51 protein-coding genes (1 of these 51 running past the window's edge) are annotated in these 57,671 nt (G+C 43.5%); 20 read left to right on the forward strand and 31 right to left on the reverse strand.

Translation table 11 applies throughout. From position 1 onward, the window contains the following. From F0251_RS18960 to F0251_RS18980, 5 genes are all read right to left on the reverse strand, one after another. The coding region (locus tag F0251_RS18960) for a hypothetical protein (protein ID WP_171731594.1) at positions 1–225 on the reverse strand (225 nt) is incomplete at its 3' end. Between the two features lie 2 nt (positions 226–227). Beyond that, entirely contained in the window at positions 228–575 is a 348-nt protein-coding gene (locus F0251_RS18965) for a DUF1293 family protein (protein WP_171731595.1), read from the reverse strand. Continuing rightward, complete coding sequence (locus F0251_RS18970) at positions 563–1,675, reverse strand: replication initiation factor domain-containing protein (RefSeq protein WP_171731596.1); 1,113 nt, start codon at positions 1,673–1,675, stop codon at positions 563–565. The genes F0251_RS18965 and F0251_RS18970 overlap by 13 nt, the downstream gene beginning before the upstream one ends. After that, positions 1,665–1,865, reverse strand: a complete 201-nt coding sequence (locus F0251_RS18975; RefSeq protein ID WP_108167716.1) for a hypothetical protein — start codon at positions 1,863–1,865, stop codon at positions 1,665–1,667. The genes F0251_RS18970 and F0251_RS18975 overlap by 11 nt, the downstream gene beginning before the upstream one ends. Before the next feature lie 2 nt (positions 1,866–1,867). Continuing rightward, the gene (locus F0251_RS18980) at positions 1,868–2,059 is read right to left on the reverse strand and encodes a hypothetical protein (RefSeq protein WP_171731597.1); all 192 of its coding nucleotides are present in this window, start codon (positions 2,057–2,059) and stop codon (positions 1,868–1,870) included. A gap of 207 nt (positions 2,060–2,266) precedes the next feature. Between F0251_RS18980 and F0251_RS18985 the strand changes: the two genes are divergently transcribed. Continuing rightward, positions 2,267–2,635, forward strand: coding sequence for a DUF3693 domain-containing protein (locus tag F0251_RS18985; protein WP_171731598.1), 369 nt, complete (start codon positions 2,267–2,269; stop codon positions 2,633–2,635). A gap of 170 nt (positions 2,636–2,805) precedes the next feature. Here the strand turns inward: F0251_RS18985 and yciH are convergent, their stop codons facing one another. Together yciH and F0251_RS18995 are read right to left on the reverse strand one after the other, a co-directional pair. After that, positions 2,806–3,117 carry a stress response translation initiation inhibitor YciH gene (gene yciH / locus F0251_RS18990; RefSeq protein WP_008221404.1) on the reverse strand — a complete coding sequence of 104 codons (312 nt, stop codon included), beginning with the start codon at positions 3,115–3,117 and terminating at the stop codon, positions 2,806–2,808. Between the two features lie 3 nt (positions 3,118–3,120). Continuing rightward, positions 3,121–3,489, reverse strand: coding sequence for a DUF3319 domain-containing protein (locus F0251_RS18995; RefSeq protein ID WP_008221406.1), 369 nt, complete (start codon positions 3,487–3,489; stop codon positions 3,121–3,123). Between the two features lie 100 nt (positions 3,490–3,589). Here F0251_RS18995 and F0251_RS19000 point away from each other — a divergent pair, with 100 nt between their 5' ends. Continuing rightward, the gene (locus F0251_RS19000; RefSeq protein WP_171731599.1) at positions 3,590–4,558 is read left to right on the forward strand and encodes a tyrosine-type recombinase/integrase; all 969 of its coding nucleotides are present in this window, start codon (positions 3,590–3,592) and stop codon (positions 4,556–4,558) included. A 111-nt stretch (positions 4,559–4,669) separates the two neighbouring features. Here the strand turns inward: F0251_RS19000 and F0251_RS19005 are convergent, their stop codons facing one another. Beyond that, positions 4,670–5,665, reverse strand: a complete 996-nt coding sequence (locus F0251_RS19005) for a D-alanine--D-alanine ligase (protein ID WP_171731600.1) — start codon at positions 5,663–5,665, stop codon at positions 4,670–4,672. Positions 5,666–5,844: 179 nt separating this feature from the next. Continuing rightward, positions 5,845–6,408, reverse strand: coding sequence for an SPOR domain-containing protein (locus F0251_RS19010; RefSeq protein WP_008221412.1), 564 nt, complete (start codon positions 6,406–6,408; stop codon positions 5,845–5,847). Positions 6,409–6,624: 216 nt separating this feature from the next. On the opposite strand from F0251_RS19010, the gene F0251_RS19015 reads away from it, so the two are divergent. Next, positions 6,625–9,309, forward strand: a complete 2,685-nt coding sequence (locus F0251_RS19015; RefSeq protein WP_171731601.1) for a bifunctional acetate--CoA ligase family protein/GNAT family N-acetyltransferase — start codon at positions 6,625–6,627, stop codon at positions 9,307–9,309. Here F0251_RS19015 and F0251_RS19020 read toward each other — a convergent pair. Then, positions 9,298–10,185 carry a LysR family transcriptional regulator gene (locus tag F0251_RS19020; protein WP_116870651.1) on the reverse strand — a complete coding sequence of 296 codons (888 nt, stop codon included), beginning with the start codon at positions 10,183–10,185 and terminating at the stop codon, positions 9,298–9,300. The two genes, F0251_RS19015 and F0251_RS19020, sit on opposite strands and share 12 nt — an antisense overlap. Before the next feature lie 226 nt (positions 10,186–10,411). Between F0251_RS19020 and F0251_RS19025 the strand changes: the two genes are divergently transcribed. Next, complete coding sequence (locus F0251_RS19025) at positions 10,412–12,559, forward strand: TonB-dependent hemoglobin/transferrin/lactoferrin family receptor (protein WP_171731602.1); 2,148 nt, start codon at positions 10,412–10,414, stop codon at positions 12,557–12,559. Positions 12,560–12,898: 339 nt separating this feature from the next. Here F0251_RS19025 and galE read toward each other — a convergent pair whose 3' ends face one another. The 4 genes from galE to F0251_RS19045 form a co-directional block, all read right to left on the reverse strand. Then, positions 12,899–13,912 (reverse strand): UDP-glucose 4-epimerase GalE, encoded by a 1,014-nt coding sequence (gene galE, locus F0251_RS19030; RefSeq protein ID WP_171731603.1) that lies wholly within the window; start codon positions 13,910–13,912, stop codon positions 12,899–12,901. A gap of 81 nt (positions 13,913–13,993) precedes the next feature. Then, complete coding sequence (locus F0251_RS19035; protein WP_171731604.1) at positions 13,994–15,967, reverse strand: diguanylate cyclase; 1,974 nt, start codon at positions 15,965–15,967, stop codon at positions 13,994–13,996. Further along, positions 15,967–16,485 carry a YfiR family protein gene (locus F0251_RS19040; RefSeq protein ID WP_061030944.1) on the reverse strand — a complete coding sequence of 173 codons (519 nt, stop codon included), beginning with the start codon at positions 16,483–16,485 and terminating at the stop codon, positions 15,967–15,969. The genes F0251_RS19035 and F0251_RS19040 overlap by 1 nt, the downstream gene beginning before the upstream one ends. Beyond that, positions 16,475–18,538, reverse strand: a complete 2,064-nt coding sequence (locus F0251_RS19045) for a TonB-dependent siderophore receptor (RefSeq protein WP_171731605.1) — start codon at positions 18,536–18,538, stop codon at positions 16,475–16,477. Before F0251_RS19045 ends, F0251_RS19040 begins: the two co-directional genes overlap by 11 nt. A gap of 171 nt (positions 18,539–18,709) precedes the next feature. Between F0251_RS19045 and F0251_RS19050 the strand changes: the two genes are divergently transcribed. From F0251_RS19050 to F0251_RS19060, 3 genes are all read left to right on the forward strand, one after another. Next, positions 18,710–19,453 carry a 5-oxoprolinase subunit PxpA gene (locus tag F0251_RS19050; RefSeq protein ID WP_061030946.1) on the forward strand — a complete coding sequence of 248 codons (744 nt, stop codon included), beginning with the start codon at positions 18,710–18,712 and terminating at the stop codon, positions 19,451–19,453. A gap of 102 nt (positions 19,454–19,555) precedes the next feature. After that, entirely contained in the window at positions 19,556–20,317 is a 762-nt protein-coding gene (locus tag F0251_RS19055) for an allophanate hydrolase subunit 1 (protein WP_171731606.1), read from the forward strand. Next, complete coding sequence (locus F0251_RS19060; protein ID WP_061030948.1) at positions 20,310–21,260, forward strand: biotin-dependent carboxyltransferase family protein; 951 nt, start codon at positions 20,310–20,312, stop codon at positions 21,258–21,260. Before F0251_RS19055 ends, F0251_RS19060 begins: the two co-directional genes overlap by 8 nt. Before the next feature lie 82 nt (positions 21,261–21,342). On the opposite strand, the gene F0251_RS19065 is transcribed toward F0251_RS19060, so the two are convergent. The 3 genes from F0251_RS19065 to F0251_RS19075 form a co-directional block, all read right to left on the reverse strand. Beyond that, positions 21,343–22,797 (reverse strand): FAD-dependent oxidoreductase, encoded by a 1,455-nt coding sequence (locus F0251_RS19065; RefSeq protein ID WP_061030949.1) that lies wholly within the window; start codon positions 22,795–22,797, stop codon positions 21,343–21,345. A 552-nt stretch (positions 22,798–23,349) separates the two neighbouring features. Beyond that, the gene (locus F0251_RS19070) at positions 23,350–25,788 is read right to left on the reverse strand and encodes an ABC transporter permease (protein ID WP_061030950.1); all 2,439 of its coding nucleotides are present in this window, start codon (positions 25,786–25,788) and stop codon (positions 23,350–23,352) included. A 1-nt stretch (position 25,789) separates the two neighbouring features. Next, positions 25,790–26,464: an ABC transporter ATP-binding protein gene (locus tag F0251_RS19075; RefSeq protein WP_004738017.1), complete on the reverse strand. Its 675-nt coding sequence runs from the start codon at positions 26,462–26,464 to the stop codon at positions 25,790–25,792. Between F0251_RS19075 and F0251_RS19080 the strand changes: the two genes are divergently transcribed. The 5 genes from F0251_RS19080 to mrdA all read left to right on the forward strand — a co-directional run bounded on the left by F0251_RS19080 (position 26,463) and on the right by mrdA (position 34,398). Beyond that, a complete protein-coding gene (locus F0251_RS19080; RefSeq protein WP_116870660.1) occupies positions 26,463–27,086 on the forward strand; it encodes an arylesterase in 624 nt (207 codons plus the stop codon). The genes F0251_RS19075 and F0251_RS19080 overlap by 2 nt on opposite strands. Positions 27,087–27,167: 81 nt before the next feature. Next, positions 27,168–28,367, forward strand: coding sequence for an enoyl-ACP reductase FabV (fabV, locus tag F0251_RS19085; protein WP_171731607.1), 1,200 nt, complete (start codon positions 27,168–27,170; stop codon positions 28,365–28,367). 178 nt (positions 28,368–28,545) lie between these two features. Next, entirely contained in the window at positions 28,546–30,453 is a 1,908-nt protein-coding gene (locus F0251_RS19090) for a GGDEF and EAL domain-containing protein (protein ID WP_105058192.1), read from the forward strand. A 120-nt stretch (positions 30,454–30,573) separates the two neighbouring features. Next, a complete protein-coding gene (locus F0251_RS19095; protein WP_116870662.1) occupies positions 30,574–32,229 on the forward strand; it encodes an ABC-ATPase domain-containing protein in 1,656 nt (551 codons plus the stop codon). A 270-nt stretch (positions 32,230–32,499) separates the two neighbouring features. Next, positions 32,500–34,398, forward strand: coding sequence for a penicillin-binding protein 2 (gene mrdA, locus F0251_RS19100; protein ID WP_008221450.1), 1,899 nt, complete (start codon positions 32,500–32,502; stop codon positions 34,396–34,398). A gap of 80 nt (positions 34,399–34,478) precedes the next feature. Here mrdA and F0251_RS19105 read toward each other — a convergent pair whose 3' ends face one another. Then, a complete protein-coding gene (locus F0251_RS19105) occupies positions 34,479–35,114 on the reverse strand; it encodes a DNA-J related domain-containing protein (RefSeq protein ID WP_061030956.1) in 636 nt (211 codons plus the stop codon). 164 nt (positions 35,115–35,278) lie between these two features. Beyond that, a complete protein-coding gene (locus F0251_RS19110; protein WP_008221453.1) occupies positions 35,279–36,118 on the reverse strand; it encodes an isopenicillin N synthase family oxygenase in 840 nt (279 codons plus the stop codon). Between the two features lie 199 nt (positions 36,119–36,317). Between F0251_RS19110 and F0251_RS19115 the strand changes: the two genes are divergently transcribed. Then, on the forward strand, positions 36,318–36,923 hold the full coding sequence (locus tag F0251_RS19115; protein ID WP_171731616.1) for a DUF2238 domain-containing protein: 606 nt from the start codon (positions 36,318–36,320) through the stop codon (positions 36,921–36,923). 93 nt (positions 36,924–37,016) lie between these two features. Here the strand turns inward: F0251_RS19115 and F0251_RS19120 are convergent, their stop codons facing one another. The 5 genes from F0251_RS19120 to F0251_RS19140 all read right to left on the reverse strand — a co-directional run bounded on the left by F0251_RS19120 (position 37,017) and on the right by F0251_RS19140 (position 40,823). After that, positions 37,017–37,268, reverse strand: coding sequence for a hypothetical protein (locus F0251_RS19120; RefSeq protein WP_004738029.1), 252 nt, complete (start codon positions 37,266–37,268; stop codon positions 37,017–37,019). Between the two features lie 19 nt (positions 37,269–37,287). Continuing rightward, positions 37,288–38,193, reverse strand: coding sequence for a DMT family transporter (locus F0251_RS19125; protein WP_061030958.1), 906 nt, complete (start codon positions 38,191–38,193; stop codon positions 37,288–37,290). A gap of 36 nt (positions 38,194–38,229) precedes the next feature. Further along, positions 38,230–39,921: an SgrR family transcriptional regulator gene (locus tag F0251_RS19130; RefSeq protein ID WP_061030959.1), complete on the reverse strand. Its 1,692-nt coding sequence runs from the start codon at positions 39,919–39,921 to the stop codon at positions 38,230–38,232. 162 nt (positions 39,922–40,083) lie between these two features. Beyond that, on the reverse strand, positions 40,084–40,317 hold the full coding sequence (locus tag F0251_RS19135) for a DUF3389 domain-containing protein (protein ID WP_008221462.1): 234 nt from the start codon (positions 40,315–40,317) through the stop codon (positions 40,084–40,086). 80 nt (positions 40,318–40,397) lie between these two features. Continuing rightward, positions 40,398–40,823, reverse strand: coding sequence for a hotdog fold thioesterase (locus tag F0251_RS19140; protein WP_061030960.1), 426 nt, complete (start codon positions 40,821–40,823; stop codon positions 40,398–40,400). Positions 40,824–40,972: 149 nt separating this feature from the next. On the opposite strand from F0251_RS19140, the gene F0251_RS19145 reads away from it, so the two are divergent. Further along, positions 40,973–41,761, forward strand: coding sequence for a M48 family metallopeptidase (locus F0251_RS19145; protein ID WP_061030961.1), 789 nt, complete (start codon positions 40,973–40,975; stop codon positions 41,759–41,761). Between the two features lie 128 nt (positions 41,762–41,889). On the opposite strand, the gene F0251_RS19150 is transcribed toward F0251_RS19145, so the two are convergent. Then, positions 41,890–42,972, reverse strand: coding sequence for a site-2 protease family protein (locus F0251_RS19150; protein WP_171731608.1), 1,083 nt, complete (start codon positions 42,970–42,972; stop codon positions 41,890–41,892). Between the two features lie 358 nt (positions 42,973–43,330). Between F0251_RS19150 and F0251_RS19155 the strand changes: the two genes are divergently transcribed. From F0251_RS19155 to F0251_RS19165, 3 genes are all read left to right on the forward strand, one after another. Beyond that, complete coding sequence (locus tag F0251_RS19155; protein WP_061030963.1) at positions 43,331–44,590, forward strand: outer membrane protein transport protein; 1,260 nt, start codon at positions 43,331–43,333, stop codon at positions 44,588–44,590. Between the two features lie 15 nt (positions 44,591–44,605). Continuing rightward, positions 44,606–47,029: a VolA/Pla-1 family phospholipase gene (locus F0251_RS19160; protein ID WP_105058185.1), complete on the forward strand. Its 2,424-nt coding sequence runs from the start codon at positions 44,606–44,608 to the stop codon at positions 47,027–47,029. A 221-nt stretch (positions 47,030–47,250) separates the two neighbouring features. Further along, positions 47,251–47,808 carry a PhnA domain-containing protein gene (locus F0251_RS19165; protein WP_008221474.1) on the forward strand — a complete coding sequence of 186 codons (558 nt, stop codon included), beginning with the start codon at positions 47,251–47,253 and terminating at the stop codon, positions 47,806–47,808. A gap of 59 nt (positions 47,809–47,867) precedes the next feature. Here F0251_RS19165 and F0251_RS19170 read toward each other — a convergent pair whose 3' ends face one another. After that, a complete protein-coding gene (locus tag F0251_RS19170; protein WP_171731609.1) occupies positions 47,868–48,782 on the reverse strand; it encodes a LysR family transcriptional regulator in 915 nt (304 codons plus the stop codon). Between the two features lie 196 nt (positions 48,783–48,978). Between F0251_RS19170 and F0251_RS19175 the strand changes: the two genes are divergently transcribed. Genes F0251_RS19175 through F0251_RS19185 form a run of 3 tightly spaced genes read left to right on the forward strand, consistent with a single transcriptional unit; the run spans position 48,979 to position 51,431 of the window. Next, positions 48,979–49,191: a DUF1656 domain-containing protein gene (locus F0251_RS19175; RefSeq protein ID WP_008221478.1), complete on the forward strand. Its 213-nt coding sequence runs from the start codon at positions 48,979–48,981 to the stop codon at positions 49,189–49,191. 10 nt (positions 49,192–49,201) lie between these two features. Then, positions 49,202–50,062 carry an HlyD family secretion protein gene (locus F0251_RS19180; protein ID WP_171731610.1) on the forward strand — a complete coding sequence of 287 codons (861 nt, stop codon included), beginning with the start codon at positions 49,202–49,204 and terminating at the stop codon, positions 50,060–50,062. A gap of 13 nt (positions 50,063–50,075) precedes the next feature. Next, on the forward strand, positions 50,076–51,431 hold the full coding sequence (locus F0251_RS19185; RefSeq protein ID WP_171731611.1) for an FUSC family protein: 1,356 nt from the start codon (positions 50,076–50,078) through the stop codon (positions 51,429–51,431). A gap of 134 nt (positions 51,432–51,565) precedes the next feature. Here the strand turns inward: F0251_RS19185 and F0251_RS19190 are convergent, their stop codons facing one another. From F0251_RS19190 to F0251_RS19210, 5 genes are all read right to left on the reverse strand, one after another. Then, entirely contained in the window at positions 51,566–52,855 is a 1,290-nt protein-coding gene (locus tag F0251_RS19190) for a DEAD/DEAH box helicase (protein WP_116870672.1), read from the reverse strand. Positions 52,856–53,058: 203 nt separating this feature from the next. Continuing rightward, entirely contained in the window at positions 53,059–53,799 is a 741-nt protein-coding gene (locus F0251_RS19195; RefSeq protein ID WP_171731612.1) for a DUF1223 domain-containing protein, read from the reverse strand. Between the two features lie 176 nt (positions 53,800–53,975). After that, positions 53,976–54,164 carry a hypothetical protein gene (locus tag F0251_RS19200; RefSeq protein WP_017059812.1) on the reverse strand — a complete coding sequence of 63 codons (189 nt, stop codon included), beginning with the start codon at positions 54,162–54,164 and terminating at the stop codon, positions 53,976–53,978. Between the two features lie 312 nt (positions 54,165–54,476). Further along, complete coding sequence (locus tag F0251_RS19205; protein ID WP_061030970.1) at positions 54,477–55,478, reverse strand: TerC/Alx family metal homeostasis membrane protein; 1,002 nt, start codon at positions 55,476–55,478, stop codon at positions 54,477–54,479. Positions 55,479–56,069: 591 nt separating this feature from the next. Continuing rightward, positions 56,070–57,671, reverse strand: partial view of a bifunctional UDP-sugar hydrolase/5'-nucleotidase gene (locus tag F0251_RS19210; protein WP_171731613.1) — the 3' portion only. 138 nt of this gene lie beyond the right edge of the window; the window shows 1,602 of its 1,740 coding nt (coding positions 139–1,740); its start codon lies beyond the right edge, outside the window; it ends in the stop codon at positions 56,070–56,072.

Consider the following 57,671-nt stretch of genomic DNA (forward strand, 5'->3'; position numbering starts at 1 on the left):
ACTTGAAGCGCTTTTTTGACGATTAAGAGAGCCAATTTCAGACAAAAGAAAGTCTCTTTTAGCCTCTAAATCACGGATAGTTCTCGTCAGAAGCAAGCGGTCAATCCAATCAATTACAAACGAGCAAACACGACCAAATAGTGAGAGTGCGACCATGGTCATGACTAGAGCTTCAATCAGTGAATGCACATCATCGCCAGTTAATTGATAAATTACCGTTTCCATGATTAAGCCTTGTTTGCTTTCATGAAGTTATCGAAGTGCTTTTTGATTTCTTCATCGACAGGCACAAGCTTGGTTACCAAGATATCGAGCGGGTCATTTGGGTTAGCACCAAAGTTCAGCTCGTATTCGCGGTTAGCCACAAAAGCGCGGGATTGGATAAGTTGACGTGCGTATTCCACATCAATTTTCAGTGCTTGCTTGTTGTATGGGATGTCAGTTGAAAAGCCGATGCCCGTTTGTTGAAACTTCTCGTTGTCGACTTCTTCAACAGCACGTAGGACAGACAGTTCAGCGAACTCCATATTAGATTTAGGGAAACGCTTGATAGAGATACCAGTTATTGTAGGCATATTCTTGACTCCAAAATTTCGATTTTCTGTTTAGTGTATTCGTCAGGAATGCCTAACGAGGTTTCAAAGTTGGCGCGTCTATGATGCGTAGGAATGAGCATTCCGAATGCTTCACCCAAGTCACCCTCAGTCATAGCCACAATTTCAGATAGCGCTTTGCCACATTGACGACGAACCCAAGCAATACGAGCGAAGAACTCTAGTCCTGCTTTTTTCTTGTTAAGTTCAAGCTTCATTGGTTCGGCAGGGTCGATACTGGCAGAGAAGTCACATAGACCAGCAAAGGCCGAAGCAGGCGAGGCGAGTAGTGCCAAATCGCACTTCTTCAATTCCACTTCGTTGCGGTACCAAATCACTTCTGGGTCAGCGATGTTTTGCTCAAATTTCTTGTTGTAGATACGCCAGTAAACTGAAGACGTACGAGAGCCAACCAAAACAGCTTCCTCTGATAATTCACCAGATTGTGAAACGCGCTTATGAGGAACCATTGTCGGGCCACGGCCACGAGAAGCAGTGCGAAATGCTCCCTCATAAAAACATTTCTCAGCATACTTACAGTCAAAGATTCCGGTGTAGTCATCCACGCAGAGATCCAAACGGGCTAGGCGAGTAATACCCAAAAGAGACAACCACCAGTGCAGTTTTTTGTGTGTGGTGAAGTCGAATAACTTCGAACAGCCAGTACCATTAATCTGTACATAGACCGTGTCATTGTTACCGCCAACACCAACCAAACCACATTCAACGGTTCCGGTAGAGTCGTAAATCACCATCGAATCTTCATAGCCATGCAAGCCACGACCACGCATAGGCGACAGACGGAAGTTAAAGACTTTCGCCATGAACTCATCAAACCTATCAGCCAAAACTTTACGGCATTTGTTACGGTGTAACTCAATTGATTTTTCTATTGCTTCTGGTGAATTAAGACGGCCTTTAACGGTTTGCTTCTTAAACTCAGGAAACTGCAAGTTGATAAAGTCTTGTTCGTTGGAGCTATCCAAATGTCTCAGCGAGCCATACGAAAATGAAAAGGCTAGGTGATCCACTTGAACCGGGCGAATCTCATCATGGAACTTATGTGGTTTTTTAGATGGCACTGAACACGCCCTTAACCAAAAGTTCTTGGTAGTTTTCATCAGTGATTTCAACAATCTGAAATGACACCATTCCATAGTGAGCTTCCATGAACTGGAAGAAATCACGCGGAGTCTTAAAGAAATTGTGACCCCAAGGGAAATAGGCGTTGATACCGTGATTGGGTTCGTTGTCGAAGTAGATAGAGTCCATTATTAAGCCTTAACAACTTTTAATTGAGGCCAACTTGGAAGTAATCGATTGAAAGCGGATTCGATATCGGCGTCGGTCAAAGGCATAGCATTAGATTTATGAACAGTGATAACTGGTGTGACACCAGTATCGGTGATTTGCCAATCACAGAGATAACGAGGAAGAATCCCAGAGCACACTTGAATGATATTCATAACAACCACCTTGACTGATTATTGATAGTTAGAGTGACCGTCTAAGCCGAGCGATAAGCGTCAAGGGCAAATAGCCCAGAACTAGACGGTCAAATTTGACTAACAATTTTTTGTTAGTGAGGAAAATGTTAAACACAACTTTTTGTTAGTGCAAGACACAAAAAATTGTTAGCAATGAGCTATGATTGGTGAAACGGAGGAATTGCCATGTATCAAAATGAACTGTTAGACGCCTACAAAAAGGCGCAAAACTACGTACAAGACAAACAAATTGCCCATGACTTAAATCTACCACCACAAAGAATAACTGACTTTCGTAAAGGGCGTCGCTATCTAACTGATTCTGAAGCGGTTTTTTTAGCAGAAAATGCAAAGTTAGACCCACAGGTCGCATTGATAGGTTTACACGCTGATCGCAATGAAAATCCGGAGATTAAGCAGCTATGGGAACATATGGCAAAAAAGTTTAACGGGTTGGGATTATCAAGTATTTCAATGGCTTGCGCAGGATTAGCGTTGATGGCAGCCACCCCAAATAAAGCACTAGCCAACTGCGTATTATGTACGTTATGTTAAATTGGATTTGTTGTTTATAAGGCAGAACTCTTTGTGTGATGCCCTGCCTTAGTATTGTGTCGATATTCTCTGAATTATACTGTGTATTTAACCATAATGGTTATTTACCATAAAATACCTAATATCCAGTGATAATAATCTTCGATTTTAACCCTGGTATTAGTTAGAGATTAACCGCCAGCAAATTTAACTTTGTAGCCTTTCTTTTCAAGGTGCGCTTTGATCTTGTCACGCGCGTCGCCTTGAATTTCGATGTTACCATCTTTTACTGAGCCACCACAGCCGCAAACTTTCTTAAGTTCAGCAGCCATTAGTTTTAATGGTGCGTCATCTAGATCTAAGCCAGTTACGACAGAAACGCCTTTGCCTTTACGGCCTTTGGTTTCTTTTTGGATTCGAACGATACCATCGCCTTTAGGACGTTGGACTTTCTCTTCTTCAGGTTTGATACGACCTGTTTCTGTTGAATATACTAGGCTCATAATTTATTTCTTTTGTTGCTCTGCTTTTTGTTTAGCGAGTAAGTAAGCTTCTATATGACGCTGTATTGCAATCTTTCCGCCTTTAATAAGGCGTCCGTTAAACATGCAGTACCACGCATTCGGCTCACCAGTGTCATTTTTGATTTGGTAACCATTGAAGTTTTCAGTTTGGCCACCGGTCCCTCTAGACTTACTTAACGCTGTGAACTCTTTTGGGTCAATAATAGATGCAGTATCAATCCACCAATCGATACTCTTTTTCACGGCAGCTAAGTTACCTTGAATAACGTGGTTTTTTAACTTGGTACGCCAAATTGTGTTCGTGGCATCCGTCGATTGGAGATGGATCCCTCGGTAAATTGAATTAGCCATATCTATTGATCATCTTTTTGTTTTCACTGCATTAATCATAAGTATACTAATAATGATAGCAAGCATAATATGGCAAAAACACCTGTCGAGGTACGGTAATTTGAGAAAAAAAGTCCCTATTTTAACCGACTCTGTGATAATTAATTCGTTTGTTGAAAAATTAAACAGCAACGTTACCGTTGAAATTATCGATGAGCTAACAGGTTTCCAGTATTCTCATAATTCACTGTTGGGTATCTACAGTGATTGGAATCGCTACCACGCTTTTTGTACCAAACATCGAATCAATACACTCCCTGCTTCTATTACGGCTGTTCGTCGTTTTCTTGAGACGGAGTCTAGTGAACGAAAGTATGCATCGTTAAAACGTTACACTGCAACGCTTAGCTTGCTGCACACTGTACTCAACTTTGCCAACCCTATTAAGCATAGACAAGTTCGCTTTACCTTGCTCCATCTGCAAGCTCGAATGGCTGGTGATGCTAAGCAGACAAACGCGATGACTTCTTCACACCTTACTCAATTGAACTCGTTACTTTCACATGACAAAGCGACACTAAAAGAGATCCGCGACATAGCGATTTATAACGTAATGTTCGAATGTGCGTTGAAGCGCTCTGAACTCAAGTCTTTATTGGCGAGTGATGTGGAGAGTATTGATCATGACTATCAAATCACAATCAAGGACTTGATATACAAGCTTTCACCAGTTGCAAGTTCTGCGCTTGAGCGCTGGCTGAGCTTTACTGGTTTGGAAGAGGAATTACCTGTGTTCCGGGCGATTGATAAGCACGAAAACATCGGCCTACAACCATTAGATGATTCGTCGATCTATCGGATTTTAAGGCGTGCAAGTGACTTACTTGGTTTAGCCGACAATCACCATTTTTCAGGTAATTCGATTCGAGTTGGCGCGGCACAAGAGCTATCAAAACAAGGGCTTAACGTGAGAGAAATACAAGACTTCGGACGTTGGCTTAGCCCTGCGATGCCAGCCCAGTACGTTGGATATACTGGTACGGCAGAGAGCGAGAAAATGAAGTTCAAAGCGTTAACACCGTGGCAATAAGCGACATTAGGTCGGCAGTAGACTGAAAACATCGCAAACAAAAAAGCGGCTTGGAGAAATCCGAGCCGCTTTTTATAGTTAATCTGTTATACAAAAATTTAGAAAATACCCTTAAGAAAGGCTGGTTCTTACGCAGTTTTCTAGGAACTGAGCGAACTTATGCCCGTCGTGTTCTACCATTTTTGGGAACATCGAGATTGGTGTCATACCTGGGAAGGTATTCACTTCGTTTAAGTAGATTTCGTTATCTTGTGTTAAGAAGAAGTCGATGCGAGACAAGTGGCGAAGCTTCATTTGTGTAAACACTTTGCGAGCGCTGTCCGCAATCAGTTGACGTTGTTCATCAGTAAGATTACTTGCTTCAACTTCTGTGATCGAGTTGCTATCTGCGCTGTATTTTTCTTCGTAAGAGTAGAATGCGCCATTCGGTGCAATCACCTCGCCTGGCTTGCTGATGTGCAGCTCTCCGTCGATTTCATAAGCCGCAACTTCCAGCTCTCTTGGCACCACTGACTTTTCAACAAGCACTTGATCTGAATAAGTAAATGCTTTGTTGATAGCTTCGCTCAAGTCTTCAATATGGTTGACTTGATAACAGCCAACAGAAGAGCCTTGGCGTGCCGCTTTCACGAATACTTTGCCCCACTTTTCAAAAGCTTGAGTTGCTTGTGAGTGAGCTTCGTCTGTATTGTCAGATAGGAATAAATACGGCGTGTTTGGAATACCCAACGCGTCATACCAAAGCTTAGAGGTGATCTTGTTGAAGCTGTTATTGCTAGCTTCAGAACCACAGCCTAGGTACGGGATTTTTGCCATTTCAAACAGTGATTGGATATCACCGGTTTCGCCAGGGAAACCATGGATACAAGGTACGATGAAATCAACTTTTGATTCTAGATCATCACCACGTAGCGTTTGATTATTGATATCAAGATATACTAATTCGCCCGAATCTAGACACCAGCCTTCGCTCTTAATCTCAACTCTTACAACGTTAAAGTCTTCAACGCTCTTAAGTTGGTCAAAAAGGTAATTGGCTGAAACTAAAGACACTTCGTGCTCTGAAGATCCACCGCCGCATAGAAGAAGAATGTTTGTGGTGTTCATGGGTAAATTCGGTCCTTGAAACTAGGAATACTGACTTCAATGATAAACAAAAGTCGAGATAGGTACAGTGTTTTGATTGTTAAAATTGCGTCCGAAAGATCGAGCGATTAACTATTAGACAAAACGGTTCGTCATAAAACAAAAGAAGGAGCATTTGCTCCTTCTTTATGATTCAAAACTTAATTTAACTTGTTAAGCGTTGGGTATTCAGAGTTCTTGATATCATCAATACTCTTCACGAATGGCTTCAAGTTTTTAAGTGAACTAGGTAGTGTTGAGATCGCCTTTTTTGCTTCTAAACGTGTTGCGTAGTCACCGTAAAGTACTGTGAACCACTTAGTGCCGTTGACCATCTTGTAGTTTTCCCAAACTGGCTGAGAAGTCGTTGGTAGCATTTTCACGAAAGAGTCGACTTTACTTTGGCTGCCAACCGCAACAACTTGAACTGTGTAACCAAAACGCTGGTTCATGTCTTGTTGCTTCTTAGTTGGACCTTTCACTGCCGCAACTGGCTTAGCCTGAGTTGTTTGAGTGACTTTCTGCTCTACAGGTTCTGTTCTGATAACGTTAACAACATTCTCTTCAACAACGCCTGATTGCTGTGATTGAGACACAACTGGAGCTTCAACTTTGGCAGTTTTGTACTCTTCTTGATAACTATCTGAAGTCACATCCGTGATGTAGTTTTCAGATACACACGCAGCCAAGAGCAGTGGCAAAGTCGCAATTGCAATTTTTTTCATGGAAAGCTCTATATCCTTAATAATAATTACTATAAATCATGCCGATACGTCGGTTTAGAATCAAGTTAACTTTGAGATTATACACCATTAGTGGGTGACCTATTTCACAAACTTAATGCAGTGTTTGCTTATTCATCTTAATTCGGTGAATTTGCCATCAACCTGTTATCGAAAAGTAAGTTACGATGAACTTACGTGCATTGCTAGGATATGTCTATGAATCATCTTGATCCCCTACTGAAACCCCGTTCGATTACCGTTGTTGGCGCTTCTCAACGTGAAAACCGAGCGGGATACATTGTTATGAATAATCTGTTGCATGGGGATTTTAAGGGGGCGGTAATGCCAGTTACGCCCAAATATGATTCGGTGGCGGGTGTACTTTCCTACAAAAACATTTTGTCGCTCCCGATCGTCCCTGATCTTGCGATTCTTTGTACCAACGCGTGTCGCAATATAGCTATCTTTGAGGAGTTAGCGGAGAAAGGCATTGCGTCTGTCATTGTTCTATCTTCAGACATGCAACAGCCGAGTGATAACGGTGAAACATACGATTCAAGATGCCTAGCGATTGCGAAAAAGCACAATATAAGGATGCTTGGTTCAAACAGCTTAGGCGTGATAATCCCTTGGCTTAATCTCAATGCATCCTTCTCTCCTGTTACCGCACTACCCGGCAAGATTGCGTTTGTTTCTCAATCTGCAGCGGTGTGTACCACGATACTTGATTGGGCGAATGATAAAGAGATCGGTTTCTCTGCATTTATCTCTATCGGAAACGGCACAGACATCGAATTCTCGGAACTGTTGGATTATTTGAGCACCGACTCCCACACGGAAGCAATATTGCTTTATGTCGATAGCATTAAAGACGCAAGACGTTTCATTTCGGCAGCACGAGCTGCGTCGCGCAACCGGAGAATATTGGTCTTAAAAGGCGGGAGGACTGCAAAAGGCAGAGCGGCGGCAATGGCACATACCGGCGGTGCAGACACTTTAGATATTATTTATGACTCGGCCATTCGTCGTAGTGGCATGCTGCGAGTTAAGAACTTGCATGAACTGTTTGCTGCCGTAGAAACTTTAACTCACTCTGTCCCATTACGCGGAGAGCGACTGGCCATTGTCACGAATGGTGGTGGGCCTGCGATTATGGCAGTAGATACGCTTTTTGAGCGCGGTGGTAAACTCGCTGAATTATCGGAAGAGACGCTCGAAAAGCTTAATAAGGTGCTACCTTCAAGTTGGTCACATAGCAATCCTATCGATATTGTGGGTGATGCAGGTGATCAGCGTTATATTGATACGATTAACACACTGCTCGATGGTGATGAGGCAGATGCTATTCTCATCATGCATAGCCCTTCTGCTATCGCACACTCTGCTCAAACTGCTGAGCGCATCATCGAAGCGATTAAAAAGCACCCTCGCCATAAGCGATTCAATATTCTTACCAATTGGTCTGGTGAGCTTACGGCAAGGCCTGCTAGAAAGCTGTTCACTGAAGCTGGTATTCCAACCTATCGAACACCAGAGAGCTCTGTGGTCGCATTCATGCACTTGGTCGAGTACCGACGCAACCAACGTCAGCTTATGGAGACGCCAACCACGGCTGAGAAAGTCCATATTGAAGATTTAGCCGATGCCAGAAATTGGATAGAACGCCAATTACTGGATAAAGATACAGTTAGCCTTGATACCCATCAAAACAGTCAGTTTTTCAAACACTTCAACCTAGATGTGCTGCCTACTTGGATCGCTTCAGATCCTAGTGAAGCGGTACATATTGCAGAAACGATTGGTTATCCTGTCGCAGTTAAACTCCGCTCTCCAGATATCGCGCATAAATCTGACGTTCAAGGCGTAATGCTTAATTTAAGAAACAGCAGTGAAGTCGCAAATGCGGCTCAAGCGATTCTTGATCGCTCTCAACTGTCGTTTCCTACAGCACATATCCATGGCTTGCTGGTACAAGGCATGGCGAAACTTGCTGGCGGACAAGAGCTTCGCGTGAAAGTCACAACCGATGAAACATTCGGTCCTATTATTCTACTCGGTCAAGGTGGTTCGGAATGGGATGAGTCGATTGATGCGGCTGCAGCGTTCCCACCACTGAATATGACACTGGCTCGCTATTTGATTATTCGAGCGATAAAGAGTGGCAAGATTCGTCTACAGAAGCTTCCTAACCCTATCGACATAGAAGGCTTGTCGGAGTTGCTGGTTCGTATCTCACAAATGGTGGTTGATTGCCCTGAAATACATGATCTGGATATACACCCAGTACTTGCGAATGGCGATAAGTTCACGATATTGGATGCAGATATTGTATTGAAAGCCTACGAAGGTGATCCGCAAGAAAGGCTGGCGATTCGCCCATACCCCGTGGAGCTTGAAGAACGTATCCAGTTAAAAGATGGTACAGAAGTGTTGCTACGCCCTATTCTTCCTGAAGATGAACCACTTCATGCCGACTTTATTAACCGAGTGTCTAAAGAGGATCTCTACAAACGCTTCTTTAGTGATGTGGGTGAATTCAATCATGAAGCGTTAGCTAATTTCACTCAGATTGACTTCGATAGAGAGATTGCTTTTGTTGTTGTGCGTGAAGAGCAAGGGGTTCCTGCCATTATCGGTGTGTCGCGCGCGCTGATTAACCCAGAGAATACGGATGCAGAATTCGCGATATTGATTCGCTCTGATTTAAAAGGCGTTGGTTTAGGTCGAATCCTTATGACTAAGGTTATTGATTACTGCCGTGCTAAGCAGACTAAACAGATGTCGGGAATGACAATGCCAACCAACAGAGGGATGCTGACACTAGCTCAAAAACTGGGTTTCAAGCTAGATATCTGTTTTGAAGACGGCACAGCAGATATGGTGCTTCCGTTACTTGAGTGACCATGTTTTTTTAAGGTGTTGAATACACCAAGATTTGGCGTCGCCCATTTTGTTGCGTCGCCAAGCCATCACAATGTCGATCGGTTGCGGCTCCGTCCCTGCAATCTGTTTTAAAACACCAGATTCGATCAAAGGTTTAGCAACGCTACACGGCAAGGTACCAATGCCGAGCCCACTAGTTAAAGCTTCTACTTTTGCTGGGAAGCTCGTCACCGTCAAGCGTGGTTGTTTCTCTAAAATATTGATGCTTAATGCTGGCTGATCGCGTGCAGTATCTGCAATTGCAATCACCCTGTAACTTTCTCTAGCCTTTTGATCGAAATCTCCAGAGCGCTTATGTACGTAGTGGTTGGATGCTGCTACCCAAACCATTTCCATTTTTCCTATTACGTCACTTTTCATGTCATTGGGAATGGTGTCTACCTTTGGGCAAACCAGTAAGTCAGCTCGACCATCTGACAGCGATTCCCAGCACCCCGCCAAAATTTCTTCTTGTAAACGTACCCGTGTTTTACTGATTTTCCCTAACTCATCAACCAGTGGGAAGAAGTTAGCGATTGGGATAATGCCATCAAAGGCAATGGTCAAATCCAATTCCCAACCATTGGCTAGAATGCTCGCCTCGTTTACCAGCCTCTCTGTGGCACCAAGAATTACTCTGCCTTGCTCAAGTATCAATTGTCCTGCTTCCGTGAAGTTTGCACGGTGACCTGAACGGTCAAAAATCATGATATCTAAGTCTTGTTCAAGCTTTTGAATTTGGTAGCTGAGTGACGAAGGCGCGCGGTCCATTTCATTGGCCGCAGCAGCAAAACTTCCACGTCTATCGATGGCGTCTAGGATGTGTAACGCTTCAAGTGTTATTGGGCTATGCATCAGTTCCCTACTTTATAAATGAGATTTTGATCACAAAAATGGAAGCATTCACCAGATAAATGGAACCATTAAAGGTCTTTTAATACAATGAGTTATACGGTTTAAGTGAGCTTTTAATGACAAAACTACAAATAAATTGAAATGCAAATAATAGTAATTATCATTTAGATCCAATATTATCTTTCGCGAAATCAAGATAATACTATGGAATTAAGGTAACTATCAGATGTATAAGCAATCCCTACTCTCTGCTTCAATCGTTTTAGCGCTTTCATCAACCTCAGCCTTAGCTGAAGATTATGCCCTATTTGACGAGGTTGTTGTATCTTCGACTCGTACGAATCAAACACTTATCAATACTGCAGCTTCAGTCACCGTAATCTCTGATAAGCAAATCGAAGAGAATATGGCAAAAGATGTCGACGAGATTTTCGAGTACACGCCTGGTGTAACGATGAACTCAAGTTCACGCCAAGGTGCACAAACTATTAATATCCGTGGCATGGAAGGAAAACGCGTTAAGATTCTAGTCGACGGTTCATCGCAACCTGGTTCATTTGACGGTGGTCCTTATGCATTTATCAATTCTAGTGGTATTTCTATCGACCCTGATATGTTGAAGAGTGTCGAAATCATCAAAGGTGCTGCTTCAAGTTTACACGGAAGTGACGCAATTGGCGGTGTTGTGGCGTTTGAAACTAAAGATCCCTCTGACTTCTTGAAAGATGGTGAAGACTTCGGTGGTCAAGCTAAACTGTCTTACTCTTCTGAAGATAACTCGTTCAGCGAACATGTTGCATTAGCTAATCGTTTTGGCGATTTAGAAACTCTGGTTGCTTACACTCGCCGTGATGGTGAAGAGCTTCAAAACTTCCGTAACTCGGGTGATTTAGAGAACTACGCAGTAGAAAATCAAGACACATCAGCAGATAATCTATTGGTTAAACTTCAATACCAATTGAATGAAAGCCATCGCATTGAGCTTCTAGCAGAGCTCATTAAAGATACCTCTGATTCAGACATCTACCACTCTAGTTATGATAGCTACACTGGTGAAGATGACACGAAACAAAACCGATTCGCAATCAAGCACATTTGGTTTGCAGACGGCGCGATTGCTGACACAGTGACGAGTAAAGTGTCGTACATTTCTAAAGAAGAGAACGGTGTTACGAAACGCTTTAAGCCTGCAGGCCCAGGTTTCCCTCCTTACGTTCCTGCTAATAACGACAACCTTCAAACCAAAGATTATGATTACACCGAAGATAAGCTTGAGATAGAGACGCAACTAGACAAAGAGATTAACAATCACTACCTAGTTTATGGTGCGACTTATACACATAGTGACATCAGCAACACCAATATGGAGTACAACTCAGATCCAGCGACTGACGATCAGCTTTACGTGTACACGCCTGATGCGAAAGAGCAGAAGTTTGGTTTGTTTGTTCAAGACGAAATCAGCCTAATGAACAATAAGCTGGTTGTGACTCCTGGTGTTCGCTTCGACTACTTCTCTACAGACCCTGGTAAAAACACTGGCGAATCTCTAACTGACTTCTCAGATTCTGCAGTAACAGGTCGTTTAGGTACAACGTACAAACTAACAGATACAGGTACTGTATTTGGTCAAATTAGCCAAGGCTTTAGAGCCCCGTCATTTGATGAACTCTACTACACATACGACAACCCTGGTCACGGCTACGTAAATGATCCGAATCCTGACCTTAAGTCAGAAACAAGTATCTCGTACGAGCTTGGTTACCGTCACAACACGCAAGCTTCATCGTCTGAGATTGCAGCTTACTACAGTGATTACGATGATTTCATTGAAACTGTAGTAACGAAAAAAACCGGCGGTACGACACACTACTCTAACGTTAACTTAGAGTCAGCGACAATCAAGGGTGTTGAGTTCTCGAACACGTTACTTTGGGATGTGTTAGTGGGTGCGCCAGAGGGTATTTCTACTCATTTCGTGGCATCTTACACTGAGGGTGAAGATGGAAACGGTAATGCACTAAACAGTGTTAACCCATGGAACGCTGTGTTAGGTCTGAACTACGATGCACCGAACCAAAATTGGGGTACAAGCCTTAAGTTAAATTACACGGCTGATAAATCTGGCTCAGACATCAACTTTGATGACGAGAATGGCGGTAATGCTGGTCAAGCTGAACTTCCAAGTGCAACGGTTGTTGACTTAACTGCTTACTACAAACCAATGAAAGATTTGACTATTCGTGGTGGCGTGTTCAACTTAACTAACGAAGAGTACCACCGTTGGAATGATATTCGCGGCGATGATGAGCTTTACAAAGAGAACTCTCAAGCTGAAAGAAACTACGGTATTTCAGCTAAGTACGAATTCTAATTCGTTACAAACTTAAATTGCAGAAACTAAAAAGCCAGCTTTATGCTGGCTTTTATCTATTTCACTAAAAATTGTATCAAAAAGGAATAAGTGAAATTACTTCTCTGCCATTTCTTTCTTTACCATTACCGCAGCAGCAATGATGAAAGTGATGATTAGGCCTAGTTCCATGATTAACTCCAAAGAAAATTAACATTAAACATATAATTCGTGTGCATAGTAACACAATGAATACAGAATGATACTTTTTAACCACTAATTTACTTTTTATTCGATTTAGATCAAAAAAGATGCCCTAAAGCATCTTTTTATAAGTTAATCATTCATGAAACAACTAGATCAGCCAGGGAAGCCATTAGGATTTGTTGACTGCCAACGCCATGTATCTTCGGTCATTTCAGTCAGTGTGCGGGTTGCGTTCCAACCTAGTTCTTTCTGAGCTTTCGCCGGATCTGCCCAACATTCTGCGATGTCACCAGCACGTCGCTCAACAAGTTTATATGGGATTTCTTTGCCGCTTGCTTGTTCAAACGCCTTAACCATGTCTAAAACACTAGAACCGTTGCCTGTACCCAGGTTGTAGATGTGCAGACCATCTTTGCGCCCTACTTTATCAAGTGCTGCAATGTGGCCATCCGACAGGTCCATAACGTGAATGTAATCACGAACGCCCGTGCCATCTTTAGTTGGATAGTCACTACCAAATACAGATAAGAATTCGCGTCGGCCAACGGCAACTTGAGAAACAAACGGCATCAAGTTGTTTGGAATACCTTGTGGATCTTCACCTAGTTCGCCACTTGGGTGTGAACCTACTGGGTTAAAGTAACGAAGTAGCGTGATGCTCCAATCTGGATTCGCTTTTTGGAAATCGGTGAGACACTCTTCGACCATTAATTTACTGCGACCATAAGGGTTGGTTGCGCTAGTCGGGAAATCTTCAGTGATAGGCACACTTGCAGGGTCACCGTACACGGTTGCTGATGAGCTGAATACCAACGTTTTAACATTTGCTTCGCGCATTGCATCAACGAGAACCAAAGTGCCGTTTACATTGTTGTCATAGTATTCAAGAGGCTTCTCAACTGATTCACCCACAGCTTTTAAGCCAGCAAAGTGAATGACGGCTTCGATGTCGTGTTGCTTCAATGTTTCAGTTAACAGTGCTTTATTACGAATGTCACCTTCAACGAATATAGGACGAACGCCAGACACTTTTTCAATACGCTCTAGAACGCTTGGCTTACTGTTGTACAAGTTATCAAAAAGTACAGGTGTCATACCTGCGTTGATCATTTGGATACTTGTATGACTGCCGATATAGCCCATGCCACCGGTTACTAAAACATTCATGTTTAGACCTTTTAATTATGAATACTCAATCTATCGCTTATGATACAACAACTTAGTGCGAGGTCACACCCCACAGCGCAATCAAACATCACTTGAGAACACAAATTGCCCTTTCCCTTGGTGTTTCGCGTGATACATGGCTTCATCAGCCATTTGTAAGATTACGTCGATATTACTTTCAGAACCTTTGACTAAATGAATACCAATACTCGCGCCTACGTGCAGTACGCGCTGTTTATAACTCACTTGCTGTTCAATAAGCCTCAACAAGCGCTCGGCCAATTTGCCAAGCAAGATCTTGTCGGTTTGTTTAATAATAAGAACAAATTCGTCACCCGACAAACGAGCAACAAGATCGCCGGCTCTTACTTGAGATAACAGCCTATTTGAGACTTCTTTAAGGATTTCGTCACCCGCGTCATGCCCATAGGTATCATTTACGTGTTTAAATCCATCTAAATCCAAATAAATGACCGCAAAATGCTTGTTTGAATACTGGTTCGATGAGACAGCATCATCAAGAAATTTATACAGTTGCGCTCTGTTCGCCAGGCCTGTCAATGCATCGTGATGAGCTAAATGCTCAAGCCTTTCCATCTCTTTGACATTGGATAAGTCAGATAGTGTCAACACCATATCGAACGCGCCTTTGTTGTTGTCTGACGTGACTCGGTTAACCTTTATGAACATCGGAACTAAGGTGCCTGAAACGTTTTTCTCCGATACCTCTCCCTGCCATTGACCATAATTCTCTAGTGAGGTGCGAATAGTTGGCATCAACGACGAGAATTGTTGCCAAGAAAAAACTTCGAACGGAGTTTTACCCACCAGCAGATCCGCGTGATAACCAAGCATCTGAGTGACGGCGGGGTTAACCATGGTAATGACATTGGATGAATTAACTACGATGAGTCCATCTTTACTGTTTTCAAATACTCCGGCTGCGATACGTTGGCGACTCATCGCTGTTTCAATGTCGGTCACATCTTGGATCGCGAACAAGGTGTTGCCATTCTTTGATAAAGATCGGCTGCTGATCTGTAGCCATTGCTTATTATGAAATAGATCAGTTGCTTCAATTAATTCGTCATTCAGCTCAATATTAGAATCGATAACCCCTTTTAAGAACCCCTGTTGCTTGGTTTGAATAAGCTCTTGTATGGATAGGCTTTCGAGAAATGCTTCGCTGCACTTGAAGATATCGCGTGTTGCTATGTTGGCATGTACGATCGCCCCTTTGCTATCGACCACCAGCAAAGAGTGTTGCACCGTTTCGATCACTTCATTCGCAAATGCTTTCTCTTCTTGTAATTTATCAAGCGTAAAATGAACCTGGCTGTCGCGCTGCTTTAATCGTTGTAGCATGGTGTTAAATGCACGAACCAACTCACCTATTTCATCATTGTTCGAAGTAACCAATCTTGGCTTCTCAGCACGTCTTTCTACAAACGCTTGCATTGCTTCGTTGAGTTCAAACATTGGGTCGATGATAAAGCGTTGAATTAATTTAACGAGCACAGCGCCCAAAATAACCAGCAGTACGAAATAGATCCCAGCGACCTTAATAATATTGGTTAAGATCTTCTCAAATGTTTTCTTTGAAATGGTGACACGTAGATTTGCGATGATTTCGTTGTCGAGAACCACAGGAACCAATAAATAGATGTACTGCTTTGAAATCGCAAATTGTTGAGATGTGATATCTTCACGCTCTTCGCTGGTGGGCCTAGGAATATTCGAGCCCCCTATTTGATAACTGGCAAAGAGCTGTTCTTGAGTGTCGAATAGCTTTACTCGAACGATATCTTCGTCTGCGACAAATGCGGATAAGATTTCGTTAGCTGACGCTTTGTCTTCGAACAATATTGCAGCTTGCAGGTTATACGCAACCCCTTGAGCAAGCACTTTAACACGTTGTATCAGGTTCTGTTTCTCTCGCTCGAACGTGACAGTGTAATTTATTGATTGAATAGTAACAAAGGCAACCGATACAAACAGAATGATCGGTAAGATAAGCTTGTTTTTTATCGAGATATTATTGATGAAAGACAGCATTATTTACCCTCCACTACAGAGATACGAAGGAGGTTTGAGCCTATGATGTAATTACCTTTTTTAGCATTGGTGAGATTGATTTTAGGCTTGAGTTTGTTGTCAACGTGCATAAGCTCGATCACGCCGCCCATTTGGGTAAAATCGTCGTCATCGCTAATAGTGACCATATTCGGTGAGTAAATCTGTTCATTTAGCTGACCATTCACATCAGACAAATAAGTGATATTGCACTGTGGCGTTAGCGTTTGGTGGACTTGGATTGGCAGTGAACGGAGCGTCTTTTGGTTAGTAATGGAAACAAGCGCATCGTTTATTTTTTGGTTCCCAAGTACACAGAAGTGAACCTTATCCATCAAGTTTTCATCATTCCACTGAATAAAGTTGGCAATTCTGAAGAGGTAGACCGCTTTCACTTCATAAGGCTTGAAACCTGCAGCCTCGATATTGAGAGCAGTGAATAAGGGAAATACAAGAGCGATACACGAAACGACTCGCTTGGCTGAGCGTCTAAAATTCATGAGAAACCCTTACATAAACAGACTCTTGATTAACACTCTTTGGTGAAGTGAGCTCAGCCTGGTAGCCACTGCCTTTTCCGATGTTTTCAATAACTACTTCAACCAATGGCGCGGCATGAGATTTTTTCCATGCTAGACGTGCATCAAAGACGAGTTCATGTGGGTAAGATTGCCATGAGTATTGAGTGCCATCTTCTGCAACCCAGTAATCTGGGTAGTTCACGTTGATGTATTGCCCAATAACATCAAATTGCCAGCTGTCGGTAATGTTCCACATGAGTTGTACTGTGGCTAAATGTTGATTGTCGATATCGTAATAGACACTGGTTTGAGCGCTTGAGTTCGGATCATCGCCTTTACGCTTACCTTCTAATGTCGAATAGGCATATCCGAAATAGCTGCTGAGGGCCGGTGTTAATTGATATGACGCACCGACCTCTAACCCATAAGTTGTCGCTTGGTAATCATCCGATAGCGTGCCGACATAAACATGATTAGCTGGAATGTCGCTCGGATCATAACTATGGAAACGAAGGTTATCGTGTTCACTCAAGTAAATGGTCGCATCGAGCTCAAAATCAGAGTTATTCGTATATCGATATCCCATTTCTATTGTGACAACATCTTCATTATTTAATTGGTTGTTTGGCTTAAACAAATCCAAATAGCTAACTCCGGTCTCTGGATAGTAGCTGTTAAAGTAATAGGCTGAATTGCTGTCCATATAAGATGGTGCGACTACCGCTTTACTTACCCCTGCCCAAAGTGAATGGCTAAGATTCAACTTGTATAACCCACGCACTTGAGGTGAAACCTCTGTTGAGTCATTTTGAGTGAAATGCTCTAACTTTGCACCAAGGGTAACGGACAGTGCTTCAGTCCATTGTACCTGTGATTGTATAAATGCATTGGCGATGTAATCGTTGGCGCTCTCTACGTCATAGGCACGCCCGTAGTAATCAGGATTGTACCAATCAACCTCGTTAACCTGACTCGACGAAAAATCTAGATACAGGTATCGCAACCCACCACCAACCGTGATTTGATGAGTCGTCGACAGTTGCTTGATAAGCGTCGAATCAAAATCGACCGTGGTATAACTCCCAGGTGCATCCGGTGCATTATCTTCATTGTATTCCCCCCACAACGAATATGAGAAGGTCGAGGTATCGCTTATGCTTCGTGAGTCGTTAAATTGCAGATAAAAAGAGTGGCTTTCATTATCAAAATCATTAGCTTGGTAATCAACGAGCGTACCAGAGCTATCGTATTGAACTGAATACAACTCTGATTCGGAAAAGCTCTTTTCACCGCCGATTCTTAGTGACCATTGTTGATCACTGTCGCTTGGTTGAAACACCATACCAGCGGACTGCGCTTTCCATTTCTCGGATTCATTAGAACGATACGTTGGCTCTTCTCGGTATTTATAGAAGGCTCTCGCATTGACACTAGCGTTAAAGCTAAGCCCTTGCCTAACACTGAACTCATAATTGTCAGTATTCGAGGCAAGACCTGAGATATAAGTACCTTGGGTTTCACTGGCTGATTTCGTAATAATGTTAACGACGCCATTAGCCGCATTACCACCCCAAATTGTTCCTCCTGGCCCTTTTAATACTTCAATTCGTTCAATGTCGGCAAGAACATAGTCAACGTCGCTCCAATACGTACCGCCATACACTGGGCTAAATAAACTTCGTCCATCCATCATTACTAGCATTTTGTTGTATAATCCATCATGAAAGCCACGAGCAGATACAAACCATGAAGTTTCGTTGAACTTAGTGACTTTAAGGCCCGGCACGAGCTTCAACGCTTCCGCAATGGTCTTAGCACCGCTACGTTGAATACGCTCATTCGAAAGCACATACACGGACGACGGAATGTCCGTGAGCTTTTGAGTCACTTTTGACGCCGTTTCCATCTCAACGTCTAACATCGACAATTCTTCAAGGCTCATCGACATGAGTTGATCTAAAGAGTTCTCCTGAGCCACCACACAGGCCGATGTGGTTAATGCTAGTCCTAAGCTAATTGGGCGGGAAATCATGCGTTCACCTAATATAAAGATAAAAATGGTTCTTCTTTGTTGATGGATGAACTATATATGAAATGGCGTACTAATAAATGTACAGTAGCAAAACTTTGAATCAGGTCACTGTTTCATTTCGTCATTTGTACGAGTGTCGTTAGATATCTATACCTAAAGGAATGACGGCAAGTGACAACGAAGATATTGCTTAATTGCGACATGGGAGAAAGTTTCGGCAATTGGAAGATGGGCGATGATGAATCGGTCATGGAATGGGTAGATATGGCCAACATTGCCTGTGGCTTTCATGCGTCCGATCCACACGTCATGTCGAAAACGATAAAGCTTGCTCAGCACTACCATATTCAAATTGGTGCTCATCCGGGCTATCAAGATCTTGTCGGATTCGGTCGTAGATCTATCCCACATACTATGGAGCAGATCAGTGAGCTCGTTTGTTATCAAGTCGGCGCATTACAAGCCCTGTGCCGTTATCACCATACTACCGTTGGTTACGTAAAGCCTCATGGTGCGCTTTATAACGATATGATGTCGAGCACCGATATTTTTAATGCGGTGGCACAAGCGGTAGCTGAATTTAATATCCCACTGATGATTCTCTCTTCCTCGGACAACCAACAATATCTAGATATTGCCGACGACCACGATCTTCCCCTTTTATTCGAAGCGTTCGCAGATCGTGCATACCTAAATAACGGCCACCTCGCACCACGAACACAAAAAGGGTCGGTGTACGTGAATCAAGACGATATCTATAACCAAGTGATGCAAATCGTCAATTACGGCTCGGTAACGACTATCGAAGGTGAAAGACTACCGATTGAAGCCGATACGATTTGCGTCCATGGTGATAACCCCCAATCCATCGCATTAATTAGAAAAATTCGCCAAGACCTTAACGCATTTAATTAGTATCAGTATGGCGTGAGTGTGCTCTTACTCGTTGACTGAGACAAGTCGACATTCTCATGCCTCGCTAAACACGGACGTTGAAATAGAACTTATGGAAAGGAAATGACGAATAATCAGATAGAATTTAATATCACGCCCGTCGCTGAGTGCAGCGTACTTGTTACGTTACTGCCTTCAGGAAATCGTTCAAGTGTGGTTAGCGCTCAATACATGGCACATTTTTCAAAGGTGATTCGCGAAGAACTGACCACAGTGTTGATGAATGTCACGCCAGCCTATAACACGATACTGATCGATTACTTCCCGTATCGAATCTCCGAGCAACACTTCATTACTCAACTCAATTCGATACTGAAAGAGGCAGTTGCTACCTTTTCGATAACAAGTAATACGCGTAATGCAATCGAACTCCCTGCTTATTACTCTACTGACACAGCCCTTGATTTAGATAAGTACCAAGCGAAAGGCTTATCGCTGGACGATATCATTCAATATCATACCTCTCAGATCTACACTGTTAGCGCTATCGGATTCATTCCTGGATTTGCATTCATGTCAGATGTTGTTGAGCCGTTGGTATTACCTCGTCATTCCACTCCACGACTAAGTGTGCCCAAAGGCAGTATCGGGATAGCAGACTCAAAAACTGCGGTTTACCCATCTGACTCACCAGGTGGCTGGAACATTATTGGTAACTGTCCTTTGTCATTGTTTAATCATAGCCAGCTCGACGGTAGCCAACAGCATGGTTCACATAATCCACAAGGAGAACTCTCGTTACTCGATGTAGGTGATTCTGTTCGTTTTAAAGCAATTTCAAGGCAAGAATTCATTGAACTTGGAGGAGATGTCGGCAATGGCTAAATCAATCAATAAGGCGACAATCACCGTTATTAAACCGGGACCTTTAAGTTTGATTCAAGATTTCGGACGTTTTGGCGTTTCTCATCTAGGTATAACACAAGGTGGACCCGTAGATGATTACTCCTACAGTTGGGCTAATCATTTATTAGCAAATCCTGTTAATCGAGCAGCTTTAGAAATCACTCTTGGCCAATGCACGCTAAAGGTTAATGACGATTGCGAGATGGCGATTTGCGGTGGTGATCTACAGGCGACTTTGGATGGAAAACCGCTGGCCAACTGGAGTACATTTCAAGCGTTTAAAGGGCAAATGCTTTCGTTTGGTTTACCAAAGAATGGATTAAGAGCTTATCTAGCAATTAAAGGGGGCTTTGATGTTCCCGTCGTACTCAACAGTTGTGCAACAGTAACGCGTGAAAAAATAGGTGGATTAACTCAAGACGGTGAAGCGTGCCAATCCGGGTACCAATTAGGCTTCACTAAGCACCCTCTTGCAAAGCACTTTAGACCTCTCTGTGTAACTTTTCGATACACACCAGATTACAACCTACCGGTCAATTTGAGAGTGATTGAAGGCTATCAGAGCGAACAATTTTCTGAATTTGCTAAAGAGACACTTTATAGCTCTCTTTATACTGTGGACCAAAACTCGAATCGCATGGGTTATCGTCTTAGTGGTAAATCGGTTCACTCTCCAGATATCTCACTGTTATCCGAAGGCATTGCGCTGGGTGCGATCCAGGTACCACAAAATGGGCAACCTATTGTTCTGCTTAATGATAGGCAGACAATTGGCGGTTATCCAAAGATCGGGTGTGTTGCAAGAATTGACTTGCCGCGTTTGGCGCAAGCAAAGCCTGGGCATCAGATTTCATTTAGTAAGGGGGATCGCTTGGGGTTGCAAGATGTGTGGTGTCAGTGGGCGCGATTCTTCGGTTATTGATAATGAACTTTCAGCCACCGTTCACAGTGGTGATTGTCAACGGATAAAAAATCGGCTTACCTAAGTAAGCCGATTTTTCGTTTTAGTGGTGGTCTTGGCCTGAAACTTTCGCCAGCGCATTTGGGTATCCACGCTCTTGGGTCAACCCTATCGCTTTATTTTCAATATCGTTTAACTTAAGTGACATTGTCACTGAGTGTGTATCTTCAATCGAGTCAGACTCGGGAATATCGAACCAGTGTTGAGCCACCTTTTGCGCTGCTTCTAATGTTGAAGACGCCTTTACTACCTCAAGCCTTGCATAACGCTCGCCGCAGAAAGAGACATCTGAAGCGCGTAGGCTTGGGTCGGTCCCCGGAATTTGCTGCGCTCCAAATAGAGGCTTACCACCAACTTGTGCAGAGCTAAAGCTTGGTATGAACTGAGACATATGGGTAATCGCCGCACATGTTCTTAGCTCTAGCTGTTCTTCACTCCAACCAGATACGATTTTCTTCAGTAGCTTTGAAGGTAGCTGAGGCTGTGAAGAGCCTGTAGAAGATGAAACCAAGCCACCTTCAAACAGAGTGATCCCTTCCGTCATGCCATGAAGCTGGAATACTCCATCAGCGTATGGTGTTAATTGAGCCATACCTTGTGGTGTGCCTCGTGGGCCATGAAAGATAACCTCAGGCCACTCTTCCTTACATTCTTGTGAATATGGCCACTCCGTCACATAGGCGGCTTTAAACTCAACAAGTCGTTGCTGTTTCGAACCTACAAAGTCATCCACGATGCCGGTTTCAAAGCCGCTGGCATTAATCAAATAATCGGTGGTTAGTGTGCGGCTTTTGTTACCAATGTCCGTGTAGGTTAATGACCAACCTTGTCCCGTAGATTGAACCGATTGTAAGCGGCTGTTGGTCAACACTGTACAATTTGGCTGTTGCTCCAACGATAGTTGAGCCGTCGCAGACAGTCGGAATACACTCCAACCATACTCTTGAACCATGGCAACGGGATATTTAAGCGTTTCTAAATCAGTATGTTTGGCGAAAGGAATACACCACTCATCAAGCGTTGTTGGCTTTAGTGGCTGCGTTAGTTTAGCTAGCGCCAATAACTCATCTTTGTCATAAAGCTTGTAGTACTCTTCAGGGGCCCCAAGTACTTGATTGTTTTTGTCTTGCTTAACGAGTTCGGCATAAGCGTCTTTTATTATCTTGAGACGAGGAAGCAAGTCCAATGGCTCCCCACCATCGCTGTGTGGAACGGCTATGACGGTTGGACGAATATTGATCGTGTGAGGGAACAAACGGACGGTGTCAATTGACTGTGTGAGCAATTGAAGACACTGCTCTACAGAAATATCTCGATACAAATTGCCGCCAGCATGTAGGTGGCAAATCGGTGGACCATTAACCAAACTTGGCCCTTTTTCCAATATAGTGACCTTAAAACCCAACTCACTGAAGTGAATAGCGCTTGTTGTTCCGGCTATACCACCGCCAACAATGGCAATAGAAGCTTGATTTGTATCCGTTTTGTTGTGGTTCATCGTGTTCTGTAGAATAAGATTAACTGCCACTATTCTACTTTTGTTCGACGATGAATTAAAACACATTTTTATCAAGGTCTTAGCTTGGTGGTTCGTTGAACTTATGTAAAAAACTTAAATAATCTCTTGACTCAATAACTTCCAATACTGTTTTCGAGGTTATTCTAACAGTCAAATTTGTCCTAAGTGACGCCACACAAAGGCTGCCTCAGTACTCTTAAAACAAAGATGTTAACTTATCCCTAAAGTTATCCACCGTTTTTGTGGATAACTGTTGATAACGTTCATGCTAAGTTGCGCAAACCCTTTGTTTACAGGGACTAACCGCTGTTCATTAAATCGACACAAATACACAATACGTTTCAAAAAATGCTAAAAAATGTCAATTTTAAAGTGCTAAATGCCTAAGTTGTGCTAGCCGTTGGTCAAATAAAAAACGGTCTAACCGTGAATTCTATAAATAGCTTTCGCCCTAGTATAAAAATTCACAATCAGACCGTTTCAATAAGCGAATAAAAGCTTACGGCTTTACATCATGAATACTCAAGAGAGTTAACCAAAATCCTTGTTTACAGGAGCCAATAGACGCTTAATTAAGCTGTTCACAACAGCGGCTAGTGTGATAAAGGTCAGCACAGGTAAAACAACCCACAACATCGGATGAAGCGAAGGCGCGAGTTCAAAGCCGAAACTCATCACACCTGCCACGCTCATTTCAGAACCCAGCGCAGCAATTGAGCCTGCTACCAGTGCCATTAGCCCATATTCACACCAGATAGTGTTAAGGATGCGTTTCTTGCTTGCCCCTAACGTACGATACAAACGTATCTCTTGTTGCCTTTGAGATAAGCTAAGACGTAAGAGCGTAAAAATAAGCAATAATCCTGCAACGACGCCAAGTGCTGCCAACACGGTAATCGACCAAACAATCTGTTTAAGCAGCTCTTGGATCTTGCTGCCCATTACACGGATATCCATTAAACTAACGGTTGGATGATTCCGTGAGAGTTCGTTGAGCATTTGGTTGTGCTGATCTTCGACTCTAAAGCTCACTAACCAAGTTGAAGGAATTGAGCTCAAGACGTCTGGAGTAAAGATGAAGTAGAAGTTTGGCTTCATTTCACGCCATTCTACTTTACGGATACTGTTAACCTTCGCTGATACCTTTTGACTATTGATGGTGAAAGCGAGCTCATCTCCAATTTCCAAACCTAGCTGTTCTGCTACATCAGATTCAACAGACACGCCCTGCTCTTTCGTCCAAGTGCCTTCAAGCACTTCATTGTACTCTGGTAATGAGTCGCCCCACGTGAAGTTGATTTCACGGCTTAGCGCGTCAGTTCGTTCAGATGTCTCGCTATATTCAGATGCTTCGACACCATTGATTGTTGTCAGTCGCCCACGAATGATCGGGAAAGCTTGAGTACGCTCGACTCCGTTAGCATCAATGGTTTCCAAATAGCTCTCTTTCTCATAACTGGCGATATTCAGTGCAAATGCATTGGGCGCATTCTCAGGCAGGGTTTGTTGCCAGTCTGACAACAGATCGCTTCTTACCAACCAGATAATCGATAGCAACATCAACGAAAGCGCTAACGAGCCAAATTGTATGCCCGTTGCAAGCGGCGTACGATTAATTCGACTTAAAGCTAAGCGCATTGATGTCGACGTCGGAAGCTTGCCAAAAAGGCGCAGTACAAACGTACTAACTAGGGCCAGGACCAAAAATAGGCACGCAATACCGGCTAGAACAATCCATACCAATAGATTGTCACCATACATCAACATCATTGGGATGATAGGCACCAACAGCAAAGCGAATTTCTTATAGCTATCGCGAGTCTTATGGCTTGATTGAATCACGCTAATCGCAGAGGTATTTACCAACCCAATCAACGGAATGCCAAGTGCAGGCACACCAATTAAAACACTGGATAAGATTGCAAGAATCGCAGGTTCGATACCGTAGCTTGGAAGCGGCGATGGCAGTAAATCACCAAGCGGAATACGTAAAAGAAACTCTAAACCGATACCAATCGCAATACCGAGTACGGTACCAATAACGACAAGTAATGATACTTGTACCGCTAGCCACTTAATGATCCACGGTTTGCTCGCCCCCAAGCTTTTTAGCATAGCAATGGTTTTTCTACGGCTCGCGACATAATGTTGGCACGTTAAGACCAAAGTGGTCGCCGCCATGATCACAACAATTGCAACAGTTAACGATAGGTATTGCGTGGTGCTTTCAAACATGTCGTTGGTACGGCTTGCTGAGTCTTGTGTACGCCAACGATCACTCGGGGTTAGTTCAATACTGTCTTGAGCGGTTTTGAGTTTTGCATCATCACCGTTTAAGAACAGTCTGAAACTTACACGACTTCCCGGTTGAATGGCACCTGTCGAATCAATGTCGTCATTGTGTATCAGTACCGCAGGCATTTGTTGGAATGGGTTGAAACTTAACCCTGGCTCTTGGGTGATTCGTCCTGTAATGGTTAAGTCGGCATCGCCGATAGTGACATTGTCACCTATCCCGACTTCCAACTGCGCGAAAATACGTTCGTCCAGCCACAACTCACCGGGCTCAACGTGATTACTCGATGCATTGTCTGCACCTTCTAGTAACATTTCACCACGCAATGGATAGTTACTCTCCACCGCTTTAACCGTTACTAACTGCATCGCGTTGTCGCTAAATGCCATGGTTGAGAAACGGGTTAACTGAGAGCTTTCTAGTTGCTCTACTTGAGCAATGTCTAGTAGCGGTTGTGGGATTGGGTTTGCTGAGATGAACACGCTGTCAGCAGTGAGTGCATCTTTCCCCTGTTTTACGATGACCTGTTCCATGCGCTCAGCCAATGCTGATAGTGCGAAAACACAGGCAATGATCAGTGTTAAAGCGATCGATACTGGCCATAGTTGACCATGTCGAATCTCTTCAATGCTCCATGAAAACAGGCGCTTGTTAAGTCCGTTTGATGAATTCAATTTAGACTTCCTCTATCTGTCCGACATGCATCTTAAGCGTTCGTTGACATCGTTGTGCTAGCTTAGGATCGTGTGTCACCAGCACTAGTGTGGTGCCGTGAGAAGAGTTCAGTTCGAACAGTAGCTCGACGATTTTGGCCGCGGTTTGTTGGTCCAGGTTACCGGTTGGTTCGTCAGCAAATAGGATTTTGGGCTTGATCATGAACGCACGAGCTAAAGCAACACGCTGTTGTTCTCCACCTGATAACTGAGATGGTAGATGATCGAGCCTGTCTTTTAAGCCAACCGACTCAAGTAACGCAGTTGCGCGTTCAATGTCTTCATCTTCGCCTTTTAGTAAGCATGGTAGTGTCACGTTTTGCAGCGCTGATAAGCTAGGAATCAACAAAAAACTTTGAAAAACAAATCCTACCGATTCACTTCGGATTTTCGCTCTCGCTTCATCATCTAGCTGTGAAAGTGGTTGTCCCAATAAATGGATTTCGCCTTTGGTAGGGACATCAAGGCCAGCCAGCAGTGTCATCAAGGTCGATTTACCTGCCCCAGATGTACCGACAATCGCGACTGTTTCACCTTCACGAATATCAATATCGACGTGCTCTAGGATTGTTAAATGTTCTTGATTAGTAGACACTGTCTTGGAAACAGCTTCTGCTTTAATGATGGATGTATGCATGACTCGACTAATTTCCTTTTTATTATTTATATTCTTTTCTACCGCTTCTTTGGCTCAAGGCTCTGCGTCAGCTCAAGATTCAAAGTTACTGATACTTGGTGACAGCTTGAGTGCTGGTTACAACATGGATATCAAACAGAGTTGGCCAAGTTTGTTACCAGATGCGTTAGCGAAACATGATAAAGCGGTTACCGTGGTCAACGGCAGTATCTCTGGCGACACAACAGGTAACGGTTTAGCTCGTTTACCCCAGCTACTAGAAGAACACGCTCCAGACACCGTCCTTATTGAGCTTGGAGCCAATGATGGTCTTCGTGGCTTCCCACCTAAGCTGATGTCTTCAAACTTAGATCAAATCATCGAGCAGATAAAAGCGGCGGGTGCAAAACCAATTATGATGCAAATTAAAATCCCACCTAACTATGGCAAGCGTTACAACCAGCAGTTTGAATACGTATTTGCAGCGTTGGCTGATCAACAAAATGTACCCCTGCTTCCATTTTTCCTAGAGCACATCATCCTAAAACCGGAGTGGATGATGAACGATGGTTTGCATCCTAAACCAGAAGCTCAACCTTGGATTGCTGAATTTGTCGCCGAAGAATTATATCAGTATCTTTAGGTTTTAATGGTCTAGCTCAATAAATTTTACACAGCTTTACGTTAGCCTGAGTGCATATCACCGTTAACTGTAAGGTTATTTATGCTGATCGAACCTATTATCAAGGGTGTGGTAGCAAAAAGCGCTCACCCTCTTGGCTGTCAAGAAGCCGTAAAGCAACAAATTAGATTCGTTAAGAGTGCGCCGCAAATCAAAGATGGCCCTAAACGAGTATTGATCATCGGCGCTTCTTCAGGCTTTGGCCTTGCCGCTCGTATCGCCCTTACCTTTGGCGGTGCTCAAGCCGACACCATTGGCGTTTCATTCGAACGTGGCCCAAACGAAAAATCTCTTGGTAGTGCCGGCTGGTACAACAACATCTACTTCAAAAAAGAAGCGGAACGTGAGCAGCGCACCGCTATTAACATCGTAGGCGATGCCTTTTCCCAAGAAACCCGCGCACAAGTTGTTGAAGCCATCGAAACTTATTTCGAAGGTGAAGTCGATCTCGTGATTTACAGTCTGGCTGCGGGTGTACGTCCCAAGCCCGATTCTGATGAATTCTGGCGCTCTGCGATTAAACCTATTGGTGAAAGCGTAACTGGCGCAACCATTTCTCTTGAGCACGATAATTGGGTGACCAACACGCTTGAAGCTGCCACTGAAGAGGAAGCAGAAAGCACACTCAAAGTCATGGGGGGCGAAGACTGGGAAAGTTGGATCGACGAACTCATCAATGCCGAATCTATCGCTCCCGGCTGTAAGACTATCGCCTTCTCTTATGTTGGCCCTGAAGTCACACACCCTATCTATCTCGATGGTACACTTGGTCGTGCAAAAATCGATCTTCATCAAACCAGTCATGCGCTTAACCTAGAATTAGCAAACTTTGACGGCAACGCTTATGCGACAGTGTGTAAGGCGTTGGTTACCAAAGCAAGCGTATTCATCCCAGGCTTAAGCCCCTACTTGCTAGCGTTGTACAAAGTGATGAAAGAGAAGCAGACGCATGAAGGGTGTATCGAACAAATGCAGCGCCTATTTAGGACTAAGCTGTACGGTCAATCTAAAGTACCACTTGATGGCGAACGGTTGATACGAATGGACGACTGGGAACTAGACCCAGAGACACAAGCCCATGTGACAGAGTTGCTCAATAAGATGGATGAAAACAACTTCCAAACTCTGGGCGATTACCAAGGGTTTAAAGATGAATTCTTGCAACTAAACGGCTTTGCACAACCATCGGTAGACTACAGTAAGAAATTGAATAGCGAAGACTTTATAAAATTAAAGCCCTAGTCGAAATTTATCTCATTACTGAGACCCGTATTCACATTTGAAAACCTCTGCAAAATTGCCGAGGTTTTTTTGTGCAACATTTCTTATACTTAATTAACTTAAGATTCACAGTTTATTTGGTTCATCATAATTAACACAGGATGTGTTGATGCATTTAGCATAATTGACTCGGAGTCATATGAAGAAAATAAAAACTCTCGATTTAGATATTCCAGACGATATGGAGCACGGTTGGCAGAACATCGTTGATCTGTTGGCTCAAATAACGCAAGTGCCAGCAGCACTTATTATGCGTGTTCATTCCAATTACATCGAAGTCTTCTCCACCAGTCGTAGCGAGAACAACCCATACAATAAGGGCGATTCTGAAACACTAGGCAACGGGCTGTATTGTGAAACCGTTATGGAATCTCAGCGGCAACTTCTTGTCCCCAATGCTCTCGCAGACCCGGCATGGGAAAGTAACCCTGACATCAAGCTAGGGTTGATATCCTATTGTGGTATCCCTCTGCTTTGGCCGAATGGTGAGCTTTTCGGCACCATTTGTATCTTGGACTCTAAAGAAAATCACTACACGCCGACTTACATTAAACTCCTGGAAAGCTTTCGAACTTCAATTGAGTCCCAGCTTAAAACCCTCTTTCAGCACGCCAAACTGACTCAAATGAATCGTGACCTCAAAAACCGGGTGTATACACGAACCAAAGATCTCGCCAGTTTGAATTACTCCTTAAATCAAGAAATTGATAAGCGAAAAGCCGCTGAACAAAAAATCAATTTCCAAAAGAACCATGACCTAGGAACTGGCTTTTTAAATCGTAGTGCATTTGAGTCGCGTTTAAACCACAAACTCTCTTCTCAACGCAGGCTGACGGATTGCTCATTTGCTGTCATTCACATCGGTTTTACCAACGGCAGACGTATACAAGCTCGATACGGCTATACAGCACTGGACAAAGTATTAGTTGAATACCGAAAACGTATCGATAGCATTGCCGATATTGAGGTGTTAACCGCGCGCCCTACTTCTGTGGATCTGGTGTTAGCGTTCAGTGTTAAAGATTTGCATCATCGCCTCGAAGAGCTTTGCCAAACTCTAGTAAAAGTTGGTCATTCTGAATTTGCTATCGAAAATGATAAGGTTCACCTGCACGCATTTATCGGAATTGCTACTACTAATAACGAAGACGATGCAGAAAGTATTCTTCAGAAATCGTCAGAGGCTATGCTGGCCTGCAAGGATTCCGGGCAAAAGTTTGCTTATTACTCCCAATCTCACACTGAAGAGCAAAGTCATATCAATAAGATCGAAGGTTACTTGCTGCAAGCGGTACGTAACGATGACTTAATGCTCTACTTCCAACCCAAAGTATGCCCGCTAACCCATCGTTGGGTCGGTGCTGAAGCATTGCTCCGCTGGCGCCACCCCGTTTTGGGAGACATATCCAATGAAACCTTGATTCACATGGCCGAGCAAAACGGATTGATTTTCGAAGTGGGCAGCTTTGTCCTGCGCAACGCGATTGAGAAAGCCAAAGAATGGTCTGAATATGTTGAGGACTTCAAGATGGCGGTCAATGTGTCTGCGGTGCAACTCAAAAACGCGCATTTTGCAGAGCAAGTTGTTCATTTGCTAGAAACCTACCACCTTGAGCCTCATTTCTTGGAGCTTGAAGTGACAGAAAGCGGATTGATTGCAGATGAAGTGGTCGCAAAGAATACCTTAGAATCGCTACATGATATTGGCGTTACATTGTCACTGGATGACTTTGGAACCGGCTATGCCTCTTTCAGCTATCTCAAGAAATTTCCATTCGATGCAATCAAAATTGATAAGAGCTTCATAGACCAAATGCTCAACTCAAGTGAAGATTCAGAAATTGTTCGATCCATCGTTCAGATAGCGAAAAAGTTAGATCTAAAAGTGATGATCGAAGGCATTGAATCAGAAGTTCAGGAGAAATTTATCATTGATGAAGGTTGTGACGTAGGACAAGGTTATCTGTATGGTCGACCAATGCCGAGTCAAGAATTTGAGCATAGCTTAATCAATCAAAACTATTTAGGGACGACTCGTTACGCTTAAAGTGAAAAATAGCCGTTAGTTTTGGATTTAAACCTAGTTTCTCTTTACTCTATAGGTGGTGATTTTTATAATCGCCGCCTTTCTGTTTTTATCTTCCCCTTTATATAGGCATTCCTCGTTATGGATCAGTTGACTGCAAAGCTTAAAAAGCTCGAAAAACAAAACTACCGTGCATATCAACAAATTAAAGGTCAATACGACTTTGCTGATTTCGAATTACACATCGACCACATTCAAGGTGACCCGTACGCGTCAGCCTCTCGTTTTCGTGCAACACGCGCGTGGTCGCTGACTGGGTTAGATTGGCTGAAAGAAAAATCTTACGAATACCAAGTAGCAGCTCGTGATTTTATTGCTCGCAGCTTTGCTGAGTTCGCAAAACAAGAAGCGACCGTTTCTATCGCATTAACGGGTCAAACAGTACTCGACAACACTGCAGTCGTGTTTACTGAGCACGGTATCGAAATTCGTTTCCGTATTAACCTGCCTGCTGATGGTCGTAGCATTCTTGCGAAGAAAGCGAACAACATCATCACCTTCTACCTGCCGAAGTTTATCCGTCGCGCAACGCTTGAGCGTGAGCTAAACATAGACGCAATGATCAAGCACTGTGAAACAATCGAAGACCAAGAAGCGCTACGTACACAGCTAGATGAGCACAACCTATCGGCATTTGTGGCAAATGGCAGTGTATTACCACGTATCGCTGGTAACTGTGATCTTCCAATGAAAGATGCGGTTCCATTTACAGCACCAGAATCACTGAGCGTTACGTTAAACACGCCAAACCAAGGCGATGTAACAGGCTTGGGAATTCCTAAAGGGATTACATTGATCGTTGGTGGTGGTTTCCACGGTAAATCGACACTATTGAATGCGGTTGAACGCTCTATCTACAATCATATTCCTGGTGATGGCCGTGAAGGCATCGTGACTGCCATTGATACAATGAAGATTCGCGCTGAAGATGGCCGATGTGTGCACAGCTTAAATCTGTCAAACTACATCAATCATCTTCCAATGAAGAAAGATACCTCTGATTTCAGTACCCAAGATGCTTCGGGCTCTACTTCTCAAGCGGCTTGGTTACAAGAGTCGATTGAAGCCGGTGTTCAAACCCTATTGATTGATGAAGATACGTCAGCGACTAACTTCATGATCCGTGATGAGCGTATGCAGGCATTGGTTTCAAAAGGTGACGAGCCAATTACTCCGCTTGTTGACCGTATTGGCCAGCTACGTGATGAAATGGAAATCTCTACTATCGTCGTTATGGGTGGCTCGGGTGATTACCTAGATGTAGCAGACACCGTGATCCAAATGCACGATTACCAAGCGGTAGATGTGACAGAGAAAGCAAAAGATGTTATTGCTCAGCACCCTACCCAACGTACTAACGAGTGCGAAACACCGTTGGAGATGTTTGTTCCTCGCTCACTGAACCGTGCATCACTAATGAACATTCTTACTGATGGAAAGTTCCGCGTGAGTGCTAAAGGTAAGGAATCTCTGCGTTTTGGTAAAGAGTTTGCCGACCTGTCTGCTCTTGAGCAGCTAGAGTCAACTTCTGAAGTCAACGCGATTGGTTGGGCTTGGTTCCAGTTTGCACAAACGCCTGGTTGGTCAAGTAATCCAGCAAAAGAGTTTAACGCGATTCTAGGTAACGATTGGCACCAAAATATGCCTAACTACGGTGACCTAGCGAAACCAAGAACGTTGGATGTTATGGCAGCTCTTAACCGCATGCGTAAATCTCAGTTCAAGCCTTCGAACTAAGTTTTACTCAACCAAATACAACTTTTCGGCCCCACAAATGGGGCCGTTTTTATTTCTACTCGTCCTAGAAAGCGTTCTATCAAACCACAAATGTTAAGTAACGAACTTTGTGCACGATAAATAACCTGTTTATCGCCCTACACTTCCTTCCCCATAATTTATATAACTCTTGTTATCTTTGAGAAGCTCATAAAACATGACATTGTTTTTACGAAGCTATGGTAAAGTCCGCCTAAACAAGTGTAACTAAATGTAACAGGCTAAGATTTGATGTACCACAAACGCGTAAAAATGCGTGATCATAAAAGTGAAGTAAACCTGTTTAGAAACCGTGTTATTGTCGCATTCATAGGTATTCTGCTTTTCACTCTCGTCTTAGTCGGTAACCTATACCGACTCCAAGTTCAAAACTTTGATAGCTACCAAACCCGCGCCGACGGGAACCGAATTAAAGTGCTCCCGATCGCCCCTACGCGAGGGTTAATTTACGACAGAAATGGTGTGTTGCTGGCTGAAAACAAACTGGTCTTTTCTCTCACCATGATCCCAGAGCAAACAAAAGATGTGGATGAGATGCTCAGCAAACTCAACGAGTACATCCCGCTGAATAAAGAACAAATTACGCGTTTTAAAAAGCGTTACCGCAATACCCGCCGCTTTAAGTCCGTTACCCTGTTAGAGAACCTGACGGAAAAAGAGATCGCAAAATTCTCTGTTCACCAATACTTATTTCCCGGGTTATCTATCGATACCAGCTTAAAACGATTTTACCCTAATGGTGAGGTACTGACTCACGTACTAGGATACGTTGCTCATATCAATGATAACGATTTAAGAAAACTAGAAGAACAAGGTAAAGAAGCGAATTATCAAGCGACGACTATCATTGGTAAGCTCGGCGTTGAGCGATACTATGAAGACATACTTCATGGACAAAAAGGCTATCAAGAGGTTGAGGTAAATAGCCGAGGCCGCATCGTCAGAACGATAAAGTACGTTCCGCCTGTTGCTGGTAAAGACATCGTACTCAACATTGATCTTGAACTGCAAAAGTATGTGTTCGAACAACTTGATCATCGCACTGGCAGTGCTGTTGTCCTAGACCCGAAAGACAACAGTGTTTTAGCTATGGCATCAAGCCCGAGTTACGACCCTAACCTATTCGTTGATGGCATTTCTAGCAAGAATTACCAAACACTTCTCAATGACCCAGCTCATCCATTGGTAAACCGAGCGACGTTAGGTGTTTATCCACCCGCTTCTACTGTTAAGCCGTTTATGGCTGTTGCGGGCTTGGAAGAACATGTTATTTCTGAAAATACCATCCGTAATGACCACGGCGTATGGCGCATTCCTGGGTCTAAATCTAACTCTAAAGCCTGGCGCGACTGGAAGCGTTGGGGGCACGGTCCTGTTGATGTTACACAAGCGATTGAAGAGTCGGTCGATTCCTTTTTCTATCAAATGGCTTTCGACCTAGGCATCGACCGTATTAGCACGTGGATGAACCGTTTTGGTTTTGGTAAACCATCGGGCATCGACATCTACGAAGAGAGTAACGCCAACATGCCGACACGAGATTGGAAGATGATGCGCTACCGAACGCCTTGGTATCAAGGTGACACAGTACCGATCGGTATTGGACAAGGATACTGGACCTCGACTCCCTTACAACTTGCTAAAGCGACCTCTGTGTTAGTCAACCATGGCAAGGTGATGCCTCCGCATATCCTACGAGCAACACTCGATCACGGTGAAGACTTAGAGACTCAACAGCTAGTAGAACCTAAACAAATGACATCCATCGATGAAGTCCCAGACAAGATTTGGGATGTACCAATTAATGCGATGAGATTAGTGAACCACGGTAGTCGTGGTAGTGGTAGAAGAGCGTTTAAAGGAACAAAATACACGAGTGGTGGTAAGTCCGGTACCTCTCAAGTATTTGGTTTAGCAAAAGATCAGGTGTACAACTCGAAAGAGTTAGAAAGGCACTTACTTGACCACGCACTCTACACAGCCTTTGCTCCGTATGAACACCCGGATTACGTTGCAACTGTCGTTATTGAACATGGTAATGGTGGCTCTAAGGTCGGTGCTCCTTACATTCGCAAAGTGCTTGATTATGCATTCGAACATAAAAGCGGTGTGAGTAAAGGTAACTCATAACACACAAGAAGCACAAAGCCCCACGAGTCTTCAGTGGGGCTTTATATCGTTTATAAACAACATTGCATCTAGGTAAAAAACTAGCTTCGCAACACATGCCAAGCTTCACACAAGGTTTGAAATTGGGCGGTGTTACCCTCATCTCTATCTGGGTGCCAACGAAGCGCAAGCCTTCTCCACTGTTTACGTATTTCTTCCTGTGAAGCGTCTAGTGGTAACTCAAACAAGCTCAATGCTCGGTTTCGGTCCATGTCTGTTTCACTACCACCAACAAACTTCTTGTAGCGGGTCCAAAACTCATTCAATAGTCGCTTAACTTCACCCTCTTCGGCTTCATAGTTCAACCAATCAATGTAGTACTCACGCAACGGGTCTTGGTGGTCAATAGCGTGTGTACTTCCGTGATATCGACCACACATTAGTTCTATCTCCATCGCTTGAACTTGCAGCCAATTATCTGGGTATAGCGTCTCTTGCAGTTGGTAAAGCGCGTTCATGATTAAGAAGTTCTTCTTGAATAACTCCTTCTCTGGAACTGGGTCAAGGACAGGAATAAAGCCGAGCTCGTTGAGATGCGCAGCCAAGGTGTGCACTTTCCACCCCGTCGGCTTTTGTTTGAGCACTTCCATGATTGGCCAAAGCAACGGGTTTTCCATGTGTGCTTGAAACTGGCAACTAATATTTTGATGACTCGATGAGTCTAGATTGTCTGACATAATTAATTGAGCCCGCAGCCATATGCATGTGTGTATCTAATTAATTGATAAGCGATCTGTCGTGGTTTGTCGAGTTTCAAACTAAATAAATTTCAACCAGTTATGTATTTACAAAGCAAAAAGGCCAGCATTATGCTGACCTTTAGTATACGAAAACAGACGAATTAGATAACGCCAAGCTCTCTTAGGCGCTCCATTAGGTACTCGTTTGCTGTGTACTTTTCAGAAAGAACCACTTCTGGTTTCGGGTGCAAGAAAAGAGGCAAAGAGATGCGAGACTTTTCTTGGCGTGCGCCAGTTGGGTTGATAACACGGTGAGTCGTCGATGGGAAGTAACCGCCAGATGCTTCTTGCAGCATGTCACCGATGTTGATGATCATGTTGCCGAAGTCACACGGTACATCTAGCCACTCGTCATTTTGAGACTTAACTTGTAGTCCAGGCTCGTTTGCCGCAGGTAGAACAGTAAGAAGGTTAATGTCTTCGTGTGCTGCAGCGCGGATTGCTCCTGGTTCTTCATCACCTTGCATTGGTGGGTAGTGAAGTACGCGAAGCAGGGTTTGTTCGCTACCATTGATCATTTCTGATAGAGCGATAGAGAACTTCTCTTGCACTTCTTGAGGTGCGTGCGCTTCAACCCAACCTAACAGCTCTTGAGCAAAAGCATTAGCACGTTGGTAGTAATCTAGAATCTGTTCTTTAAGCTGCTCAGGAATTTGACCCCAAGGATATACATGGAAGTATTCTTTGATGTCTTTTACTGTGTGGCCCTTTGCAACTTCAGATACTGAAGGTGGAAAATAACCATCTTGTGTTTCAACATTGAAGTGGAAGTTTTCTTTCTCTTCAGAGATGAAGAATTGGTACCAGTTCTCGTAAATTGACTCAACAAGCTCTTTTGGGATTGGGTGATTTTTCAGTACGCCAAATCCAGTTTCACGTAAAGAGCGAACAAATTGTTCTGCTGCGTCGTCAGCAAGATAATCGACAGTTTCCAGTTTCATGACTTTCTTTCTTGTTATGTAGTGATACGGGGATTTTATGGTCCGCTTTGTTGTAAATCAAACTTTAGTGAAACTCTCGCAACCGTTTGTCTAGATACTGGGCGATAACGCTACTTTTCAACAAATTTGGTAATCAAAACCCAATTGAACAGTGTTCATTATTGTGTAACTATACATAAAACTTATATAGGATCTGATGATGACAATTACTCCACTTGCTCAAAATAGACCTCTACTTTCGCTCACTGTTTTGTATCTCGTTGTTTTTCTTTTCTCAGCGTTTGCTCCCTCTTCGAGAGCCGTATGGATTGCGGAAATCGTACCTGCATTAATGATTCTTATCGGTATTTGGTGGCTATCCACTAAATTAACATTTTCAAAAACCGCTTATGTTTTGATGTTCATTTGGATGGCACTGCACACGATTGGCGCTAAGTACACTTTTGCGGAGGTACCGTTCGATTGGTTTAATCAGTTAATTGGCTCTGAGCGCAACAATTTTGACAGAGTCGCGCACTTTTCTATCGGGCTTTATGCCTACCCACTCGCTGAATATCTTATTCGGAAGAAATTGGCTCAACCCGTGATTGCGTGCTTCTTTGCACTGTTTGCCATCATGAGTGTTGCGGCAGGCTATGAAATTATTGAGTGGTGGTATGCTGAAATCGCAGGTGGTGATGAAGGTATCGCTTTCCTTGGTTCACAAGGTGATATTTGGGATGCGCAAAAAGACATGTTATGTGATACGACCGGAGCTATCGTCTCACTGCTGCTTCTAAAGCTTCAAGGACGTATCAAAGTTTAGCCGAACACTTCGTTAACTCAGTTTATTCAAGACTCACTTTCAAATGCCACATGCCCTATACGCTGTGGCATTTTTTGTGTTTTAGCTTCAAGGCTATTTCATAGTGACCTTACCACCCACGAATTTAAATGCGGGTGTGCCTCGTACTAAGGTATCTCGAGCAAACTCAATTCCACATTCAGGGCAAATGCACGGCTCTGTAGTAAAGTCTTCGACAATCCTTTCCTTAAAACATTTTACAAGCGCACCCTTACCACCTTTTCGATATTTGAATAACTGTGTTTTGCATTTCGCGCAAAATATTTGAACGGTTTTCGTGGGTTGCTTCTTGTTTGGTTTCGCCATAAAGGTAACGTGCTGATTCTTATTGTTTAAGTTTAGGCGCTACAAGCACTAAGCTTATGCCGACTAATATGATGGTTGATGAAATAACAAATTGCATGGTGACAGGCTCTGAGAGCAACAGTACGCCGCCGAGCGTCGCAATAACCGGAACCGAAAGCTGTGCGATTGATGCCACGACAGTATTGAGCTTCTTCACCACGTAGTACCACAAACTGTAACCAACCCCTGAAGCTACAGAACCAGACAATACGGCATAAATGAACCCTTGTTCAGACATCGAAATATCAAGAGCTGAATTTGGTACTACGAGCCACGGTGATATAAACACCAAGACAATCAATGAACAGAACCCAAAGTTGGCCGTTGTTGACAGCAGAGCATTTGAAGATCGCTTTCCGGCCAAGGTATAAATACCCCACCCGATACCCGCGATTGACATTAGCGCAATTGAAACTAAATCAGGTGAACTGGTTGAACTGGTCGGCATTAGCAAATAAACAAGCCCTGAAACAGAGAGCAAACAACCCGCCCACTCAATCAAGGACATCTTATTACCTGAGATGAGATGAGCCGCAATCATGGTAAATTGTACCGCAACAAACAACACTAACGCGCCAAGCCCGGCTCCCAGTTCTAAATATGCAAACGAGAACCCGAACATATAAACGATCAATGACACAACTGAGACTAAACTGAATTGAGATTTGAGCTTAGAAAACAGCGATGTAGGGCTAAGTTTAGCTGTGTTATTGCTATTCTGGGACGCTATACTTAGCAAAATCAATAGAGTAAACGCGCCAGATAAAATACGTATGACGGAGAAACTCAAAGGATCGATGGTTTGATCCATCAATGCCCATCGGCAGAGCACTGAGTTGGCCGCAAAGGCCACCAGCGTAATTAATGTCACTAAGACGGTTTGCATTATTGTTCCCTTGCCCTTGCTGACGCTATCCGCGTATTAATCAACGTCAGGTTTAACCCAAACTTGGCTAAAGTCGAACCAACCAAGCGCATTACACTTCGCGTTTTGCAAGGTACCACATTGGTCTTTGTTTACACCTAGCCAACAATGGAACATGGGAATCAATTGATTGCTTTGTACCAGTTGCTTACCGAGCTGCCTTGCTGGGAACTGCTCAAATTCACCAGAGCGCCAACGATCGATCATATGGCACCACTGATCAAAATCTTCTGCTGGGCTCGACTCATCAAGGAAGCTGTAATCCATAAGCCAGCATGCCAACGCATCGTCTCTGTTGTTTGCAATTCCCATTGGGTTTATCCAAATATCTACATCGTCCGCATGCGGTGGATCGGTTTCGTAACCGAAAAGCTCAACATCAACGTTATATTGTTTGAGAACCGTCACTATGGCTTTCGCGAGCGTAGGAAACATCGGGTGTTGGCACTGATAGGCTAACTTTACTGCAGGCTTAGTATCGGCTGGTGGACACTGCGGAACTTTTAACTTGATATCGTACCAACCAGGCTTGATGCCATAAGCATGCAATACACCCAGATCAATGACGGTCTCTTTGGGAATGTGTACAAAAAGATCGGCAGCATTTAGCGCATTGGATAAAAACTCCGCCCATGCAGGGTCCTTCGCGATACCTTTCTTTCTGTTGAGCAATAGATACGTACATCCCGGATCGAGCTCTACTTCATCGCTATCTCCGCGATCAGCCATAACCGGCTTAGAAAGGCTTGGATAAACCATGGACGAATAGGCTTCATCCACGACCCACACCTCGACACGATCAATCAGCGGCCTAAAGCCAAAGTAGCCATTGAAAGCGGTTAATACGAGTTGTTTTTCGTCATTTTTTTCAATGCGATATGGACCAGTACCAATTGGACGAATATCGTAGTCCTCTCCACGTAAAATCATCGGCAACGTTACTTTTGCGACGGATTCTGTGAGCGCGAGTGGGAAGTATTTATCCGGGCGCGTTAGAAAGACATCAACGACGCAATTGGCCGGTGAGGATACGTCTTTAATATGAGAGAACATATTAAGTGGCTCGAGTGCTAGCAGTGTATCAACGACGTGATTTGTCATGAGTGGCTCACCATTATGGAAGCGTACACCGGGTCTCAAGAAAAACCGCCATTGATAGTCACTGATTTGCTGCCAAGAGTGGGCAAGATCAGGCTGGAGCTGATCGTTTTCATCCAAACGCGTCAAACCACTGAAGACTTGGCAGGCGATGTGTTGTTCTGAACGACGCATCGACTTTGTCGGATTAAGCATGGAAAGCGGGCGATAATAAGGCAAACGAATGACCTGTTCACCCTCTTGATATTGAACCCCAAGGTAGTTTTGGATAACTTGGGTTAGCTTTGCAGCATTTTGGTCAAGAACGGATAGCGCTTGTCCAATCTTACCTTCTTCTAAGTAGCGCCTTGCCAAGTTTTCACTGACGTCACAGCGGTTTTGCTTAAAAATCAGTTGAGATAACTTACCTCGACCAGCCGCAGGTAACCACTCTATCCAGCCCTCTTCTTCGAGTTTATTGAGTACCATTCTGGCGTTTCGACGTGTACAACAGAGTACATCTGTTATGTCATCAAGCTGAACATCAGCGTCTTTACCATCGAAGTATTCAAACAGGGTTTCAAATTGAACGCGAAGTCTTGGGCTACTCATAAAGAGGAAAACTTATTCAAGGGATAATGAATTAAGTTTCCTCATTTTATTAGTGAAAATCAATCTAACTGATAATGTTTTTACTCAGAAATATCGAATTTGAGTAGGTAAGTTTATTTTGACTAAGATAGCAAGCCAGCATAGCGCTTTGCAGACATAGGATTACATCACATCACAACCAATTTCATTGGCGATGTCGCGAAGCTGTTGTTCATCGTCTAACTTTATTGACCACTTACATTCAGAGCCATTGGCTGAGATGACATTTGCCCCTTTTCCGATCAGTTGAATCGCATCGACTTGAGCTTGAAGCGTGACTCTATGTTCACCATCTAAACGAACAACAAGCTCGTGCGCTGTTGCAATGACTTTTCCATTTTTAAAGGTTATGACCATGGATTTCTCAAACTAGAATTATGGTTAGTTAACGGGGTTCAAACTGGTGGTCACAATGGTGTCACCAATAATCGATCGTTTTATCGTTTGTGCTTTTTTACTGCAATGGTTAAACGGCTTGTACAGACCAAGCGTTGACGCTCGTCAGTAATATTTATCTGCCATACTTGTGTCGATACACCAAGGTGAATTGGCTCAGCGGTGCCGATAACATGCCCTGCACGCATTGATCTTACATGATTAGCGTTGATGTCGAGTCCAACACAGTAGTAGCCTTCTGGCACACAGAAATTTGCCGCTAACGAGCCCAACGTTTCTGCAAGCACGACGGAAGCACCACCATGAAGCATACCAAGTGGTTGGTGAGTAAAATGACAAACGGGCATAGTCGCCACTAATGAATTGTCGTTGACCTCGGTATAAACGATGTTGAGGTGCTCAATTAAGGTATTTTTTGAGGTCGCGTTGAAGGTATCTAGGTCAACAGGCTTTTTCCAAATGGTCATGCAGTTTCCTTAATTTTTGTTATCGCTTGAGCAGAGTTTGTTATTGGTGTCTGTTCTTGTCTTACATCTAATAAGTTATCTTATACCTATTAGCCATTACGCAAGTTGATGTTAACATGCATAAAAACCGAATACACAGAGGATATTGTATGACGTCATGGAAGAAGTTTGCCTCGCTTCTCACTCTCGCAGGCTTAACCGCATGTAGCGCTTCTCCAACAGGAAGAAATCAATTGCTGCTGTTTTCAGACAAAGATATGTCTCAACTTGGCGCGCAATCTTTCGAACAAATGAAGAAAGAGCAACCTATTAGTACAGATGCAAAAACAAACGCCTATGTACAGTGTGTAGCGAACAGTATTACTCAACACATTCCTAAGCAAGGTTTTAGTGAATGGGAAGTCGTTGTTTTTGATAGTGACCAAGTAAACGCGTTTGCCCTACCTGGTGGTAAAATTGGTGTTTATACGGGGTTACTTAAGGTTGCAGTGAACCAAGACCAATTGGCTACCGTCATCGGACACGAAGTCGCGCACGTTTTAGCTGATCACAGCAACGAACGTTTGTCCCAATCACAGATCGCCAATACAGGTTTATCGATTACGAGTGTTGCTTTGGGTTCATCTGAATACAAGCAATATCAAGGGATGACCATGGCCGCATTAGGCTTGGGGGTTCAATATGGTGTGATTCTGCCTTATGGTCGAACTCAAGAGTCTGAAGCCGATATTGTTGGCCTAGAATACATGGCGCAAGCTGGCTTTGACCCTAAACAGAGCGTCGATTTGTGGCAGAACATGGCGAAAGCGTCAGGTGGAAGCCAACCACCAGAGCTTCTTTCTACTCACCCTTCGCACAGTACTCGTATTAAAGACTTACAGTCAAAAATAACAACGCTACCTCAATCGAATGTAGCAAGACCAAACTGTAAGGCATAATGTAAGCTAGGATCGCTTTAGCAACACGACTCGGTGAGACTCCATAAAAAACGCCCTATCCAAAATGGTTAGGGCGTTTTTTTGTTTAGTGAGATTCTTGCTCTGACATTGACTCTATCGCAAGAGCATTAAGTACCAAGGATCTGTAACGGTAGGCTTAGTAGCTGGTCGCCTGTAGAAGCAAAATACCAAATAATGCCGATCAAACTAGAAACCAGGCCTACATACCAAAGGAAAGAAACTACTTGGCCATATCTATCTAGTGGTAATAAATGGCTATGGTGGCGCCCTCTCCATTCAAACAGAATTTCAACGCTACCCATAATCAATAAGAAGCCAAACAGCGTTAGATTCAACTGATAACTTAGAATAACGCCGCCTACAGCCGCTGCGACACATAGAACGATACCGAGCACACTGTTCATCGAAAAGCTGATACTTTTTAGAACATGACCACCATCAAGCGGCAAAATTGGCAATAGGTTGAATAGGTTAAGTAAGGCATTAAATACCGCAAGACCTGCAAAGAACATCTCACCTGTCACCCAATACAACACGGTGAACACAAGCGATAATATCAGTCCAAACAAAGGCCCCATGATTGAGATAACCACATCTTGCCATCGTGTATTAATCTTTTCGTCGGAGAGTGCTAAGCCACCAAGGAATGGGATTAGATAAATACCTTTCGTTTTCATACCGAAGTACTTCATGGCTCTGATATGTCCATATTCATGGAACATCAAGCAAGCGATCAAAGCGAGAGCGAACTGAATAGAAAACAGCCACGAATATGCCGCCAAACTTGCAGATGCGAGCACTACTTTAATCAACTTAGCGCTCTTAAGCGCTTTCATTCCAAGCGATACTAACCCAATCAGGCTAAAGCGCTTTTCAGGTTTAGGTGCGACAACCGGAGTTTGCTGCTCGATGTCTTTAGTATTACGACTTCCTTCGGTAACGACTTGTCCGTTAACCAGCGCCTTATAAACCATCTCAAAAGGTTGCCACTGAACCGTAGATTCCACGTGACACTGCAACGTTTCTTCGCCAGAACGAAGCATAAATGTATGTGTTCGCACATCACCATCTTCCGAAGTCGCATCTAATTGAGACACTAGTGTGTTGTCCCAAAATAGCTGCTGCCACCCTGCCATCGATCCTTCTAAACGAAGTGGTTTACCAAGAAACTCTATCGCGAGTAATTCCAAACTATAAATTCCAATTAAATGACCATCAAAATGAGCTGATATTATGCCGATTTAGGGAATGACGGTAAACAGAAACAAAATCGTTACATATCGAGCTATTGAACACTATTTATACCGTAACGGTGCATAAACACTCTGGTCACACCTCCAACCACAAATAAACCATTGATTGCATTTATAATATTGATGTTAAAGTGCCGCCCCTCAAAAATATAAGTTCACAAAATAACAACTCTTTCTTTGACTTTATATAAAACATGAATTTAACATGCTGTTTACATTGGAGCTTCAACACCAAAAATGCTCAGTGTGTTTTCAAACCATAATAACGAAATTCGATGCCCTAGGAGGGTCAAGGATGAAAACAATACAACGCTCTCTCGTTTCACTTTCGGTGCTATTTGCATGTAATTCACTTGCCGCTGGCTTCCAAGTTGCTGAGCATTCTGCCTCAGGCCTTGGTCGCTCGTTTTCAGGTGAAGGTGCAGTAGCTGACAACGCGAGTGTACTAGCGAGAAACCCCGCCGCAATGACCCTATTTGATACAGCCCAGTTTTCAGGCGCGGTTTCTATCGTTGATCCAGAAGTAGACATCACACAGAAGAATGTCCCAGGTTCTGGCGGTCAGAGTCAGAAGTCCAGTGATGTGGCGCCTCTGCAAGTTGTTCCAGCTGCTTACTACATTAGTCCAATCAATGATAAATGGGCTTGGGGTATCGGTATGTTCTCAAACTATGGTGTAGCGACTGACTACCCAGACGATATCTATGCTGGTGATCTCGCCGGTGATACTTCTCTGATCTCTGTTAACATCAATCCAAACGTAGCATATCGAATTAACCAACAATTCAGCGTTGGTGCTGGCGTGAACTTTGTTTACGCTGAGGCAGAACTGAACCGTCACCAAGGTTCAATTTCTAACATTACCGGTGATCCTGCTTCTACCAAGCTGATTAGCATGACGGGTGAAACTTTTGCATTCGGTTGGAACGTTGGTGCGCTATATGAGCTAAACGAAAACAATCGCTTCGCTATCGCCTATCGTTCTGAAGTTGACCTAGATTTTGATGATGGTGACTTTAACGATTACACCGGAAGCATCGTACAAGGCAGTGCTACATCTACAACAGGTCGTCTTAAGATCACGTTACCTTCGATTATAGAAATCTCCGCTTTTCACCAACTGACTGACCAGTGGGCAATTCACTACGGTTGGCAGCAAACGGGTTGGAGTAGCTTCAAAGAACTTAAAGCAACCAGTCCAGATTGTGTAAATGGTGAATGTTTCAAAAAGACTGAACACTACGACGATAACAACCGTTACTCATTAGGTGCGACTTATCAACTGAACCAAGCGTGGACTCTGCGAGCTGGTCTTGCATACGACGAACAAGCGGGTGAAGCGACATTAAGTATCCCCGATAGTGACCGTTTTTGGTACAGCGCCGGTTTAACTTTCCAGTACAGCCCTAACCTTTCGTTCGATGCTGGTTTTGCCCTTGTACAAAGTAAAGATGGTGACTTCAAAGAAACCAATGAACTAGGCCAAGAGCTTGAGTTCTCTGGCGATGCAGTTGCGTACCTATCTGCGATTCAAATGAACTACACCTTCAACTAAACGGAATTACAAAACATGAAAAAGTTATTTAATGTTTCGCTGCTTGCTTCTGCAATGTTTCTTGCTGGTTGTGGTGACGACTCATCAAGCTCTGGCGCATCAACCGCAATTCAATATGAGCAATATATTCAAGATTCACTTGCTCAAGCGACTAACATCAAGTTTCAGTTAACAGGTGCAGATGTCGCAGTTCCTCTTCCAAGCTTTGCATTGATGGATACGACAGACGGCACACTGGGTCTGCCGACTAGCGGTGATGACTCATTGACCAACCCTATCGCAGCAATGAACACTATGGACGGTTGGTCGACTTCTATGCCGATCATCATGGATTTTGAAGGTGCTGGATTAGCGGATGGTGCTGCGACTGGTGGCGTTTATCTTTTACAACTTAGTGGTTCACTTACATCTGAGACCACACCAAGTGTTACAAAGGTATTGACGCTAGGTATTGATTTTGAGGTCGAATCTAGTTCTGCAACTGACACGTTCACGATCAAATTTGATGATTCACTTGATGCCTCCAGTGAGTATGTGTTGGCTCTGTCAAACGAACTTACGGATGTGAATGGTGATCCTGTTGGTATGTCAGCAAGTTACGCTGCACTAAAATCGAGTGCAGTGATTTATACCGAAGGTAGCCTTGCTCAAGCTCAACAAGTCACTCAAGGGGTTGAGAAGATCTTCGCTGGCGCGACAGCAGCAGGTGCAATTAACCTTGATACAGAGAACATCATCTATTCAACTTGGTTTACTACTGAGTCTGTTGGAGACACGCTATTTGCTACTAAAGGCGCTACGGCAACAGGATTGGCAGCGACAAACCTAAATGGTGTCTGGAAAGGCAGCGCAAACCCTAACTCTGTCGATCTTACGGCAGCTTACACAATGCAATTCGGTTCTACAGAACTCTTCACTACAGCATTAGCAAACGATACAGACTTCGATAAATATGTTGCTGGCGGTGACGCGACAACTATCGCTACTCTAAAGGCTGCGATTAACGGACTATACGGTGGTACTGACAACGTTGATGTGACTCAGGGTTTCGTTCAGTTACCTTATTACCTAGAAACCAGTATTAGCGAATGGAATTCTCAGCCATTCGAATCAGGTATGCCTAGCTTAGCTAAAGTATCAAATGCTCTAAGTGATGCTAACGAGCAAGCTAACATGGCTGCTCAATTAGTTGCAGCAGGTATCGATACTAGTGTATTAGCGACTGACCAAACAGAACAGCTTAAACTAGTTGGCCTAAACCTGACTTTAGCAGATGGTTCACCACTTGATAGCGAAAGAGTTATTACGAAATACTCTCCAGTTCCTCAGGTAAAATCATTAGAGTCTGTAGAGTTTTTGTTATTTACACCTAATGGTGCAGATCCTACTGATGTGGTGATTTACCAACACGGTATAACCTCTGCTAAAGAAAATGCTTATGCGTTCGCTTACAATTTAGCGAGAGCTGGCGTTGCTGTTATCGCAATTGACTTACCAATACATGGTACGCGCAGTCTAGATGATACCCGTTCAGCAAACGCAGATGTGTTGGCTTACTTGAACCTTGCTAACCTACCTGTAGCTCGCGATAACGTACGCCAAAGTTCATTGGATGTAATGGGCTTAAGAGCCTCTTTAACTGCTTCTTTGCAAGCTGGTTTGCTTGCTAGTTCACCTTTGAAAGCATTTGCTGGCTCACAGGTTAAATTCTTAGGTCATTCATTGGGTGGTATTGTCGGAACAACTGCAGTTGCATCATCTAACCGAACGCTAGGTAGTGCGACTGCCGATGCTTTATATAGCTTCAGTGCTGCGGCTATTGAAAACTCTGGTGGACAGATATCTAACCTTTTGTTGGGTTCACCGTTCTTTGGACCGCAAGTTAAGCATAATGTAGCTTTGGGTGCTTCTAGTGATTACGCAAGTTTCGCTTCTGCAAGCTGCACAGGTTTAACAGATCAAGTTTGTTATAGCACGTTTGAAGATAATGCTACGCCGGAACAACTAGCTGCAATGACGGCCGCGTTCCAACAGTTCGCTTATGCGGCACAAACCGTGTTAGACACTATTGATCCATATAGTAATGTTGATTACTTGCTAGCAGCTTCTACTCAGATGCCTATTTATATGGGGCAAGCACAAGACGACCAAACAGTGCCAAATACTGTTGCGGATGCACCTTTTGCTGGTACAACACCGCTCGCTACGAAACTTGGCTTAACGGTGGTAGATGCAAGCAATACATCACCAAACGGCACTAAAGACTTTGTTAAGTTTAGTGATGTGGCATCGCATAGTACATTTGTTGCTCCGCAAGATACCACTACGCCTATGCCACTAGATTTAAACCATCACATTAGCATGCAGACCCAAGCTACAGACTTCTTGGTAAACAACGCTTTATCAGCAGGCTCAATTAATGGAGCGGTATTGGAATAATAACTCTCCCTCACTAAACCAAATGCCAGCCTAACCGCTGGCATTTTTGTATTCGCAACTTTTAACTAAGGTTAGTTAACCGTTTGCATAAAACTTTAAAACACAAATGGTTGATCTCGGCTAAAATTAATCAAGACAGAATACCGTACGACCTCTTTCTTTATTGTAAATAAAGTGGATAATAGCCCCGTAAATTAATACCTAATAAATGTGAGTCCATTATGTCTTCTGAAGCTACTATGCTAGAACGCTGCCAATCTAAATGTGAACTATGTGGTTCTGATTCTTCTCTTACTGCATACGCAGTACCGCCACACAGCCACGTAACAGTGGATCACGGCATCATGGTATGTGACAAATGTCTTGGTGAGATTGACGAGCCTAAAGATATTAATCACTGGCGCTGCCTAACTGACAGCATGTGGAGCCAGGAAGCCCCTGTTCAAGTAACAGCATGGCGCCAACTAACTCGTCTTAACTCAGAGAGCTGGGCTCAAGACGCGCTAGATATGATGTACATGGAAGAAGAAACATCAGTATGGGCACAAATCGGCATGTCTGCTGATGATAAGCCTCTTGATTGCAACGGCGTTGAACTTAAAAAAGGTGACGACGTAACAGTAATCAAAGATCTTCCTGTTAAAGGTACAAACCAAGTAATCAAGCAAGGTACTGTTATCCGCGGTATTAGCGTTGGTGACGATCCTAAGCTTGTTTCTGGTAAAACTAACGGTGGTCAATCAATGTACGTGATCGCTGAGTACTGCCGTAAGAAGTAATCGCTTCTATTCATAACGAAAAAGGCGCTCGTTGAGCGCCTTTTTTATACCTTAAATCATCATCGCTTAACGCTACCAATAAGCTGATCTCGATACTCTTTTATGACCGAGACCAAAGAGCCTTTGATGGCACTGACTTGCTTAGAGTGTGGGCACCACAATGCGAAGCCAAATTTGAAGCCTTCTACCATTTGAGCGGAATGAATCGGCTCTATTAAATGCGTTGAAAACTCTGAGTCAGTGAAAAAAGCCTTGGGTAGCAATGCCCAGCCTAAACCCTCTTCAAGCATTCTGATAATTAGTGACAGCTGGTCAATTTCTTCATAGTCCGAGCTAACAATAATCTTCTCTGCCATCCCTTCATCAACCAGAGATTTCAAGACAAACTGTTTCGAGTTTCTCAAGGCCACTAATACGTCGTCTTTGTCTATCTGTGACAGCTCGCCAGCTTTTTGTGCGAACGGATAAAACTCAAAATGTCCTAGAAACGTCGAATCAAAACTGTGCATTGCTCGGCTATGATGCGCATTCACAAGCCCAAAGTGCAATTCTCCACTTTGTAACCCTGCCTTAATTTCCTTTTTATTCCTGATGACAAAATTAACTCGCATCATTGGGAAGTCTTGTTTAAGTCGTTTACGTATATCCACTAGCACACCTTGTGGAACCATGCTGGAGTAAGCAATGGTGATGTTTTCTAACCCGCCATAAGAAAGGCTCGATGCAACCTTGTTGAAGGTGCGGGCATGTTCGGTCATTTGCTTCGCGTAGTGATAAAGGAGGTGTCCATCCTCTGTGGGCTCAACAGAGCGACCCACTCTTTCAAACAGATTTACTGCAAGATGATCTTCCAAGTTCGTAATTACCTGGCCCACGGTCGTTCTGTGCTTATTGAGTTTTACTGCAGCTTTACTGAACGAAAGCTGTTCATAGACAGTCACAAACGCGAGAAGTTGTTCAATACTAAAGTTCATTTTGATGTGCTCGCTTCTAAATAATTCGTTAAGTTCAAAGTGAGATAGAAAAATTATCGACCTCTCCTTTACCGCTTTAAACTTCAGTATATACCTTAATTCATTTTATTTGATGGATCTGATCCTCTATAAGCGAGTTTTAGTAATTCTCTCTTTCATTTATCGTTGTCTTCTTCAGACGTTAGAGAATCAAAACATGAATACCATGCCGCACGAGCTTGTTTGGGGTGAAGTCTATTTCCCCCCGTTTTTATTGGTTATCGCTTTAGCTTACGCATTAACAATGGTCACAGGGTCACTCGCAACCAAGTTCGGGTTACATAAGTTTGTCGCTTTTCCTGCGATTGCGGAGATTTGCTTAGTCGTACTGTTTACAGGCGTGATCGGCCTATTCATTCCCATTTTATAAGGCACCTCACATGATTAAACGTTACTTAATTTCATTATTATTGCTCGCTGCTGCGGGAACAGTCGCGTATACCTACTATCAATCCTATACAAGTAACCCTTGGACAAGAGATGGTCAGGTCAGTGCTTACATTGTATCTATAACGCCTCGTGTTACCGGACAAGTTACTAAGGTCCATGTGGATGATAACTCGCACGTTTCTAAAGGTGACTTGCTCTTTGAAATTGACCCTAGTATTTACAAAGCGGCTTACCACAAGGCATTAGCAACGCAAAAACAAGCGCTTGCACTATTAGCGAAAGCAAAAAATGAAGAGCAACGTGCCGTTAACCTACAAAAGCGCACACCTGGCGCAGTGCCTATTCTAACGCTCAACAATTTGAGCAATGCGGTTGAAACTTCTGCTGCCAATGTAGATCTAGCAAAAGCAAATGTTGAAGAAGCACAATTGAACCTGAAGTTTACCAAGGTTTATGCGCCGACAAATGGCTACATTACTAACTTAAATCTACGTGCAGGTTCTCAGGTTGTAGCCAACACACCAGTAGTAGCCTTGATTGATGAAGACAGCTTCTGGATTGAAGGCTACTTCAAAGAAACCGACCTAGTGGGTGTTGAATCCAATAATAAAGCGTTGGTCACGCTCATGATGCATAACAATATCCTATTGGAAGGCCATATAAAAAGCATTGGGTTTGGTATTGCCAAACAAGATGGAAGCACTGGTAACGATCTTTTACCTAACGTTAATCCAAATTTTCAATGGATCCGTCTTGCTCAGCGTATCCCAATTAAAGTAGAGCTCGATAAGGTGCCTGAGGACTTACAACTTCGCGTAGGCATGACGGCTTCGATCAAAATAATTAAATAGAAGTGTGGGTTTTATGTTCAGTGCATCAACTAAAGAAGCAATTAAAGCTGCGCTTTCTATTGTCATCGCGATCTGCCTTGCCCTGTGGTTTCAATGGGAGAAGCCATATTGGGCTGCGATAGCCGTTGCCGTAATGGCATTGAATGAAAGCTTTGCACACTCAATGAACAAAGGTCATAACCGGTTGATGGGAACTTTGTTGGGAACCGGTTATGCCTTTTTTCTGATCGCCATGTTTTCGCAAGACCGCTTATTGTTTTTGACGTTCTTTACCCTATTTCTTGGGGTATGTATTTTTATGTCAAGCGACGATAAATACGGCTATATATTTTCGATCGGCTTTGCTGTCTGCTCCATCATTTCTTGTATGGGTGGATTCGACAACCAAGCTACGTTCTATTTTGCTGTGTTACGTATACAAGAAACTCTTCTTGGCGTAATCACATTTTCAATAGTCTATCGTTTACTTTGGCCAGTGAACACAGAGCAACAATTTGTACAACGCTTTGAATCTAGCAAAGAAACTCTATTATCAGCAATGCGAAACCCAACACAGCTCGATGTTGAAGCGTTAGAGGCTAATTCTACGAACATTGATAAGCTGTATCAGTTATTAAACTTACCACTATCGGGAAGCTACCATTTAAAACAGAATGTTAAAGCATGGCGTTTACGAATCAACGAAATGGCCCATATCCAAGGACGTCTGCTTGAACTTGCTTCTGACGAACATGATGACCCTATTCATTGGCCGATACTGGTTGAGAATATGGAGCAGTTAGATTTAATGATGCCTCACCACTCTCTGGTCGAGGGAGAACCTTTGGTCATGATGAGCAATACAAAGGTGTGCTGGCACCAAGAACATCGCACTTTTGTTCAGCACTTAAATCAAGATGGCAGAAAAGTTCTACAGGGTGTGTCCATGTTTGTAACGTCACTACTGGTTTGGATATACCTTCCTGTTCCGGGTGGTTTTATCTTTCCGATGATCGCAGGCATATTCTCTTCGATGCTACCAACCATGCCACCCAGTGTTATTAAAGATGCTTTTTTTGGTGTAATTGGAACGGGTACGGTTATCTTACTTCAATACATCTTCATCATGCCGATGATGACTGAATTGTGGCAACTGGCGCTATTCTATTTCATCAATAGCGTGGTTATCTGGAAGGTTTTTGCTACACCTAAACTGATGGTACATCGAGTCTTGGGTATCAACTTGTTAGTCGTACTTACCTCCGGAGCTTTGAACCTTACACCTGTATATCGGATTGAGACGCCACTGCTTATGTTGACCACTCTTCTGATTATTTTGATGATTGCCAAGCTGTTTACCGACCTGTTCAGAGTAAAAGCGGCGATTTGATTTGATGGGGGCTATCCGCTATCAGCATCATGCAGACAGTAGAAAATGGTGGAACAACCGACACAAAAAAGGCGCAATCAAGCGCCTTTTTCTGTATCGATAATTACTGACTCACCGATAGTCACCGATTCATATCAGTTGTTTTTCAGCCACACATCTTGGTTTTGTGCTGCTTTCTTCTTCTTTTTCTTCTTACCTGTGCCAGCAGGTGGTGCAACAGGCTTAAGCGCAGCGATCAGTTCAGCAACCGCTTCTGCATCAACTTCAAAGCCTTCGATTTGCTCACGCTCAAGACGAATCTTGTTCTTCTTCTCGATGACTTTGAAGTGATGGTAGTCTTCATGGTCGATCAAAGATAGCGCTAAGCCAACCTCACCTGCACGACCACTTCGGCCAATACGGTGCATGTAGTCTGAAGGGCTACGCGGTAAATCAAAGTTGATAACAACAGGAAGCTTTTCGATATCCAGACCACGAGCTGCTATGTCAGTTGCGATCAGAACATCGATCTCGCCAGATTTAAAATCTTCAAGGATACGAGTACGAGAGCCCTGCCCTTTATCGCCGTGGAAGACTTCTGCAATGATGCCGCGTTTGTATAGTTTGTCTGCTAAGTGTTCACAGCTGTTCTTTGCATTCACGAAGATCAGAGCTTGGCGCCATTCGTGTTGTTTGATTAAGTGAGCCAATAATGCAGTTTTTCGGCCTTTCTCTACTTCAAATACACGCTGAACCAGCGTACTCGCGTTCGCGCTTTGAAGTTGAACCTCTAGAGGGTCATTAAGAAGCTCTTCGGTTAGGGCTTGAACTTGTTCAGGGAATGTTGCAGAGAACAATAGAGTTTGCTTATTACTTGGCAAAAGCTTCAAGATAGCGCCTAGTTCTTCTGTAAAGCCAAGGCTTAACATTCGATCCGCTTCATCAAGCACGAGAGTTTTGACTTTATCAAGCTTGATTGCGTTGCTTGAAATAAGGTCAAGCAGGCGACCTGGTGTTGCCACCAAGATGTCAGTGCCGCCTCGTAGTGCCTGCATCTGAGTGTTCACAGACACACCACCAAATACACAAACCGTTTTAATCGCACCGTTAAAATGTACTGCGTAAGATTTAACGCTATCAGCAACTTGTTTAGCCAGTTCGCGAGTCGGCACTAAGATAAGGCCAGAAACGAAGTTACCTTTGCCCGAGCGACGATCTAAAGGTGCATCTTCATGGATCTGTTGTAACAGAGGAAGTGCAAATGCAGCGGTTTTACCCGAGCCCGTATTTGCGCCTGCAATTAAGTCGCGTCCTGCTAACACACTTGGAATCACTTGCGCTTGGATAGGCGTTGGCTGTTGATATTCAAGCTCGGTAAGACGAGCCATCAAAGGAGAAATTAAGCCAAGATCAGAGAAGTTGGTTGGTGCTGTGGTGTTAGTCATTAATTGCAGGAACTCAAAGCTAAAATAATAGCGCGCTATACTAACGTATTTCCGCCGTATTACGTAACTAAATCGCCCCTTTCCAGCCTGTAACTTCAATTTAGACCAACTAAAACGGGACGAAGGCGACACAGTACCGGTTTGGTGTCGCCCCAATTTCTAACTTGATAATTGAGGGACGCTTGGCGTTGAGCACCGTGAGTTTAATTCAACCACCCTGCTACCGTCTGTTCAGGTGCGTACGAATTAGGTGCGGTTAACCAGATAGCTACGGCATCGGGCGAAGCGACTAGCGGATCAAAGTCCACATTGAATTGCCACTCAGATTCACCACGTTGGTAGCCATCGTACACTACGACAAAATCATGCTCTAACTTCTTACCTCTGTTTTCACCAGCTTTTACACTTGTGACTTCGTTCATCGCCAATAGAGCGATATGTGCCACATAATCACCTTTACCTTCGTAACTCACGCTGAACGTGTCGCCTTTATGATTTACCGTCAGCTTGGGGTTATGCTTTTGGGGGAGCGCAGGTAACGTTCTATCGAGCCACTTGAAATAGCCGCGCCACTCTTTTCCATCAACAACAAAACCCGGTGTATAGACCCCGCTTGTCACCCCATAAGCGTTATACAAACGTTGCTTTTGACTAAAGGCCTTACTCGCGAACTTATCCCCCCAACCGAGGTAGTCCCAATAGTCGACGTGATAAGCGAGAGGGATGACTTGTGTCCACAGTTCTGGTTCATCTTCAAATGTACTTAGATACGCATCAGCGGGAGGACAACTAGAACAACCTTCTGAAGTGAATAGTTCAATCACCTGTGCCGGCTGCCCTTCGTGACTCCAAGTTTGTGCATTCGACACTGAAGAATAGAAGCCGATCGGTAAGGCAAATAAGCAGAGTTTGATCAATGATGTGTTGTATTTGGCGTGTGACATACCGCGATCCTCATAGAAGCTACTTATCTAAAGACCGCGATACTTAACGTTTTCTTTCAGATACAAACTGTTTCAAATACAAAAACGCCAGCTGAGAAGCTGGCGTTTTTTAAATTCTGTCTTTCTTCTATTCTATTCTATTCTATTCTATTCTATTCTATGCGTTTACGCTGAGATTAACGGTTGATACCGATATCGCGTTGCATGTGACCAGATAGGTCGCTCGCGTAGTAGCTACGTGGAGAGTTGTCTACGAAAAGAATATCAAAAATGTGTGCAATCAATCCTTTGAAGTTAACCGAGTAGGTCTTCTTATCCATAGAGTTAGGAACAGCGATAGTATTCATTTGTACTGCTTGAGCCATGATTGCCTCTCTATAAATTTGTTTGTGTGTTTCGTTCTGATGGCAAGAATAATAAGTGATCTTTTGCAGGTTAAAAAATGACTAAATTTAGACTTTGAGATTAGTTTTTCTAATAAAACAAACCATTAACAACACACAAAAATACATATGCATGAACAGTGATTTAAAATTCAACATGATGCTTAAATCATGCATTTAGTACAAATACCCCTCAAACAAAAGTGGTCGATGTCACAGAAATTTTACATAAATAAATTTTCCGCTTCACCGACCACATGTCTACTATCGAGTTTTCGATAAGTTATATTTACTCTAATTTACTTGCTCAATAGCAGGCTTCTTTGCATAAATAGACGCTATAACCGCTATTGTCATCGTAGAAACCAATACCGCCAATGACCAGTAAGTTGGGATAGCCCACTCGCTATCAACCAGAAGCATTTTCACACCAATGAACACCATGATGAACGAAAGCGCTGGTTTCAAATAGATGAACTTGTCCATCATACCTTGCAGTACAAAGTACAATGAGCGAAGACCAAGTAACGCAAACACGTTAGCCGCAAGTACCAAGAACGGTTCTTGTGTTACCGCGAAGATTGCAGGGATAGAGTCCAGTGCAAACATCACGTCCATGACTGCAATCGCACCAATCACCAACATCATTGGCGTTAGTACCCATTTGGTGCCCTGCTTAATCATTAGTGCTGGACCATGGAAATCTTCAGTTACCGGCATGATTTTACGAAGTAGCTTTTCAGGCAGTGTATTCACACTTTCCTCTTCGCCCTTGTCTAAAGCCAGTTTAATACCTGTACCAATCAAGAACGCAGCGAATACGTAGAGCACCCAGTGATATTCAGCAAGTAATTGAGCACCTAGTGCGATCATAATTGCACGAAGCACCAATGCACCAATTACGCCCCAAAGAAGCGCACGAGGTCTTAGATGTTCAGGAACCTGGTATTGAGCAAAGATCATCGCGAATACAAACAGGTTGTCTACGCTCAATGATTTCTCTAGCAAATAACCCGTGATGAATGACACTGTCGCCTTTTGCGCGGTGTAATCACTATTTGGTGCGTACACATCCCAAAACAGGTAGATAGAACCTGCAAACAAGAATGCTAGCAAAAACCAGAAAACACTCCAGATCGCCGCTTTTCTGATTGTGACGTTACCACCGCGAGTCTGATAGATATCAATAGAGACGAGAATAACCGTCAGCAGGAAAAATCCCGCATACGTCGTCATGATTGGCGATGAAAAAAAGGATTCACTATTGGTAGATAATAGAGATTGAGTTGAGTTCATTATTCCTCCGGGCGGAAGAACTGTTTAAAGACCTTCCGCAAACAAAACATATCAAGCTCCACGACGGATCTTGACTGTGATTGCGTTGGTCTCGTTGAAGTGAAATATGGGATTTCACCTTTACATACCGGATAGACACTTGGCCTAACGAGATGACGATATGTAAACTTGCGCTAACTACTCCCCAAACGCGTGGATAATATTCCCCTAACTTTGTTTCGTCTAGATAAATTTGCAGAAATAAATAAAAAAGGAGCAAAACGCTCCCTTTTTATTTGTGCCAGTCTGTCAATAAGACACTCGTATTGATTCCGACAATACTATTAGCCCTGTCCGTTAGCTTTAGAGCCAACAGACAACACATAAAATACCATTCGTTTTATCACTATATCTTACTGAAACATCCGTTCACGATGTACTATATACCGGCTACAGGTACCAGATAAACCAATGCCGACCAAATGGATACCCAACCGACAACAGCCGCTGCATCCAACCAATCTTTCCTATTCATGCTTTGCCTCCACAAGGATTACCCTAGATTCTAAGCATAAACAGTGCCAATTTATAAATGACTTGTTTTAGAGATGATTACCTAAAGCACTCCATACAATTAAGTGGTTCATTGTACTGAAGCGACTCAGGATTATCCTGCAAAAACGCAATAAAGCAGTCTGCCATTGAGTAGGTCGTAACTGTGCCATCTCCGATCATATCCAACACCGCGTGATAACCTTCTTTTCCTTTCATCGTGTAGGCTGATGATGTGCCGCGATAGACGCGATCACGCGAAACCGGCTGCCAACCAGACTCTTCTGAATGAATTTCTAAATGATGGATGCGATGCCCGAGTGGCGCTTCTTTGTGGTAACAAAACCTTAAGTTATGGGTGTAAGGGAAACTCCCCGATCCTGTGCCAACCACACCGTTATCCAGTGCGTTATTGATGGCACCTTCCAACATACCAGCTATCGTTTCACCTCTGACTTCATACACGCCAATAGGTACGGCAAACGGTAGTAGCTTTCCGGCAATATCGGCAACCGAAACATCACCGCTATTAAGGGAGTTCCTTACACCACCAGAGTTATGGATCGCAAAATCTACCTGATGTCCTTTTTGGTTCATTAAGTAGTGGAATGATTGAGCAACGAGCGGTGCAAGTTGGCTTGGCCCATTTTCATCAGGGATACGAACATGGCGTAACTTAGTGTCGGCATGCGCTACTACTTGCTGCTGAAGTTTACGGACTCTAGGCTGATACTTGTCTGTAAGGATGCTTTGCAGCTCAGGATCTTTCTTACACACTGCGATGTTTGGGTGATTGCTCAAAAAATCACACGCCATATCATGTGCATCGTCTTGCCCTACTTCACTCAATTTCGCATCGATAAAGAGGCGTCGACCTAATAACAGTTCATTCTTGCCATTAAAGTGCGTCACTTTACCTTGAGCGTCGAACTCGATTTCGCAGTGGCCTAGGCTCATTGCGTGGAAGCCCGCTTGTACGACATAGGTATCACCCACTTTCACGCCATAGTCATCGTCTTTTGCCAAGCCAATATCTGAGAAATCACCTTGCAAGCGGTGGCTATGACCGCCAACGATCACTCCAATGCCAGAGACATTTGCCGCGAGCTCTAAATCGGCTTCGTAACCAAGGTGACTGAGCAATACAATTTTATTGATACCTGCTTTGTGAATTTGCTCTATGGTTGCTTTCGCTGTTTCAAGGGCATTTTCAAATGGAGTATCTAAATCTGGGTTGGCAATACTCGACATCTTATCGATGCTTAAGCCAAAAATAGCGACCTTCTGAGCATCGAACTCTTTCGTTATATAAGAAGCACTTCGTGTTTCGGGTTGATAAGGCTTAACAATGTCGTTGTCTGCTAAGGTATGAGTTTTATTGATATCTTCATTCGACAAGTTCCAGTTACCGGCCAATAGCGGAAATTGGATTTTCTTTGCGAACATAGCAACGGGTTCATTACCCATGTCTAGTTCGTGATTGCCGAGAGTCATAGCGTCAATATTCAGTGCATTCAGCAGATCGGCGTTGGCTTTCCCCTTGAACAGAGAAAAGTACAGGGTCCCTTGAAAGCAGTCCCCAGCATGCAGGAACAGGGTTCCGACCTTTTGTCGTTGGGCATCTTGTTCTATTTGTTTAAAGCGTGTTGCGATTCGAGCGAA

Source organism: Vibrio sp. 070316B (assembly GCF_013114115.1).
Taxonomy (GTDB): domain Bacteria; phylum Pseudomonadota; class Gammaproteobacteria; order Enterobacterales; family Vibrionaceae; genus Vibrio; species Vibrio chagasii_B.

Excerpts from the sequence above, each read along its gene's own strand:
- F0251_RS19055 (WP_171731606.1), top strand. The coding sequence starts at position 19,556 with ATGACGAATAATCAGATAGAATTTAATATCACGCCCGTCGCTGAGTGC.
- F0251_RS19180 (WP_171731610.1), top strand. The coding sequence starts at position 49,202 with ATGATTAAACGTTACTTAATTTCATTATTATTGCTCGCTGCTGCGGGA.
- F0251_RS19165 (WP_008221474.1), top strand. The coding sequence starts at position 47,251 with ATGTCTTCTGAAGCTACTATGCTAGAACGCTGCCAATCTAAATGTGAA.
- F0251_RS18980 (WP_171731597.1), bottom strand. The coding sequence starts at position 2,059 with ATGAATATCATTCAAGTGTGCTCTGGGATTCTTCCTCGTTATCTCTGT.
- F0251_RS19120 (WP_004738029.1), bottom strand. The coding sequence starts at position 37,268 with ATGGCGAAACCAAACAAGAAGCAACCCACGAAAACCGTTCAAATATTT.
- F0251_RS19160 (WP_105058185.1), top strand. The coding sequence starts at position 44,606 with ATGAAAAAGTTATTTAATGTTTCGCTGCTTGCTTCTGCAATGTTTCTT.
- F0251_RS18995 (WP_008221406.1), bottom strand. The coding sequence starts at position 3,489 with ATGGCTAATTCAATTTACCGAGGGATCCATCTCCAATCGACGGATGCC.
- F0251_RS19190 (WP_116870672.1), bottom strand. The coding sequence starts at position 52,855 with ATGACTAACACCACAGCACCAACCAACTTCTCTGATCTTGGCTTAATT.
- F0251_RS19170 (WP_171731609.1), bottom strand. The coding sequence starts at position 48,782 with ATGAACTTTAGTATTGAACAACTTCTCGCGTTTGTGACTGTCTATGAA.
- F0251_RS18975 (WP_108167716.1), bottom strand. The coding sequence starts at position 1,865 with ATGGACTCTATCTACTTCGACAACGAACCCAATCACGGTATCAACGCC.
- F0251_RS19140 (WP_061030960.1), bottom strand. The coding sequence starts at position 40,823 with ATGACCATTTGGAAAAAGCCTGTTGACCTAGATACCTTCAACGCGACC.
- F0251_RS19155 (WP_061030963.1), top strand. The coding sequence starts at position 43,331 with ATGAAAACAATACAACGCTCTCTCGTTTCACTTTCGGTGCTATTTGCA.
- F0251_RS19125 (WP_061030958.1), bottom strand. The coding sequence starts at position 38,193 with ATGCAAACCGTCTTAGTGACATTAATTACGCTGGTGGCCTTTGCGGCC.
- F0251_RS19105 (WP_061030956.1), bottom strand. The coding sequence starts at position 35,114 with ATGTCAGACAATCTAGACTCATCGAGTCATCAAAATATTAGTTGCCAG.
- F0251_RS19185 (WP_171731611.1), top strand. The coding sequence starts at position 50,076 with ATGTTCAGTGCATCAACTAAAGAAGCAATTAAAGCTGCGCTTTCTATT.
- mrdA (WP_008221450.1), top strand. The coding sequence starts at position 32,500 with ATGTACCACAAACGCGTAAAAATGCGTGATCATAAAAGTGAAGTAAAC.
- F0251_RS19035 (WP_171731604.1), bottom strand. The coding sequence starts at position 15,967 with ATGCTGTCTTTCATCAATAATATCTCGATAAAAAACAAGCTTATCTTA.
- fabV (WP_171731607.1), top strand. The coding sequence starts at position 27,168 with ATGCTGATCGAACCTATTATCAAGGGTGTGGTAGCAAAAAGCGCTCAC.
- galE (WP_171731603.1), bottom strand. The coding sequence starts at position 13,912 with ATGAATGTTTTAGTAACCGGTGGCATGGGCTATATCGGCAGTCATACA.
- F0251_RS19175 (WP_008221478.1), top strand. The coding sequence starts at position 48,979 with ATGAATACCATGCCGCACGAGCTTGTTTGGGGTGAAGTCTATTTCCCC.
- F0251_RS18965 (WP_171731595.1), bottom strand. The coding sequence starts at position 575 with ATGCCTACAATAACTGGTATCTCTATCAAGCGTTTCCCTAAATCTAAT.
- F0251_RS19025 (WP_171731602.1), top strand. The coding sequence starts at position 10,412 with ATGTATAAGCAATCCCTACTCTCTGCTTCAATCGTTTTAGCGCTTTCA.
- F0251_RS19145 (WP_061030961.1), top strand. The coding sequence starts at position 40,973 with ATGACGTCATGGAAGAAGTTTGCCTCGCTTCTCACTCTCGCAGGCTTA.
- F0251_RS19135 (WP_008221462.1), bottom strand. The coding sequence starts at position 40,317 with ATGGTCATAACCTTTAAAAATGGAAAAGTCATTGCAACAGCGCACGAG.
- F0251_RS19195 (WP_171731612.1), bottom strand. The coding sequence starts at position 53,799 with ATGTCACACGCCAAATACAACACATCATTGATCAAACTCTGCTTATTT.
- F0251_RS19060 (WP_061030948.1), top strand. The coding sequence starts at position 20,310 with ATGGCTAAATCAATCAATAAGGCGACAATCACCGTTATTAAACCGGGA.
- F0251_RS19200 (WP_017059812.1), bottom strand. The coding sequence starts at position 54,164 with ATGGCTCAAGCAGTACAAATGAATACTATCGCTGTTCCTAACTCTATG.
- yciH (WP_008221404.1), bottom strand. The coding sequence starts at position 3,117 with ATGAGCCTAGTATATTCAACAGAAACAGGTCGTATCAAACCTGAAGAA.
- F0251_RS19090 (WP_105058192.1), top strand. The coding sequence starts at position 28,546 with ATGAAGAAAATAAAAACTCTCGATTTAGATATTCCAGACGATATGGAG.
- F0251_RS19075 (WP_004738017.1), bottom strand. The coding sequence starts at position 26,464 with ATGCATACATCCATCATTAAAGCAGAAGCTGTTTCCAAGACAGTGTCT.
- F0251_RS19205 (WP_061030970.1), bottom strand. The coding sequence starts at position 55,478 with ATGAACTCAACTCAATCTCTATTATCTACCAATAGTGAATCCTTTTTT.
- F0251_RS19005 (WP_171731600.1), bottom strand. The coding sequence starts at position 5,665 with ATGAACACCACAAACATTCTTCTTCTATGCGGCGGTGGATCTTCAGAG.
- F0251_RS19015 (WP_171731601.1), top strand. The coding sequence starts at position 6,625 with ATGAATCATCTTGATCCCCTACTGAAACCCCGTTCGATTACCGTTGTT.
- F0251_RS19115 (WP_171731616.1), top strand. The coding sequence starts at position 36,318 with ATGACAATTACTCCACTTGCTCAAAATAGACCTCTACTTTCGCTCACT.
- F0251_RS19010 (WP_008221412.1), bottom strand. The coding sequence starts at position 6,408 with ATGAAAAAAATTGCAATTGCGACTTTGCCACTGCTCTTGGCTGCGTGT.
- F0251_RS18985 (WP_171731598.1), top strand. The coding sequence starts at position 2,267 with ATGTATCAAAATGAACTGTTAGACGCCTACAAAAAGGCGCAAAACTAC.
- F0251_RS19065 (WP_061030949.1), bottom strand. The coding sequence starts at position 22,797 with ATGAACCACAACAAAACGGATACAAATCAAGCTTCTATTGCCATTGTT.
- F0251_RS19110 (WP_008221453.1), bottom strand. The coding sequence starts at position 36,118 with ATGAAACTGGAAACTGTCGATTATCTTGCTGACGACGCAGCAGAACAA.
- F0251_RS19095 (WP_116870662.1), top strand. The coding sequence starts at position 30,574 with ATGGATCAGTTGACTGCAAAGCTTAAAAAGCTCGAAAAACAAAACTAC.
- F0251_RS19045 (WP_171731605.1), bottom strand. The coding sequence starts at position 18,538 with ATGATTTCCCGCCCAATTAGCTTAGGACTAGCATTAACCACATCGGCC.
- F0251_RS19040 (WP_061030944.1), bottom strand. The coding sequence starts at position 16,485 with ATGAATTTTAGACGCTCAGCCAAGCGAGTCGTTTCGTGTATCGCTCTT.
- F0251_RS19130 (WP_061030959.1), bottom strand. The coding sequence starts at position 39,921 with ATGAGTAGCCCAAGACTTCGCGTTCAATTTGAAACCCTGTTTGAATAC.
- F0251_RS19080 (WP_116870660.1), top strand. The coding sequence starts at position 26,463 with ATGACTCGACTAATTTCCTTTTTATTATTTATATTCTTTTCTACCGCT.
- F0251_RS19020 (WP_116870651.1), bottom strand. The coding sequence starts at position 10,185 with ATGCATAGCCCAATAACACTTGAAGCGTTACACATCCTAGACGCCATC.